The sequence below is a fragment of the Psychroserpens sp. SPM9 genome (assembly GCF_025153525.1).
Classification (GTDB): domain Bacteria; phylum Bacteroidota; class Bacteroidia; order Flavobacteriales; family Flavobacteriaceae; genus Psychroserpens.
This window is the reverse complement of sequence record NZ_JANZNR010000002.1, coordinates 288,358-346,028: the sequence shown is the minus strand read 5'-3', so window position 1 is coordinate 346,028 and position 57,671 is coordinate 288,358. Positions and strand designations below refer to the sequence as shown.

48 protein-coding genes (2 of these 48 only partly in view) are annotated in these 57,671 nt (G+C 35.4%); 28 read left to right on the top strand and 20 right to left on the bottom strand.

From position 1 onward, the window contains the following. The 3 genes from rnc to pyk form a co-directional block, all read left to right on the top strand. Positions 1-248 carry the end of a ribonuclease III gene (gene rnc / locus N4270_RS05350; RefSeq protein ID WP_260095904.1) on the top strand. The gene continues 496 nt to the left of window position 1, outside the view, so 248 of the gene's 744 nt are visible here — the last part of the coding sequence; its start codon lies off the left edge, out of view; the stop codon is at positions 246-248. Positions 249-370: 122 nt separating this feature from the next. After that, positions 371-853 (top strand): IPExxxVDY family protein, encoded by a 483-nt coding sequence (locus tag N4270_RS05345; RefSeq protein ID WP_260095903.1) that lies wholly within the window; start codon positions 371-373, stop codon positions 851-853. Continuing rightward, positions 853-2,295: a pyruvate kinase gene (gene pyk, locus N4270_RS05340; RefSeq protein ID WP_260095902.1), complete on the top strand. Its 1,443-nt coding sequence runs from the start codon at positions 853-855 to the stop codon at positions 2,293-2,295. Before N4270_RS05345 ends, pyk begins: the two co-directional genes overlap by 1 nt. 113 nt (positions 2,296-2,408) lie before the next feature. On the opposite strand, the gene N4270_RS05335 is transcribed toward pyk, so the two are convergent. Further along, positions 2,409-3,404, bottom strand: a complete 996-nt coding sequence (locus N4270_RS05335; protein WP_260095901.1) for a hypothetical protein — start codon at positions 3,402-3,404, stop codon at positions 2,409-2,411. Between the two features lie 70 nt (positions 3,405-3,474). After that, positions 3,475-4,587: a DNA polymerase IV gene (dinB, locus tag N4270_RS05330; RefSeq protein WP_260095900.1), complete on the bottom strand. Its 1,113-nt coding sequence runs from the start codon at positions 4,585-4,587 to the stop codon at positions 3,475-3,477. Positions 4,588-4,619: 32 nt separating this feature from the next. On the opposite strand from dinB, the gene N4270_RS05325 reads away from it, so the two are divergent. Beyond that, positions 4,620-5,090: a CYTH domain-containing protein gene (locus tag N4270_RS05325; RefSeq protein WP_260095899.1), complete on the top strand. Its 471-nt coding sequence runs from the start codon at positions 4,620-4,622 to the stop codon at positions 5,088-5,090. Between the two features lie 47 nt (positions 5,091-5,137). Here the strand turns inward: N4270_RS05325 and N4270_RS05320 are convergent, their stop codons facing one another. Next, the gene (locus N4270_RS05320; RefSeq protein WP_260095898.1) at positions 5,138-5,644 is read right to left on the bottom strand and encodes a heavy-metal-associated domain-containing protein; all 507 of its coding nucleotides are present in this window, start codon (positions 5,642-5,644) and stop codon (positions 5,138-5,140) included. 92 nt (positions 5,645-5,736) lie between these two features. On the opposite strand from N4270_RS05320, the gene N4270_RS05315 reads away from it, so the two are divergent. Continuing rightward, positions 5,737-6,615, top strand: a complete 879-nt coding sequence (locus tag N4270_RS05315; protein ID WP_260096133.1) for a DMT family transporter — start codon at positions 5,737-5,739, stop codon at positions 6,613-6,615. Between the two features lie 53 nt (positions 6,616-6,668). Here N4270_RS05315 and N4270_RS05310 read toward each other — a convergent pair whose 3' ends face one another. Together N4270_RS05310 and N4270_RS05305 are read right to left on the bottom strand one after the other, a co-directional pair. Beyond that, positions 6,669-8,714, bottom strand: a complete 2,046-nt coding sequence (locus N4270_RS05310) for a pitrilysin family protein (RefSeq protein ID WP_260095897.1) — start codon at positions 8,712-8,714, stop codon at positions 6,669-6,671. 14 nt (positions 8,715-8,728) lie between these two features. Beyond that, on the bottom strand, positions 8,729-10,063 hold the full coding sequence (locus N4270_RS05305; protein ID WP_260095896.1) for a pitrilysin family protein: 1,335 nt from the start codon (positions 10,061-10,063) through the stop codon (positions 8,729-8,731). A gap of 345 nt (positions 10,064-10,408) precedes the next feature. Here N4270_RS05305 and rplU point away from each other — a divergent pair, with 345 nt between their 5' ends. Both rplU and rpmA read left to right on the top strand, forming a co-directional pair. Further along, positions 10,409-11,101, top strand: coding sequence for a 50S ribosomal protein L21 (gene rplU / locus N4270_RS05300; protein ID WP_260095895.1), 693 nt, complete (start codon positions 10,409-10,411; stop codon positions 11,099-11,101). A gap of 43 nt (positions 11,102-11,144) precedes the next feature. Further along, entirely contained in the window at positions 11,145-11,405 is a 261-nt protein-coding gene (gene rpmA / locus N4270_RS05295; RefSeq protein WP_260095894.1) for a 50S ribosomal protein L27, read from the top strand. Positions 11,406-11,510: 105 nt separating this feature from the next. On the opposite strand, the gene N4270_RS05290 is transcribed toward rpmA, so the two are convergent. The 7 genes from N4270_RS05290 to N4270_RS05260 form a co-directional block, all read right to left on the bottom strand. Further along, positions 11,511-13,280, bottom strand: coding sequence for a DNA mismatch repair protein MutS (locus N4270_RS05290; protein WP_260095893.1), 1,770 nt, complete (start codon positions 13,278-13,280; stop codon positions 11,511-11,513). Between the two features lie 85 nt (positions 13,281-13,365). Then, entirely contained in the window at positions 13,366-14,112 is a 747-nt protein-coding gene (locus N4270_RS05285; RefSeq protein ID WP_260095892.1) for a succinate dehydrogenase/fumarate reductase iron-sulfur subunit, read from the bottom strand. A gap of 12 nt (positions 14,113-14,124) precedes the next feature. Next, a complete protein-coding gene (locus tag N4270_RS05280) occupies positions 14,125-14,487 on the bottom strand; it encodes a hypothetical protein (protein ID WP_260095891.1) in 363 nt (120 codons plus the stop codon). A 17-nt stretch (positions 14,488-14,504) separates the two neighbouring features. Next, positions 14,505-16,517: a fumarate reductase/succinate dehydrogenase flavoprotein subunit gene (locus tag N4270_RS05275; protein WP_260095890.1), complete on the bottom strand. Its 2,013-nt coding sequence runs from the start codon at positions 16,515-16,517 to the stop codon at positions 14,505-14,507. 15 nt (positions 16,518-16,532) lie between these two features. Then, a complete protein-coding gene (locus tag N4270_RS05270) occupies positions 16,533-17,219 on the bottom strand; it encodes a succinate dehydrogenase cytochrome b subunit (RefSeq protein WP_260095889.1) in 687 nt (228 codons plus the stop codon). Between the two features lie 182 nt (positions 17,220-17,401). Then, on the bottom strand, positions 17,402-18,271 hold the full coding sequence (locus N4270_RS05265; RefSeq protein WP_260095888.1) for a hypothetical protein: 870 nt from the start codon (positions 18,269-18,271) through the stop codon (positions 17,402-17,404). Between the two features lie 38 nt (positions 18,272-18,309). Continuing rightward, the gene (locus N4270_RS05260; RefSeq protein WP_260095887.1) at positions 18,310-21,147 is read right to left on the bottom strand and encodes a sialidase family protein; all 2,838 of its coding nucleotides are present in this window, start codon (positions 21,145-21,147) and stop codon (positions 18,310-18,312) included. Positions 21,148-21,433: 286 nt separating this feature from the next. Between N4270_RS05260 and N4270_RS05255 the strand changes: the two genes are divergently transcribed. Further along, positions 21,434-22,726: an aminopeptidase P family protein gene (locus tag N4270_RS05255; RefSeq protein WP_260095886.1), complete on the top strand. Its 1,293-nt coding sequence runs from the start codon at positions 21,434-21,436 to the stop codon at positions 22,724-22,726. Between the two features lie 41 nt (positions 22,727-22,767). Here N4270_RS05255 and brnQ read toward each other — a convergent pair whose 3' ends face one another. Then, positions 22,768-24,066 carry a branched-chain amino acid transport system II carrier protein gene (gene brnQ, locus N4270_RS05250; protein ID WP_260095885.1) on the bottom strand — a complete coding sequence of 433 codons (1,299 nt, stop codon included), beginning with the start codon at positions 24,064-24,066 and terminating at the stop codon, positions 22,768-22,770. Between the two features lie 78 nt (positions 24,067-24,144). Between brnQ and N4270_RS05245 the strand changes: the two genes are divergently transcribed. The 3 genes from N4270_RS05245 to N4270_RS05235 all read left to right on the top strand — a co-directional run bounded on the left by N4270_RS05245 (position 24,145) and on the right by N4270_RS05235 (position 25,601). Beyond that, on the top strand, positions 24,145-24,918 hold the full coding sequence (locus N4270_RS05245) for an alpha/beta fold hydrolase (protein ID WP_260095884.1): 774 nt from the start codon (positions 24,145-24,147) through the stop codon (positions 24,916-24,918). 64 nt (positions 24,919-24,982) lie between these two features. After that, positions 24,983-25,249 (top strand): hypothetical protein, encoded by a 267-nt coding sequence (locus tag N4270_RS05240; protein ID WP_260095883.1) that lies wholly within the window; start codon positions 24,983-24,985, stop codon positions 25,247-25,249. A 79-nt stretch (positions 25,250-25,328) separates the two neighbouring features. Next, positions 25,329-25,601 (top strand): hypothetical protein, encoded by a 273-nt coding sequence (locus tag N4270_RS05235; RefSeq protein WP_260095882.1) that lies wholly within the window; start codon positions 25,329-25,331, stop codon positions 25,599-25,601. On the opposite strand, the gene thiL is transcribed toward N4270_RS05235, so the two are convergent. Next, a complete protein-coding gene (thiL, locus tag N4270_RS05230; RefSeq protein ID WP_260095881.1) occupies positions 25,582-26,634 on the bottom strand; it encodes a thiamine-phosphate kinase in 1,053 nt (350 codons plus the stop codon). The two genes, N4270_RS05235 and thiL, sit on opposite strands and share 20 nt — an antisense overlap. Before the next feature lie 648 nt (positions 26,635-27,282). Between thiL and N4270_RS05225 the strand changes: the two genes are divergently transcribed. The 5 genes from N4270_RS05225 (at position 27,283) to sufD (ending at position 31,661) form a co-directional block, all read left to right on the top strand. Further along, entirely contained in the window at positions 27,283-27,612 is a 330-nt protein-coding gene (locus N4270_RS05225; RefSeq protein WP_260095880.1) for an iron-sulfur cluster assembly accessory protein, read from the top strand. Between the two features lie 9 nt (positions 27,613-27,621). Further along, positions 27,622-29,073 carry a Fe-S cluster assembly protein SufB gene (sufB, locus tag N4270_RS05220; RefSeq protein ID WP_260095879.1) on the top strand — a complete coding sequence of 484 codons (1,452 nt, stop codon included), beginning with the start codon at positions 27,622-27,624 and terminating at the stop codon, positions 29,071-29,073. Positions 29,074-29,083: 10 nt separating this feature from the next. Next, the gene (locus tag N4270_RS05215; protein WP_260095878.1) at positions 29,084-29,521 is read left to right on the top strand and encodes a hypothetical protein; all 438 of its coding nucleotides are present in this window, start codon (positions 29,084-29,086) and stop codon (positions 29,519-29,521) included. Position 29,522: 1 nt separating this feature from the next. After that, positions 29,523-30,272 (top strand): Fe-S cluster assembly ATPase SufC, encoded by a 750-nt coding sequence (sufC, locus tag N4270_RS05210; RefSeq protein ID WP_260095877.1) that lies wholly within the window; start codon positions 29,523-29,525, stop codon positions 30,270-30,272. 75 nt (positions 30,273-30,347) lie between these two features. Continuing rightward, the gene (sufD, locus tag N4270_RS05205; RefSeq protein WP_260095876.1) at positions 30,348-31,661 is read left to right on the top strand and encodes a Fe-S cluster assembly protein SufD; all 1,314 of its coding nucleotides are present in this window, start codon (positions 30,348-30,350) and stop codon (positions 31,659-31,661) included. Here the strand turns inward: sufD and N4270_RS05200 are convergent. The 3 genes from N4270_RS05200 to N4270_RS05190 form a co-directional block, all read right to left on the bottom strand. Then, complete coding sequence (locus tag N4270_RS05200) at positions 31,651-33,291, bottom strand: serine hydrolase (protein WP_260095875.1); 1,641 nt, start codon at positions 33,289-33,291, stop codon at positions 31,651-31,653. The two genes, sufD and N4270_RS05200, sit on opposite strands and share 11 nt — an antisense overlap. Positions 33,292-33,468: 177 nt before the next feature. Next, positions 33,469-33,897, bottom strand: coding sequence for a hypothetical protein (locus tag N4270_RS05195; protein WP_260095874.1), 429 nt, complete (start codon positions 33,895-33,897; stop codon positions 33,469-33,471). Beyond that, a complete protein-coding gene (locus N4270_RS05190) occupies positions 33,894-34,232 on the bottom strand; it encodes a PadR family transcriptional regulator (RefSeq protein ID WP_260095873.1) in 339 nt (112 codons plus the stop codon). Before N4270_RS05190 ends, N4270_RS05195 begins: the two co-directional genes overlap by 4 nt. A 108-nt stretch (positions 34,233-34,340) precedes the next feature. Between N4270_RS05190 and N4270_RS05185 the strand changes: the two genes are divergently transcribed. The 7 genes from N4270_RS05185 to N4270_RS05155 all read left to right on the top strand — a co-directional run bounded on the left by N4270_RS05185 (position 34,341) and on the right by N4270_RS05155 (position 40,381). After that, positions 34,341-35,561 (top strand): cysteine desulfurase, encoded by a 1,221-nt coding sequence (locus N4270_RS05185; RefSeq protein WP_279309193.1) that lies wholly within the window; start codon positions 34,341-34,343, stop codon positions 35,559-35,561. Positions 35,562-35,612: 51 nt separating this feature from the next. Further along, positions 35,613-36,107 (top strand): hypothetical protein, encoded by a 495-nt coding sequence (locus N4270_RS05180; RefSeq protein ID WP_260095872.1) that lies wholly within the window; start codon positions 35,613-35,615, stop codon positions 36,105-36,107. A gap of 55 nt (positions 36,108-36,162) precedes the next feature. After that, positions 36,163-36,585, top strand: a complete 423-nt coding sequence (locus N4270_RS05175) for a SufE family protein (protein WP_260096131.1) — start codon at positions 36,163-36,165, stop codon at positions 36,583-36,585. A gap of 6 nt (positions 36,586-36,591) precedes the next feature. Beyond that, positions 36,592-36,918 (top strand): DUF59 domain-containing protein, encoded by a 327-nt coding sequence (locus tag N4270_RS05170; protein ID WP_260095871.1) that lies wholly within the window; start codon positions 36,592-36,594, stop codon positions 36,916-36,918. Positions 36,919-36,933: 15 nt separating this feature from the next. Then, entirely contained in the window at positions 36,934-38,769 is a 1,836-nt protein-coding gene (locus N4270_RS05165; RefSeq protein ID WP_260095870.1) for an ABC transporter ATP-binding protein, read from the top strand. Positions 38,770-38,790: 21 nt separating this feature from the next. After that, complete coding sequence (locus N4270_RS05160) at positions 38,791-39,297, top strand: DUF2480 family protein (RefSeq protein ID WP_260095869.1); 507 nt, start codon at positions 38,791-38,793, stop codon at positions 39,295-39,297. 145 nt (positions 39,298-39,442) lie between these two features. Beyond that, positions 39,443-40,381: a DUF3078 domain-containing protein gene (locus N4270_RS05155; protein ID WP_260095868.1), complete on the top strand. Its 939-nt coding sequence runs from the start codon at positions 39,443-39,445 to the stop codon at positions 40,379-40,381. 75 nt (positions 40,382-40,456) lie between these two features. Here N4270_RS05155 and hflX read toward each other — a convergent pair whose 3' ends face one another. Continuing rightward, entirely contained in the window at positions 40,457-41,680 is a 1,224-nt protein-coding gene (gene hflX / locus N4270_RS05150) for a GTPase HflX (protein WP_260095867.1), read from the bottom strand. Positions 41,681-41,750: 70 nt separating this feature from the next. On the opposite strand from hflX, the gene N4270_RS05145 reads away from it, so the two are divergent. The 5 genes from N4270_RS05145 to N4270_RS05125 all read left to right on the top strand — a co-directional run bounded on the left by N4270_RS05145 (position 41,751) and on the right by N4270_RS05125 (position 55,983). After that, positions 41,751-42,716: an endonuclease/exonuclease/phosphatase family protein gene (locus N4270_RS05145; protein WP_260095866.1), complete on the top strand. Its 966-nt coding sequence runs from the start codon at positions 41,751-41,753 to the stop codon at positions 42,714-42,716. Between the two features lie 215 nt (positions 42,717-42,931). Continuing rightward, on the top strand, positions 42,932-47,707 hold the full coding sequence (locus tag N4270_RS05140; RefSeq protein WP_260095865.1) for a gliding motility-associated C-terminal domain-containing protein: 4,776 nt from the start codon (positions 42,932-42,934) through the stop codon (positions 47,705-47,707). A gap of 48 nt (positions 47,708-47,755) precedes the next feature. After that, positions 47,756-48,658: a type IX secretion system membrane protein PorP/SprF gene (locus tag N4270_RS05135; RefSeq protein ID WP_260095864.1), complete on the top strand. Its 903-nt coding sequence runs from the start codon at positions 47,756-47,758 to the stop codon at positions 48,656-48,658. Positions 48,659-48,677: 19 nt separating this feature from the next. Next, positions 48,678-50,591 carry an OmpA family protein gene (locus N4270_RS05130; protein ID WP_260095863.1) on the top strand — a complete coding sequence of 638 codons (1,914 nt, stop codon included), beginning with the start codon at positions 48,678-48,680 and terminating at the stop codon, positions 50,589-50,591. A gap of 136 nt (positions 50,592-50,727) precedes the next feature. Beyond that, on the top strand, positions 50,728-55,983 hold the full coding sequence (locus N4270_RS05125) for a choice-of-anchor L domain-containing protein (RefSeq protein WP_260095862.1): 5,256 nt from the start codon (positions 50,728-50,730) through the stop codon (positions 55,981-55,983). Between the two features lie 69 nt (positions 55,984-56,052). Here the strand turns inward: N4270_RS05125 and N4270_RS05120 are convergent, their stop codons facing one another. Both N4270_RS05120 and N4270_RS05115 read right to left on the bottom strand, forming a co-directional pair. Continuing rightward, a complete protein-coding gene (locus N4270_RS05120) occupies positions 56,053-56,433 on the bottom strand; it encodes a hypothetical protein (protein WP_260095861.1) in 381 nt (126 codons plus the stop codon). Positions 56,434-56,504: 71 nt separating this feature from the next. Next, a protein-coding gene (locus N4270_RS05115) for a DUF5689 domain-containing protein (RefSeq protein ID WP_260095860.1) crosses the window boundary here: on the bottom strand, positions 56,505-57,671 show its 3' portion. The gene runs 216 nt beyond the window's last position; the window shows 1,167 of its 1,383 coding nt (coding positions 217-1,383); its start codon lies off the right edge, out of view; the stop codon is at positions 56,505-56,507.

Below are 57,671 nucleotides of genomic sequence, written 5' to 3'. Positions count from 1 at the left end.
CTTTAGAAGGACGTGTAATCAGTTATAAAAGTTTGCTTATAGAATGGTGTCAAAAAGAAAAAAAGACCTTTGATTACAATGTGTATGAAGACACAGGAAATGACGATTTAAAGCATTTTTCGGTTAAGCTGTCTATTGATGATAAAGTTGTTTCTAAAGCGCGAGCGACTTCAAAAAAGAAAGCCGAAGAAAAAGCTTCCAAACGTGCATTTTTTGCCTTTCAGAAAGAAATTACTAAAGGGTTTTAAATCCTCTAAATAAATTTCATTAACTACAACGTTTTCGTTGCTATACGTGTTATAAGATTAACCAAAACTTCACAATTAAATAGCTTTTATATACTATATTTACAACTTGTATTTGATTAATTATGGCATTACACAAGTTAGTTGTTGACGATTTTTATGATGCTTCTTTTTCACTGTTAGCGATTCATTGTAGACTAGAAGATTATCGATTAGCCTATCTTTTAAATAAACATTTAGGGCTTAATTTAGTTCGAAAACCTCAAGACCTGGATTACAATTATTTTGCAGCATCCTTTTCAATTTATGAATGGGAAAACACAAAATTTGATACGGTTTGGAATTTAGTTTCAAACGTATGTAAAAAAGAAGAAGCTGCGCTCCAAAGTTCAGGGTCATTGTTTCAAAACCCAACAACAATTAGAAGAACTGTTAATCTTTTACCCGAATTAAAAACTGTAGATTATCTCATTAAAGTGTCTAATGAACACCGCCATTTTAACGAGAAATTAATTTTAAATAAAATTCAATCTATACCTCAAGTTATTACAACTTATAGTGTAGATATTGACCAAATAAAATCTAAAGACCACCTAATTTTTGACTAATGTTACGAACCAAGAAAACTAAAATAGTAGCCACCTTAGGACCAGCAACTAGCAGCAAAGAAGTGCTTAAAAACATGTTGATTGAAGGTGCCAATGTATTTCGAATCAATTTTTCTCATGCCGATTATAAAGATGTTGAAGAGCGCGTGAAAATGATTAGAGACTTAAACGAAGAGTTTGGTTTTAACGCTTCGATTCTTGCCGATTTGCAAGGCCCAAAACTACGAGTTGGAGTCATGAAAGGGGAAGTTATTGTTAACGAAGGAGACGAAATTATTTTTGCCACAGGAAAACGTTTTGAAGGCACCAAAGAACGTGTGTATATGACTTATGACAAGTTTCCTCAAGATGCTAAACCTGGAGAACGTATTCTTTTAGATGATGGAAAATTAATTTTTGAAGTCGTTTCTACTGATAGAAAGTCTGAAGTCAAAGCCAAAGTGATTCAAGGTGGACCTCTGCGTTCTAAAAAAGGCGTGAATCTTCCAAATACGAACATTTCTCAACCAGCTTTAACTGAAAAGGATGTTGAAGATGCTATTTTCGCCTGTGGTTTAAAAGTGGATTGGATGGCTTTATCTTTTGTTCGTCATGCTGAAGATTTAATGCAACTCGAAGAACTTATTAAAGAACATAGCGATCATAAAATTCCGATTATTGCCAAAATCGAAAAACCCGAAGCTGTAGAAAATATCGATAAGATTGTAGCCTATTGTGATGGTTTGATGGTGGCTCGTGGTGATTTAGGTGTTGAAATTCCTGCGGAAGAAGTACCATTAATTCAGAAAAAATTAGTGTTACGCGCTAAACGTGCTAGAATTCCGGTAATCATTGCAACTCAAATGATGGAAACCATGATAACTAGTTTAACACCAACACGTGCTGAGGTTAATGATGTAGCCAATTCGGTTATGGATGGCGCCGATGCAGTGATGTTATCTGGTGAAACTTCGGTTGGAAGTTATCCGGTTCAGGTGATTCGTCAAATGGCAAATATTATTCGAAGTGTTGAAGATTCAGACTTAATTAAAGTTCCGCAATCACCTCCACACATTAAAACCAAGCGTTACATTACAAAATCTATTTGTTACCACGCTGCTCATATGGCAAATGAAATTAGTGCAAAAGCCATTTCAACATTAACCAATTCGGGCTATACCGCATTTCAAATTTCGGCCTGGAGACCATCTGCTCATATTTTAGTATTTACTTCTAATAAGCGCATCTTAACACAACTCAGTTTGCTTTGGGGTGTTGAAGCCTTTTACTACGATAAGTTTGTAAGTACAGACGAAACCATTGAAGACGTAAATGCCATTGCCTGTAAAAAAGGCTATCTTGAGGTTGGTGACATGCTCATTAGTTTAGCAGCTATGCCAATTCAGGATAAGGGAATGGTAAATACTTTAAGAGTTACCGAAATTACAAGTTGTAGTTTTTAAATTGGGTGTTACCCAAAAGTCGTGCTTTACTCATTAATGTTATTTTAGAGTAATGAATATTTCACACGTTTTTTGATGTTCATCTTATGAAAAGCGTGGTTGTTTTTAATGACTTATTGGGAAATTAAATCGGTAATATCCACTTTATAAATGCGACTCGAGCCATTATCATACCTGTTGATTTCAGTCAAAAGTTCATTATAATTGGTATATCCTGCGTCCTTTTTTTCAACATAACTTCTTCGGCTTGTAAAATAGAGCGTTCCGGTTACAGTATTTACAAACGGACAATAATCTGTGTGTTCTGAATTGATAGTTGCTCCTAAGTTTACAGCCGTTTGCCATTTGCCTTGTTCTCGTTTGCTCATATATAAATCACCACTTCCAATTCCGTCAGGTCTACGCCAACCGCTAAATAAAATATAAGATTCATCAGGAGCTACATAAGCATTAAACTCAGCACCTTTGGTATTGACACCTTCACTCAAAGCTATGGGTTCTTCGTAGCTGTTGCCATTCCAGCGGCTCATAAAAATATCATCTTGTCCATTCATACCTTCTTTGATGGCTGTGAAATAAAGGTTTTTAGATAAAGTAATCGCAGGATAAAATTCATCATAAGTTGAATTTACGGGCGCTTTGATATGCTTAGGTTCAGACCATTTGCTGTCTTTTTGAGAACGTTCGACATACCAAATATCAAAGTCTTTTGTATGAGTACTGTCTTTAGAAACAGGTCGGTTAGAAGCAAAATAAAGTTGTAAACCGTCAGGCGACAAATAAGGCTCTAAATCTATATATTGTCCAGAAAAACTGGTGATTTTAGGTTCGCTCCATGCGTTGTTCTCCTTTTGTATACGCATGATAACAGAAAGTTCTCGTGCTGGACTTAATAAAGTGAAATAAGCTTCATTCCCTTCAGTATTAATTGTAAAATCTCTCACATTGATAAACTGAGAAAAAAGCTCTGGAGCAACAGGATGAACTGCTCCTTCTTTGGACACGATGTTTTTAGTTTTAACAGGTTTTTCTTCTTGGCTCTCTGCCTGATTTTGATCCTTACAATTCCATAGTAACAGGCTTAATATGGCGATAATTACATACTTCATAGGGATTGGTTTTAGCTTAAATTTATAAACAATATCTTAAAATAGTGATATGGTTAACAAGATTTAGCATTTAAAAATCAAATTTAAGCTGTACACTTACCATTTTATCTAGGTCGGCTTTGGGCTTTTCTTTTTTGTTTTTTTCAGTATTTAAATTAGATAGCGAAATGCCCAGCAAACGTACAGAATTACTCATTTTTTCTTGATACAATAAATCTTTAGCCGTTTCTAAAATCAAACTTTTGTCACTAATATAATAGGCTAGAGTTTTACTTCGGGTTTGTAATGTAAAATCGCTGTATTTGATTTTTAGAGTGATGGTTTTTCCAGCCACTTTACTTTTTTGGAGTCGTTTGGCAACTTCTTCAGCAATATGATCTAGCTTTTCGAGCATAAAGATTTCCGAGGATAAATTTTCGCTAAAGGTACGTTCGGCTGCTAGGGATTTCCTGATGCGATTTGGCTTCACTTCACTGTTTTGAATCCCGCGAACAATGTAATAATAATAACGTCCCGATTTTCCGAAGTTTTCATCGAGATATTCAAGAGATTTAGCTTTTAAATCTTTGCCTGTAAAAATGCCTTTTTGGTACATTTTTTCGGCAGTAACTTTTCCAACACCGTAAAACTTTCGAATATCCAAATCTTCTAAAAACTGAAGTACCTCCTCGGGATTCACTGTTTTTTGTCCGTTAGGCTTATTGTAATCGCTGGCAACTTTAGCAATAAATTTATTGATAGAAATACCAGCCGATGCTGTTAAACCAACCTCATTAAAAATGCGCGTTCTAATTTCTTGAGCTAATAATGACGCACTTGGGTTTCCTTTTTTGTTTTCGGTAACGTCTAAATAAGCTTCATCAAGAGAAAGCGGTTCCACTAAATCAGTATAGTCATAAAATATGCGTCGGACTTTTTTAGAAATTTCGGTATAACGTGCAAAATCGGTTCGAACAAAGATCAGTTCCGGACATAATTTTATGGCCAAGCGTCCAGACATGGCACTTTTAACACCAAATTTCCGAGCCTCATAACTGGCAGCACTAATAACACCACGAGTACCACCACCTCCAACCGCAATAGGTTTACCTTTAAGTTTAGGGTTATCCATTTGCGCTACAGAAGCGTAAAACGCATCCATATCGACATGAATAATTTTTCTTATTGGTAAATTGTTAAGCATAGTGTAAATTTAGACATTAAATGTCTTTTTTAATGATAGAAATAGAACGTAAATTTTTAGTGAATTCTCAAGATTTTATAGCTGATTCTCATTTACAAACTCGAATTGTTCAGGGGTTTTTGAATACGCATCCAGACCGAACTGTTAGAGTAAGGCTTAAAGGTGACAAAGGGTTTTTAACCGTTAAAGGGCGTTCTTCGAGTGATGGTGTATCGCGTTTTGAATGGGAAAAAGAAATTTCAAAAAAAGATGCTGAAGCTTTATTAAAGATTTGTGAAACAGGGGTTATTGATAAAATAAGGTATGAGGTTCAGGTTGGAGATCATGTGTTTGAAGTAGATGTATTTTTAGAAGACAATGAAGGTTTAATTATAGCAGAAGTTGAATTAAATCATCAAGATGAAGTCTATAACATACCCAAATGGTTAGGGCAGGAAGTTACAGGCGATGAGCGGTATTACAATTCGCAATTGAGTTTGTATCCTTACAAATCCTGGTCATAAAAAAGCCACTCTGTTTGAGTGGCTCTTTTCATTATATAAATGTTGGGTTATGCTTTTCCAGCACAACAGTCTTTTTTACAATCTTCGGCACAGGCCATTTTTTCTTTCTCAGTTTTATTGGCACAACAAGCTTTTCCTTCGCCTTTACATTCGTATTTTTCAGAAGAAAATGATGTTACTGTTTTCATGTCTTTCACTTTGTAAGTGTCTCCTGCTTTTGCAACCGCTTCTTCTAAGGTTGTTGGTGTAACCATAGCTTCGTCATATTCAACCATGGCGAGTTCTTTGTCAAAATCGACCTTAGCAGATTTGACGCCATCCATTTTTGCTATTTTCTTTTCGATAGATTTTGCACAACCCATAGCGCAGGTCATTCCTTCGATACCAAATTCTGCTTTGGCATAGGTAGCGTTAGGATCTAATTTTTTTGCAGCATTCGTATTTATTTCTGACGAAGTTTCAACAGTTTTCACCTCAGGTGTTGTTTCGCTTTTACAAGCCACCATTGATACAGAAATTAATGCAATCGCTACTATATTTTTTAATGTCTTCATAGTTATTTTAAATAGAATTATGAACAAACTTAATAAATATTGATGTTCCTTGCATGAAAATTAACGAATTTTGTGAATTACTTAAGACACCTATGGGAAAAATCAACGTTAAGTGGGTTTACCTGCTGATTTTATCGATAATCTGGGGAAGCTCCTTCATTCTAATCAAAAAATCTTTACTGGGATTAACGCCTTATCAATTGGGAGCGTTGCGGACCATCATCACTGGGATTTTTTTATTTGCTGTAGGTTTAAAAAGCTTAAAACGGATAAAAAAAAGAGAATGGAAATGGATTGTAATTTCGGGGTTTTTAGGATCATTTATTCCAGCCTTTTTATTTGCCATTGCCGAAACCGAAATTGATAGTGCTATCGCTTCTATTTTAAATTCTTTAGTGCCACTCAATACCGTATTATTTGGTTTTGCGGTTTTTAAAATAGCGTCTACCAAACGTCAGATATTAGGTGTGATTATTGGTTTTATTGGCACGAGTATATTAATTTTAAAAGGTGCTGATTTAAATCCGAATCAAAATTATTTATATGCTGGTTTTGTGATTATCGCAACTGTGATGTACGCTTTAAATGTCAACATCATAAAAAAACACCTTCAGAATACATCGCCTTTAAGTATTGCTACTGGTAATTATGTGGCCATATTTATACCAGCATTACTTATTTTATTAGGCACCGATTTTTTTACCGAGCATACCTATCAAAATCCAGATTTTCAAATGTCTGTTGTGTATGTGGTGATTTTATCATTTTTTGGTACTGCACTTGCGAAAGTGTTGTTTAATACCTTGGTACAGATTTCGACACCAGTGTTTGCGTCATCAGTTACTTATTTAATGCCTATCGTCGCTTTGGGTTGGGGATTATTAGATGGCGAAAGCTTTAGTGTGATACAGGTATTAGCCAGTGGGATTATTCTTTTAGGCGTGTATTTAGCGCATAAGCGAAAGCCATAAAAAAAATCCGAAGTATATACTCCGGATTTTTTTAATATGATATGTGCTAGGATTTAGTCAAAATCGGCATCACTCACACCTTCATTTACTTTAATTTCTTTGATTTTGAAATCAAAACGTCTTGGGCCCATAGTTTGACCAATAGTAAACGGAAACTTAATTCCAGCCACTTCTTTATAATCTGAATAGAATGTAGATTGAGAACCAGCTTCACTAGTTTTAAGCTCTTTAATTTTTAAACCAGTTTCAACATTGTAGTAGATGCTTGTAACATCGTCAACTTTGATTTTATAAGCTTTTACACCCTCTACCATTTCAATTTTTTCAAGAGTCACATCACCATTTAGATAGTTAACTTCTGGGAAAGGCGAAGATTCTATTTGAGCTTCTTTTACTTCATCTTCAGTCATTTCTTTCTTTTGTCCTTGAGCAAACGAGTAACCAGAATTACCATCTAAAACCTGTTTTTGAGATTGTCCCATCACATTGATTTCTTGAAGCATTTGATTCTTTACGGTTTTCTTCATTGCTAAATTCATCATCATACCTGGCTGTAATTCAGCTTCAGCAGTCATGTAAACAGAATTTACTTTATCAAGAGCAGCACGACCTCCTATGGCATCAATATAGGCTTGCATTACTTTGCTAGCATCCATATCGGCAGGCATTTCTATATCGTAAGTTGGCTTTTCTGTTTCGTTAGCATAAGCATCATAATACTTGATAGGAATTCCTGTTTTTTCAAGATTTTCTAAAACTTCACTTCCCTTTCCAACGACAACAATACGTGCGTTTTCAGTTTTAAAGTATTTGTTAGCAACACGTTTTACATCATCAGCTGTAACGGCATTGATTTTTTGTAAATAGGTGGTGTAAAAATCTTCAGGAAGATCGTTTAATTTAATATTTAGTGCATAACGAGCTATGGTTTGTGGGCTTTCTAAAGCCATAACAAATTGACCAACATAAGCCGCTTTTACATTTTTAAGTGTTTCCTGATCTACAAGTTCTGTTTTAATACGGTTTATTTCTTTTAAGGTATTCACAACTGCACTATCTGTTACCATATTTCTAACGGCAGCACCAGCACTAAATCGAGAAGCGTATTTGTCTGTACCAACACTAGAACGAGCACCATAAGTATACCCATGTTTTTCACGAAGGTTCATATTTAAATAACTGTTAAAGTCACCACCAAAAATTCGGTTAGCAATTAAAACAGAATGGTAGTCGGCATCTTTCGTTTCTAAATCCACATTGTTAGTCACAGAAATGTTAGACTGAACAGCATTAGGCATGTCTACGAAGTTAATTTGTGTATACTGAGCGTTAGGCGCTTCATTAGGAACCGTGTAATCTACACCTACAGATTTTTCCCATTTACTAAAATGTTTTTCAATCTGCTTTTTAATGTCTTTGTAATCAACATCACCAACCACTACTAAATAAGCGTTGTTTGGATTAAAGTATTTTTCATAAAAGGCTACAGCATCTCCAAATGTTACGTTTTTAACAGTTTCTTCGGTCGTAAATTCACCGTAAGGATGTTTTTTTCCATACGATAAAGCGGCACCTACTCGGCTTGCAACAGCGTCTACACTTTTTTCGTTGGTTTTAAGACCTTCGATAAGTTTTTCTTTTTCTTTCTCGAATTCTTCTTCAGTTAATAATGGATTGATAGCTGCATCTGCCATTAATTCTAAAATGCGATCAGAGTATTTCGATAAAGAACTCGCAAAGCCACCACTAAAACTAAAATTGATTCGTGCTCCTAAAAAGTCAACCTCTTCATTAAATTCATCTTTAGAGATGTTTTTCGTTCCGTTACCCATCATGGCACCAATTAAACTTTCAACACCGGCTTTTTCGCCAACAGTCATTGGTTTGTTGTCAATAGTTAACGAATACGAAACTCTAGGAAGTTTGTGGTTTTCGACAACTAAAACAGTTAATCCGTTTTTAAGTTTAAATTCTTCAGGTTTCTCCAGAGAAATTTTTGGAGCTGGTCCTGGTTCTGGCATTTTTGAGCGGTCTAGTTGGGCAAAAGCACCAGCAGACATTAAAAATGCGACTAATAATATTGATATTTTAAATTTCATTTTCATCTTATTTTTTAGTTCTCACTTTTATCTTTTGGTAAGTATTCTAACTCGACACGTTGGTTAGGATTTAAGTATTTTTTTACGACATCTTGAATTTCTTGACGCGTAATAGAACGGAAGATTTCAATTTCATTATTAATTAAATTGACATCATCGTACAACATATAATATCTAACCAGAGAATTTGCAATACCCTGAACACTTGAGTTTGAGTTTACAAAGCGATTTTCAATTTTGTTTTGAAGTTTTTCAAAGTCTTTTTCTGAAATTAATTCATTTTGCATTTTTACAATTTCTTCATCTATTTCGGCAAGCAATGCGTCTAGTGACGTATCTCCTAAAGGCAACCCGTAAACCGCATAAATACTATAATCCATTTGGTCAATATTAATAGCCCCTACCTGAAGCGCCATTTTTTTATCGTCGACTATTTTCTTGTATAATTTTGAAGTCTTACCATCACTTAAGTAGGTAGAAACCATACTTAATACATAGGCATCACGACTTTTAAAACCTGGTGTTCTATAGGCTGCTATAATCGCAGGAATCTGAATATTTGGATCGTGGTATTTGGTCTTAATAGTTTCAGTAATTGGCTCTTCTTTTGGGAAGTTTCTTGTTGGAACTGGTCTACTAGGAATATCTTTAAAATACTTCTCAACAAGTTTTTTAGCTTCTTTGCTATCAATATCTCCAGCAACGACTAAAGCGGCATTGTTTGGTCCATACCAATCTTTAAAATACTGTTGAAATTCTGCTAAAGTAGACGCATCTAAGTCTGCCATTTCACCAATATTTTTGTTTTTATAAGGGTGGTTTTTAAATAAGTTTTCGCTTACAGCGAACAAAAACTGACCATAAGGAGAGTTGTCATAACGTAAACGTTTTTCTTCTTTTACGACCTCGTTTTGAGTGTCGACTCCAACCTGATCAATCACTGGGTGAAACATACGCTCAGATTCCATCCAAAGTCCTAATTCTAAACTGTTTGACGGAAAAACTTCATAATAATAAGTTCTGTCAAGAGATGTATTGGCATTATTGCTTCCACCATTAGATGATACAATTTTAAACCATTCTCCACGATCTATATTTTTTGTTCCTTCAAATAAAAGGTGTTCAAAAAAGTGAGCAAAGCCTGTACGAGGTGCTTCTGGGCTTCCTCCTAAATCTTTTCCTCCTACGTCATACATGACACCAACGGTGACTACAGGAGCCGTATTATCTTGATGTAGAATGACATGAAGTCCGTTTTCTAGATCAAATTCTTCAAATTCAACTTTTTGAGCATTGGCAACAACACCAACAAGCATCAAAGAAGTTAAAAATAATAAGCATTTTTTCATTGTGATTTGTTTTAAATTAATTGTGAGTTTGATTTCATTATTTTCAAGTTGCGTGATTAGTGTACCATTTAGATAAAAAGTTACACTAATTCCACAAAAATAGGGAATAGGGATACCTTTTTTCGCATTTTTACTGAGAAAAAAATCTTAAAATTTGAGTTTCAGTTGTTTTATGGAGTTTAAAAGTGATGCCTCCTGATTTTTGCATAAAATGATAAATACGAGAGAATTAAATCAAAACTTATAAATCGTTTGTAAATTAATTAATTAGAATGTATATTTGCACCCGCTTTCTGAAGAGATAGCACACATTTTGAACAAAATAATTAATAAAAACGTTACGCTATGTACGCAATTGTAGAGATAGCAGGGCATCAATTTAAAGTTGAAAAAGACCAAAAAGTTTTTGTTAACCGTTTAGCAGTAGAAGAAGGTAAGAAAGTTTCTTTCGATAATGTTCTTTTAATAGGCGATGGTAACAATGTAACTTTAGGCGCCCCAGCTATAGACGGAGCACAAGTAAGTGCTAAAGTCTTAAAGCACCTTAAAGGTGATAAAGTGATAGTTTTCAAAAAGAAAAGAAGAAAAGGTTACCGTGTAAAAAATGGACACAGACAATCTTTATCTGAAATCGTAATCGAAACTATCGTTTCTTCAGGAGCTAAGCCAGCAAAAGAAGCTGCTCCAAAAAAAGAAACTAAAAAAGCTGAACCAAAAGTAGAAGCAAAAACTGAAGCTAAAAAAGCGGCACCTAAAGCTGCTGTTAAAAAAGCAACAGGAAAGGCCGACGATTTAAAGAAAATTGAAGGTGCTGGACCAAAAGCTGCTGAAGCATTGGTAAATGCTGGATATGAAACTTTTGCTAAAGTTGCAAAAGCTAAACCAGAAGAATTAAGCGCGGTGTTATCTGAAGCAAGTTCAAGATTAGCACACATCGTTACAGATACTTGGCCAAAGCAAGCGAAATTAGCTGCCGATGGAAAGTGGGACGAGCTTAAAGAATTACAAGACAGATTAGATGGTGGTATTGAAAAATAAATTTCAATAACACTTAAGTATAACAATATAAAACCTTAAGACAATGGCTCATAAAAAAGGAGTAGGTAGTTCTAAAAACGGTAGAGAATCAGAATCGAAACGCTTAGGTGTGAAGATTTTTGGTGGACAAGCGGCAATCGCTGGAAACATTATCGTAAGACAAAGAGGTAATACACATCACCCAGGTGAAAATGTGTATGGCGGAAAAGACCACACTTTACACGCTAAAGTTGATGGTGTCGTAAAATTCACAAAGAAAAAAGATGGTAAATCTTTTGTTTCTGTTGAGCCTTTTGAAGCTTAATTGAATTTTATCTCTAAAATTTTAAAAACCCATTCTGAAAAGAATGGGTTTTTTGTTTTCTATTTTTTAGTTGATTATCTGCCTCCTTCTGAGGACATCGTAAACTTAAACAATCTCCATTTTCTTCAGTAGAAAGCTTGCATTCATATTTTGACAAATGCCTTTTTTAAATCTATAGTCAAAATAGAGTTCATCATTTACAATCTCGGCATCAAAATAATAGTTTTTGACCTCGTTGAGTTCTTCAGAAATTTCGCAAAGGCTCAAATCATGGGTCGCAATTATTCCTGTGGCATTTCCGGCAACTAGTTTTTCTACAAACTTTCGGGAGCCTATAGCCTTATCTGTACTGTTAGTTCCTTTTAATATTTCATCCAGAATAATAAAATAAGGCTCTTTGTCTATGGCATCAACAATAAATTTTAAACGAGTTAATTCACTAAAGAAATAACTACTGTCATCAGTTAGTGAATCACTGGTTCGCATGCTTGTAATAAGTTTAACAGGCGTATAATTACTAGAGCTTGCGCAAACAGGTAAGCCCATATTTGCCATCACAATATGTAAGGAAATGGTTCTCAAAAAAGTACTTTTACCAGCCATATTGGCACCTGTAACAATAAAAAACTCCTGGTCATTTATAGTAACATTGCTATCAACGCGTTTGGATTGGTCTAATAAAGGGTGTCCTAAATCTTTGGCTTCAATAACCGCTTTTTTATTGTGAATTTTAGGGTATACATGTGTTGGGTGGTTAAATGCATAAGTGCCCAAGCTGTTATAAGCATCAAAGAAAGACACCACGTCAAACCAATCTTCAACTTTGTGCGCATATTTAGCAATCCACTGTTCAACTCTGTAAGCATTTCGAATATCGGATAAAAGGTATCCATTTCCAAAAACAGCTCCAATTAAATTATTTCGATTATCTAAAGCATCTAAATGTTTCGAAAATTCGGAAAAAATTGCGGATGCTTTTTTGTTTTCAGATTGAATTTTTTGCTGTTTCTCTTTCAATAATTCTGAAGAAAAATCTTCATTTTCAATTTGGAGTAAAAGCGCAGCATATTGCCTAAAGGTGTCTTTCATTTTATCACTGTTAACAGCGAGTTTATTGATATTTTTTAAATAGACACCTGTGATTGCAAATCCGACAAAAATCCAATATCCAAACAAAACTATATCTATTATTTTTAGAATTCCGAGGGTTAATAAACTCAAGGATAGTAATGAAAAAAGCAAGGGAATCCATCTCATAAAATTTGGAATATAAGACCGATGCGTTTTTAACCATTCAATTATTTTTACAGCTGGTGTTTCGGTTTGTATTAAGCTTGCCGTTGCAGCGTAAAGTTGGGACCATTTCGGTTTTTCAGATAATTCTCTAATGCCATTTTGACGTTTTTCAATGTGCGCAATTTGATTAGCTTTGAGCGCATTGGCAAGTTGTTCTTGGCCTTCGGAAGTGCTAGTTCGGTTGGTGAATTGAAAAAAAGATCCTTTTCCGAAGAGATCGATATCTAAACTATAAAAGTGTTTGGGCTCTTGAAATTGTAAACCCGTATCTCTGTGGTGAAAATCACCCGCTGCAATGTTTAACTCCTCTTCATTAATTTGAATGAGAGCTTGATGGCGTTTTCGTTTGGCTTTAACATCTGTATATTTTGACAATAAGAATAGAAAGGCACCAGATCCAATAATGCCAATCACCGTTGCGATTTGCCAATTAGAACGAGTGAAGTATATACCAGCAATGGTGGCTATAAATAGTGATAAGCGCAATGCACTTAGAAGTATCATCCGTTTTTGAAGGCTACTTACTTCAGCTTGGTGTTGAGCTAATTCGGATTTATAAAATGATAAGGGCGTGTTCATGCTGTTGTTTGAAGTATAAAGAAACGAAAAAACCCAAGTCGCTACAACTTGGGCTTAAAATATATTTAGAATTTGGTTGGTTAGCTTAACCTTTAAGCGCTGCTTTTAAATACTCTTGATTCATACGAGCAATGTTTTCTAAAGAAATGCCTTTAGGACATTCAACTTCGCAAGCTCCAGTATTGGTACAGTTTCCAAAACCTTCTTCATCCATTTGTTTGACCATATTTAAAACACGATCTGTCGCTTCAACTTTTCCTTGTGGCAGTAAGGCAAATTGCGATACTTTGGCACCAACAAATAACATTGCACTTGAGTTTTTACAAGAAGCAACACAAGCACCACAGCCAATACAGGTGGCAGCTGCAAACGCATCATCGGCATCTTCTTTATTAACAGGAATGGCGTTGGCATCAATCGTGTTTCCAGAGGTATTTACCGAAATAAATCCACCAGCATGTTGAATACGATCAAAGGAACTTCTATCGACGATTAAATCTTTAATTACAGGAAATGCTTTCGCTCTAAAAGGCTCGATATAGATTGTATCTCCATCTTTAAACATACGCATGTGGAGTTGGCATGTTGTCACACCTCGATCGGGTCCGTGAGCTTCACCATTAATATACAGTGAGCACATTCCGCAGATGCCTTCACGACAATCATGATCGAAAGCAACAGGTTCTTCTCCTTTGTTGATGAGCTGTTCGTTTAAAACATCTAACATTTCAAGAAAAGACATATCTGGAGACACATCGCTAAGGCTATAGTCGACTAATTTCCCTTTGGTATCGGCGTTTTTTTGACGCCATATTTTTAATGTTAAGTTCATAACAAGTGTTTTTTACTGTTCTATTCTGTGGTCTTTACCAATTTCAGAAATTTCTAAACCGGTTTTTTCAAAATCAATATCTAAACCTCCCGTTTTCTTTAAAATAAAGTTGAGTAATGCTGTAGAAATTAATGTGACAATAAAGGCGACAACGCCATAAATAATTGGTGCTAAAATGATGATAAAAACGCCACCTCCAAAAATAGCAGCTCCTTCACCAAAACCAGAAGCAGATCCAGCACCTACAAGTGAAAAAAGCAGAAAGAATGGCACAAATAAAATAAGTACAATTAAGGCTGTTAGCAAGGCAGAAATAGTTGCGTATTTAACAGGGTCAATTCTTTTGAGTTTTAATTTAAGCGTATGCGTATTCATCGGTTTAGTTTAGTTGGTTATTTATAACTTCTTTGTTTCAATTCGATGTCTTTAAATTCGAGTTGTTCTTTATGTAAAACGGCATCACTAGGTTCTCCTTTGTATTCCCAAGCGGCAACATAAGCAAAGTTTTCATCGTCACGCTTTGCTTCTCCTTTTTGCTCTCCATCGAGTTCAACAGCATCTTCTCTAAAATGTCCACCACAAGATTCTTCTCTATTTAAAGCATCTTTAGCGAATAATTCCCCGAGTTCTAAGAAATCTGCAACACGTCCAGCTTTAGCCAATTCTTCATTGTATTCTTCGTTAGTACCCGGCACTTTTACCTCTTTCCAGAATTGTTCTCTTAACGCTTTTATTTCTGAAATGGCTTCGGTTAAACCTTTTACGTTACGAGACATTCCTACTTTATTCCACATGATTTTACCTAATTTCTTGTGGAAATAATCAACAGAATGTTGTCCGTCATTAGTCACAAAGAAATTTAGTCTTTCTTTAACCTCATTTTCAGCAGCGACAAATTCTTTAGTATCGGTAGAAATTGGTCCTGTACGAATATCATCAGATAAATAATCACCAATGGTATATGGTAATACAAAATAGCCATCGGCTAAACCTTGCATTAAAGCCGAAGCTCCTAGTCGGTTAGCACCATGATCTGAGAAATTGGCTTCACCGATACAGTATAAACCAGGAACGGTTGTCATTAAGTTATAATCTACCCAGATTCCACCCATGGTATAATGCACTGCTGGATAAATCATCATTGGTGTATTGTACGGATCTTGATCTACAATTTTTTCATACATCTGGAATAAGTTTCCGTATTTATTTTTAACAACCTCTTGCCCTAGTTTTTTAACTAAAGCAGCATCGTTTTCATCTAAACCTTTAACGTGAGCTTGCTCCTTTCCGTAACGTTGAATCGCAGAAGCAAAATCTAAAAATACCGCTTCACCGGTTGCATTAACACCATAACCAGCATCACAACGTTCTTTAGCAGCACGTGAAGCTACATCACGAGGTACAAGGTTTCCGAAGGCAGGATAACGACGTTCTAAGTAATAATCGCGATCTGCTTCGGGAATATCTTTAGGCTTTAATGTTTTATTGCGAATAGCTTCAACATCTTCTATTTTTTTAGGCACCCAAATACGTCCGTCATTACGTAAAGACTCCGACATCAATGTAAGCTTAGACTGATGGTCTCCAGATACTGGAATACAGGTTGGGTGAATTTGTGTGTAACACGGATTCGCAAAGTAAGCACCACGTTTGTGTGCTTTCCATGCAGCTGTTACATTAGAACCCATAGCGTTAGTTGATAAGAAAAACACATTACCATAGCCACCTGTTCCTAAGACGACAGCATGGGCTGAGTGTCTTTCAATTTCACCAGTAATTAAATTACGTGTGATAATACCACGAGCTTTTCCGTCAACGATAACAACGTCTAACATTTCATGACGGTTATACATTTTAATTTTACCACGACCAATTTGACGGTTCATGGCAGAATAGGCTCCTAATAATAATTGTTGTCCGGTTTGTCCGGCAGCATAAAATGTTCTGGATACTAAAACGCCTCCAAACGAGCGGTTGTCTAATAAACCACCATATTCACGTGCAAAAGGAACTCCTTGCGCAACACATTGGTCGATAATGTTTGCAGACACTTCAGCCAAGCGATATACGTTAGCTTCACGCGAACGGTAATCACCACCTTTTACGGTGTCATAAAACAATCTGTAGGTTGAATCGCCGTCACCCTGATAATTTTTTGCAGCATTAATTCCACCTTGAGCAGCAATAGAATGCGCACGTCTTGGAGAATCCTGAAAACAAAATGCTTTAACGTTATAACCAAGCTCTGCTAAGGTAGCCGCAGCCGATCCACCAGCTAATCCAGTACCTACAACAATAACATCAATATTACGTTTGTTTGCTGGATTGACTAAGTCGATATGATTTTTATAATTTGTCCATTTGTCTGCAATTGGACCGTTTGGTATTTTAGAATCTAAAGCCATATTTAGATGTGTTTTTTAGTGAGAAAAATGATGGAATAATGCTATAAAAATAAATCCTACAGGAATCACAATAGCATAGAATTTTCCGAATCCTTTTAAACCTTTTGTGTATTTATTGTTTGCGCCAACCGATTGGAATGCCGAATTAAAGCCATGCAATAAGTGGAGCGCTAAGAATATAAAACCTAAACAGTATAATGCAACTCTCCAAATAGGTTCAAATTTATGAACTAATTCTTCGTAGTATCTGTAACCGCTATCAGCAACATTTGGATCTATTAATCCAGACATATCACCAGCGATATACTTTGTGTTTATTTCAGGAATCCAAAAATCGATAAAGTGAATGACAAGAAACACAAGAATAAAACCACCACTCCAAATCATGTTTCTACTCATCCATGTAGAATTGGCCGCACCATTATTTTTTGCATAACTAATTTGTCTTGCCTTGTTGTTTTTTATCTCCAGAACAAATCCCATTACAAAATGGAAAATAACACCTAAAATCAGAACAGGTTGCAATAAGTATTGAATCACCCAAAACGTTCCCATAAAGTGAGAGACTTCATTAAAAGTGTCTGGATTGATTACCGAAAGGCTATTAATTGCAAAATGTTGTAAGATAAAAATCATAAGGAAGAATGCTGAAAGTGCCATAGCAAATTTTCTTCCAATCGACGAATTTAGAATTCCGCTCATTATAATTGTAGTTAATTATTTGTACAACAAAGATAAGGCACTAAGCGATGAGCGACAAATTTTAACCTCTATTTTGGTTATTTAGAATCGGTTTAATTAAAAGTTGAATTTTAGAATTATTTTCAAATCAACAGGTATGACTTGCGCTTATGCTTGGCAATCATTTTGTAGTTGTTGATGTGTTAATCTCCAACACTAGGAATTAAGCCTCTCAATCCCATGTCGACCACTTGTTCTCCAGCTTCGGGTTCGTATTTTCCGTCTTGATTAACTTCTGTCCATTCAAAACTATTATTTATAGAAAATGATAAGGTGACTGTCACATCTTGAGTTTCAGCACCTGTGATGGTCAGTCCGTTTTCAAATTCTCCTGTGACAACACAAGACCCTTGCGGAATTGGAGAGGAGTCAAATAAAGGATTGGGAACTGTTGTGGCGCCTTCAGGAGCTTGACCTTGTGTTGTAAATCCTAAAGCTTCAAACGCCCAAAATCCTTGAGCTTTATTTTCATTGACTTCAATGGTACTCCCATTAAGGTCAAATGAAGAGATATAAGAATTATAACCTACAAAACTCGCTAAAGTCCCGGTGAGATCTTGACCGTTAACTAACAAATTAATGGCGCCTTCCTGATAAGCTAGAGAGACTCTAACCCATTCGTAGCTTCCTGCGGAAATATCACTTAAAGGCACCTCTAAAAACGTCTCGTTGTTTCCGGCAAACAAGGCGTTTTGAAAGTCGATAGCTTGAGCGCCACCAACAGAAGTTTCGTCACCTTCAAATACAATTTCGCCTGTTCCTAAAGCTGTTGTTGCTGTTGGAGCAAATTCGATATAATTGGCACTCATTCTGTTTATAGTAGGTGATTGAGCTGCATTTCCTGATGCCACCGAAACGGGTTGTCCTAGATTACCTAAACGTTCTTGATTAGGGTCAAATTTTAATTTAATGATTAGCTTGGGCGCTGTCGTTTGAGGTGTATCGTCTTGGTCATCACTACAAGACAATATCAATCCGCAAATGAACAGAAGTGTTAATTTAAGTATTTTCATAGATTTAGAGTTTTTAATATAACTAAAATTACACCAATTTATTTCACTTCAAACGTCGTTTTTTCATCATCAATTTGAACCGTATACTCTCCTTTCGGAATATAATACTTACCGTTATCGGCCGTTTCGATTTCAATATTAGTATCTTCTTTAAGTAGTTCTTTTTTGCCTTTTTCTGTCAGTGTTAAATCATAGGTGGTATAATTAAACCCTTTGTCTGCAACCACTTTTATTTCATTGAGCAATGCGCCTTTTTTTGATAAGATACGTATTGTTTTTTCTTCGGAATTATTAGCATAAAACGTCAGGTCTAATGTAGGTTCATAGGGTTCAGAAAATTGGCTAAAAGAACGTCCCCAGCGCCTAGAAAACCTTGTATCGTTTACCTTAAATAAGGTAGTTGCTTTCGATTGCATTGCAGCATTCATTTGCTGAAGTGGTGCAATATTTGTTTTATAAATGCTTCGTCCGTGTGTTCCTAATAATAAATGTTTAGTTTCAGGCTGAATCACCATATCATGAATGGCTACATTTGGAAGACCATTGCTAAATACTTCCCAGCTTTCACCTCGATTAAAAGAAACATAAGCACCATTATCTGTTCCTAGGTATAAAACATTTTCATTTTCGGTATCTTCTTTAATAACATTGACAGGAGATATAGGAATATTAGCACCAATATTCGTCCAGGTCTTTCCGTAGTCATCACTTTTATAAGCGTAGACTTTAAAATCATCCCAACGGTAACCGTTTAAGGTGACATATACTCGTTCTTTTTTATGTTGAGATGCGATAATACGACTTACCCAAAGATCTTTAGGTAGGCTTTTTGAAATGTTTTGCCAGCTTCCGCCCGCATCTTTGGTAATATGAATTAATCCGTCGTCACTACCCGTATAAATCAAACCAAACTGAAAAGGAGATTCGCTAATAGAAGTCAAGGTTCCGTAGGCTACATTTCCTTTTTTCCCACCATTGGTTAGATCATCACTTATAGGAGTCCAATCGTTTCCTTGATTCATAGAGCGCATTAATTTATTTCCGCCCAGATATAAAATATCCTGATTATGAGATGATAATAAAATAGGTGTTTGCCAGTTAAAACGATAAGGTGTATCTCCTAGTTCATGTTTTGGCTGAATGTAGGCACGATCTTCGGTTTCTAAATTGAGTCTGAAATAATTTCCAAATTGAAAACCAGTATATAAGATATTAGGGTTTCTACTGTCAATTTGGATTTGCATTCCATCGCCTCCCATAATGCTTTTCCAAGGATATTGCCCGTTTTGATGCCAACGTTTGTTTTCGGAAGCACCATAAGTTCCTACCCAAACGCCATTGTCTTGTAAGCCTCCGTATATCTTGTAAGGTTTGGAGTTGTCTACATTAATGGCATAAAATTGTCCTACGGAAGGCGAATTGTTTTTGATCCAGTTTTCACCATCATCATAGGTGATATTCACGCCACCATCATTACCATTGATGAGATGGTTAGGGTTTTTAGGATTAATCCAAAGCGCATGGTGATCGGCATGAACATTTTCGGCATCTATAGAAGTATAGGTTTTCCCGCCATCTTTAGATTTTACAATCGGAACACCATAGATATAAATATTATCAGGATTATTAGGCGCAACATAGATATGACCAAAGTAGTATCCGTAACTATAGTAAATGCCATCGAGGTAGTCGTCATGTGTTTTTTTCCAGGTCATGCCTCCATCGGTACTTTTATAGACTTCGGTACCAATAACAGGTGTATCAAAAAGTAAGGAATTAGCATCTTCCAAATAGCTGGCTAGGTCTGCAGGTTTTACGTGTCCATTGCGCACCATTTGTTTTACATTTTCTGCTCTGTATTTTTCTTGAAAGCCATTCATTTTTAAATAGCCATTGAGTTTTTTATCCTCTAATTTCAGAAAAACATCTGTAGACATCGATTTAAAATCTTCTTTGGTCAGGATATCAGAGTCTTCTTTTTTGGTTTCTGAAGGTCTGCGAAACTGACTATCGTGAATGGCATAAATGATATTGTTATCATATACTGCCAAGCCAATTCGACCCACACCTTGACCTGTAGGAAAGCCACTTTTTTTGGTGGATACTTTGGTCCATGTGTTTCCGGCATCTGTACTTTTATAGATGGCAGAATTATTCCCACTACCATCAAAATTCCAGGCTTTTCGATCTTTAGTCCATGAGGAAGCAAACATCAAATTAAAATCATTTGGGTGACGTTGTACGTCAATAATTCCGCTTACATCATCCACAAACAATTGTTGTGTCCATGTTTTTCCGCCATCAACAGTTTTGTAAATCCCGCGTTGTTGGTTAGGAGAATATAAGTGACCTGTGACACCAACTACAACTTCATCAGGATTGTTGGGATTGATTAAAATTCGTCCGATATGATGCGAATCTTTTAGTCCCATATTTTGCCATGTTTTACCGTTATCGGTTGATTTTAATATACCAATTCCGGCGTAACTAGATCGTGAAGCATTATTTTCTCCAGTGCCAACCCATAAGGTTCTGTTTTTCCAATCGACAGCAATATCTCCAACATTTTGAGTTTCCGAAGTATCGAGAATCGGATTAAAAGAGGTTCCATTATTTGTTGTATGCCAAACGCCTCCTGAAGCATAGCCAACATAAAACTCATTTGGGTTTTCAGGATTGACCGCCAAATCTGTAACACGACCACTCATTACTGTTGGACCTATATTTTCAAAAGGCACATGTTTTACCAGAGAGGCTTTAGTTAAATTGGCTTTTTTAGTTAATCCTTCATCTACGAGTTTTGAAGTTGTAGCAGGTTGTTGTGCATTAATGAACAATGAGGCGCAGAAAAGAAGAGAACAAATTTGTTTAAACATGGTGGTTGATTTTTATTGCTTATAAAGGTAATAAATATAGATGATGAGCGTAGCTAAAATTATACGATAGGCATATTTTATATCAGAACAATGTCAAATTAAATACTTTAGACCTAGGGTATTTATAGGTATAGGTTGTTTTAATATCGATGCAGGTTTGCCAAGGAGTCTATTGTCATGTGAAAATGCTATCAGGTAATTTAGGCGCTAACTACATTAAAAAAAGATGTTTTTGGCTTATGTAACGCCTTATTTATTTTTAACTTTACGTCTCAAAATTACAGAAATGAAATATCATAAAATAGATTCTAAGCTTTTTATAAAAAACCGAAAAAACTTCATGTCTAAAATGGAACCCAATAGTCTTGCGGTTTTCAATTCTAATGACATTTATCCCATAAGTGCAGATAGTACCATGCCCTTTGAGCAGCATCGGGATATTTTTTATTTAAGCGGTGTAGATCAAGAAGAAAGTATCTTGGTCTTATTTCCAGACTGCCCAAACGAACATCATCGTGAAATTTTATTTTTAAAAGAAACTAATGAACACATAGCAGTTTGGGAAGGCGAAAAGTTAACCAAAGTGGCTGCTTTTGAAACCAGCGGAATTAAAACCGTTTACTGGCTTCAGGATATGGAGAAAATCATCTTTGAGATCATGACCCAATGTGACACGGTTTATATAAATACCAACGAGCATTACCGAGCGTCAGTAGAAACTGAAACTCGTGAAGACCGTTTTACAAAATGGTTAAAAGCTAAATATCCTGCACATCGCGTGGCTAAGAGTAATCCTATATTACAGCGTTTACGTTCTGTAAAAGATCAAATTGAAATTGATTTAATGCAACAAGCGTGTGATATTACAGAGAAAGGATTCAGACGGATTTTAGACTTTGTTAAACCTGATGTTTGGGAATTCAATATTGAAGCAGAATTCATGCATGAGTTTTTAAATAACCGTTCTAAAGGATTTGCCTATACACCAATTATCGCTTCGGGTAATAATGCTAATGTATTGCATTATATAGAAAACAATCAACAATGTAAAGCGGGAGATTTAATTCTTTTTGATGTGGCTGCCGAGTATGCTAATTACTCTAGTGACATGTCCCGAACCATACCTGTTTCCGGACGATTTACCGACAGACAAAAAGCAGTTTACAATGCTGTAAATCGCGTCAAAAATGAAGCGACTAAGCTATTAGTTCCTGGAACACTTTGGGCGCCTTACCATGTTGAAGTTGGGAAAATGATGACTTCAGAGCTTTTAGGTTTGGGCTTATTAGATAAGGCCGATGTTCAAAATGAAAACAAAGATTGGCCAGCCTATAAAAAATATTTTATGCATGGTACCTCACATCATATAGGTTTAGATACGCATGACTACGGAATTCTCACAGAGCCAATGCAAGCTAATATGGTGTTTACGGTGGAACCAGGGATTTATATTCCAGAAGAAGGTTTCGGAATTCGCCTCGAGGATGATGTGGTTATTCAGGATAAAGGAGAACCATTTAACCTGATGCGTCATATACCAATTGAAGCTGATGAAATTGAGGACCTGATGAATTCTTAGTTTGGGTTGTTGTAAAACGTACTTAAGCCTAAATAATTGTTTTAGGCTTTTTTTGTTTGATTTAAGGTTAATAGCCCTACACCTAAACAAGTCACCAAAGCAGGGAGCACCCAACCTAAACTATATTTAGCTAACGGAATATATCCAATAAGATCTTTCAAGCCTTTAGAAGGACTTACAAAATTTATAACATCAGGAACACTAAATATAAAAGTCACTAAAACTACGGCTCTAAAAACCATAGGCGTTGAAAACTGTTTTGGAAACACATTCAGTAAAATCAAAACGATTGTAATGGGATAGATAAAGAGTAATACTGGGACAGCAACAATAATAATAGAGTTAAAATCTAATTGCCCAACAACCACACCAAAGACACAGGCAATAATTGCTGTGATGATGTAAACCGATTGCGAGTTATGGAGTAGGCCTTTAAAGTAATCGGCTGTTCCGGCTATAATTCCTACAGCTGTTGTAAAACAAGCTAAGGATATCAAAATGCTCAATATAGAATTTCCAAATGTTCCTAAAGCGCTAGTGCTAATGCCTCTCAGTAAATTGGCACGTTGCATGTCGTTGCTTAATTCGTCGTTAATATTAATTTCTGAACCGTAATAAGCACCAACCGAAATTAATCCAGCGTATATCACAAATAAACCCAAACCAGCAACCCATCCAGACTTAGCAATCAAGGCTTTTTTTTCTTCAAAACTACCTTTATAGCGTAAGTTGATAGAAATAATAATGACCGCACCTACAACGACTGCACCAATCGCATCAAAGGTTTGATACCCTTCTAAAATACCACTTACTATGGGCGTTTCAAATTGTGATGTACTTGTAACCATTTCCGAAGAAAAGAGTCCGATTCCAATAACCATCAATAGCATAATTACAATTAATGGTGTTAAGAATTTACCTATAAAACTCAAAATTTTAGAACGATTCAAAACAAAAACCAACACAAGTGCAAAATAAATAGTGCTTGTTAAAAGCGGGCTGCTCCCAAATGTAGGATGAATGGCTATTTCATGCGTTGCTGCTGCTGTTCTTGGCGACGGAATCGCAACGGCTATAACATAAATAATAACACAATAAATAAGGCTAAATTGAGGCGATACTTTTTTTCCGAAGTCGTACAATGTCCCTTGTAATTTAGCATGCGCCAAGATTCCAATAATAGGAATTACTACGGCTGTAATCATAAACCCGATAGCAACCCAAAACCAGTTTTCACCAGAATTGTAACCTAAAAGTGGCGGAAGAAGTAAATTTCCAGCTCCAAAAAACAATGAGAATAACGCAAAGCTTGTGATGAATAGTTCTTTTCTAGAATTCAATGAAGATGTTTTAGAGGTTGACATCAAATATAGTAAATACTTATTTGCAAAATAGTCTCATACTGTATCTTTGTGCTCATGATTTTACACTACAAAGGAATTCCTGTTCATTATACAGACGAAGGTGAAGGTACAGTAGTCGTTTTACTTCACGGATTTTTAGAAAATTTGACGATGTGGAACGCTTTAAAACCAACATTACTCGAAAACCATAGAATTATTTGTGTTGATTTATTGGGTCACGGACAAACAGAATGTCTAGGTTATATCCATACAATGAATGATATGGCACAAGCCGTATTAGAAGTGCTGCAACATTTAACGATTCGAGCATATACTCTTATAGGGCATTCTATGGGTGGTTATGTAGCTTTAGCTTTAGCTGAAATGAATCCAGTGTCGGTTTCTGGGTTGTGTTTGATGAATTCTACGTACTATGCTGATGATGAAGAACGGAAGGTTTTGAGGCGAAGAGCAAATACCATGGTACAAACCAACTATGAAGCTATGGTGCGCATGTCGTTTACTAATTTGTTTTCTCCTGAAAGTAAAATTACTCATAAAAAAGAGCTAGATGAAGCATTAGCTCAAGCTTTACAAACACCGTTACAAGGTTATATGGCAGCTCAAGAAGGGATGTGTATTCGAGATGATAAGTTTGATTTTTTCAAATCTTTAAACACCAAAAAGGCGATAATCATTGGCGAGCAAGACCCAGTTGTTGATGGTGCTCGTATACTCAAAGAAACGCAAGACACTTCCATTATTTGTTATGAATTAAGCTTTGGTCACATGAGTCATATTGAAAATAAATCAGAATTATCCTACATTATAAAACACTTTGTCGAATAAAAATACTTTTAAGCGTTTTAATTGACTTTTTTTTCTAAGTTTATACTCCCCAAATCTAACAGCCATGAAAAAAACTACATCAAAATCGTCAAGTCCGTTAAAGATTTACTGTGATATTTTTGGACATAACTATGAGATGACCAAAAAAGTAACCTCGCATGTTAAGGAGTATACCTGCAAATGTTGCAAGCGCCAACTCACCACAAATGGAAATGGGAAACTCACCGAATTAACCCCTAAATATCAAGAAATAAATGCCATTTTAGCCGATATTTATTCGCGTAGAATGTCTCGTTTAAAGAACAAATCACTCAGTTCATCGATATATTAGCGTAAAATCTCACTTTTATTGTTTGGTTTTTATATATTTAGATATCCTCTAAAATTAATAACTAAAACAGTTTAACAAGGTGAAAAGTCTTTACTGCTCAATTTTTGGACATCACTACGAAGTTTCCAAAAACATTACATACCACGTCAAGGAATATAAATGTACCCATTGTAGTTCTGAAGTCACAACCAGTGGCAAAGGTGGTTTAACGCCATTAACACCGAAGTATAAAGAAATCAATTCGGTTTTAGAACGAATTCACACGAGAAGAACGTTAAGAATTCAACAAAAAGCACTTTCAAAAGATCCTGCTGAAAAGTCTCTGTTAAATTTTACGCCTCATTTTTCATAGCATTCCAGCCTTTTGCTATAATAGGAATTGCTTGCTCACCACGAGTAATTAGATGCATACCTCTGTCTTTTTCAGTCATGTAACCTATAACCGTTAAGTTGGGGTTGCCTTTTATTTTCGGGAAATCTTCTTGAGAAATAGTCATGAGTAATTCATAATCTTCACCACCATTTAAAGCAATTGTAGTGCTGTCTATATTAAATTCTTCACAGGTGGAAATAACTTGTGGATCTAACGGAATTTTATTCTCATAAATTTCAACGCCAACATCACTTTGCTTACAGATATGTAACACCTCAGATGAGAGTCCGTCACTAATATCAATCATAGCTGTAGGTTTGACGTTTAATTTGTGGAGGAGTTCAACAATATCTTTCCGCGCTTCAGGTTTTAATTGTCGTTCGATAATATAGGTATAAGCGTCCAAATCAGGTTGATTTTGTGGATTCACTTTAAATACTTCTTTTTCACGTTCCAATACTTGTAATCCCATATAGGCAGCGCCAATATCTCCAGTTACAACCAGTAAATCGTTAGGTTTGGCACCATCTCTATACACAATAGATTCCTTGGTAACTTCTCCAATAGCAGTAACAGAAATAATCAATCCGGTTGTTGATGAAGTCGTATCGCCTCCAATCACATCAATATTATAAATCTTTGCAGCAGTTTCTATTCCAGCATACAATTCTTCCAAAGCTTCTAAAGGAAAACGATTAGACACAGCAATAGAAACTGTTATTTGAGTTGCATTCGCGTTCATAGCATAAACATCACTTAGGTTAACTATAACGGCTTTGTAACCTAAATGCTTTAACGGGACATAAGTCAAATCAAAATGCACATTCTCAACCAATAAATCGGTAGTCACTAAGATTTGTTTAGAGCCATGATTTAATACTGCTGCATCATCACCAATACCTTTAACTGTGGTTTGTTGTTTGATTTCAAAATTCTTAGTTAAATGCTCAATAAGACCAAATTCTCCAAGTTGATCTAATGAGGTGCGTTGCGGATTTTTATCTTCTATCATATTGCAAAAATAAGTAGCTTTTTTAGAAGAGCATGATTAGAAGCTGCATTTTTATAACTACTGCAGATACGAATACATGTATTTCATCGAAAAAACAGGTGTTTTAACGATGAGTTAAATTTAAATTCCTATGTTAGTCTTCCCAAATTTTTTTAACCTACTATGCAAACCACTACGACCAACGAATTATCGTGTTCGGTTTTTGGACACAATTTAGAGCGCTCCCCTTTGGCGTCTAAAAATTCATATGAACTTATTTGTAAAACGTGTCAATCTAAAGTTTCTGAGCGAGATCGAGAAGAGTTTGATATACTTCCGATAAAAAATCGTGAAATAAGCACAGCACTGAGGCAACTTTTTCTCTTAAAAAGCCAATATGTTCATAGGCAGCTTTCAATCTAAATAAGCGCTTTACTTCACTGTGTTATATTCTAATATTGATAAGTCATTTCAGTATTAAAATTGCGTATATCATCATTTGCTAATATAATGTTAGGTTCTATGGTATAAATAGACTTATGTTGTATATTTGCAATCTATTTAGACAAAACCTCTTTTTTAAGTTTTTTAGGAAGAAGTTGAAGACTTAATAGATACAAATCTGACAATAAAGCATTACAGTAAAAACAGATTAAATCTATAAAACACATGATTAAAGTATCAGAATCAGCTAAAAAGAAAGTCATTGAGTTGATGAATGACGATGGCTTTAACGCTACGACCGACTTTATTAGAGTTGGTGTAAAAAGCGGTGGATGCTCTGGTTTATCATATGATTTAAAGTTTGATAAAGACCAACAAGAAGATGATAAAGTCTTTGAAGATAATGGTGTTAAAATTATCGTTGATAAAAAGAGCTTTTTGTATTTGATAGGTACAACCCTTGAATATTCTGGCGGATTGAATGGCGCTGGATTTGTGTTTAATAACCCAAATGCTAACAGAACCTGTGGTTGCGGAGAATCATTCTCACTTTAAAAACGATTTATGAGCAATAAGTATACAGAAGATGATTTAAGAGAAGAATTAAAAACCAAAGAATATGAATATGGTTTTTATACAGACATTGAATCAGAAACGTTTCCCAATGGTCTAAATGAAGACATTGTTCGTGCCATTTCTAAGAAAAAGGAAGAGCCACAATGGATGACAGATTGGAGACTTGAAGCCTTTAAAGTCTGGAAAGATATGACCGAGCCTGAATGGGCAAACGTTCATTATCAAAAACCAGATTTTCAAGCAATTTCTTATTATTCTGCACCTAACAGTAAACCGAAGTATGACAGCATAGACGAAGTAGATCCAGAGCTGTTAGCAACCTTTGAAAAGTTAGGAATTTCTCTTGATGAACAAAAGAAACTAGCTGGAGTAGCTATGGATGTTGTGGTCGATTCTGTTTCGGTAGCGACAACTTTTAAAAAGACACTTGCCGAGAAAGGAATCATTTTTATGAGTATTTCTGAAGCGATTAAAGAACATCCAGAACTGGTTAAAAAATATATTGGTACAGTTGTACCCCAAAAAGACAATTTTTATGCAGCATTAAATAGTGCTGTGTTTAGTGATGGTAGTTTTTGCTACATCCCTAAAGGAGTTCGTTGCCCAATGGAGCTCTCAACTTACTTTAGAATTAATCAGGCAGGTACTGGTCAGTTTGAAAGAACATTAGTCATTGCCGATGAAGGGAGCTATGTTTCTTACCTTGAAGGCTGTACAGCGCCAAGTCGTGATGAAAATCAATTGCACGCAGCCGTAGTAGAGCTTATTGCTTTAGACGATGCTGAAATTAAATATTCTACCGTTCAAAACTGGTACCCAGGAAATGCTGAAGGTAAAGGAGGTGTTTATAACTTTGTAACCAAAAGAGGCTTGTGTGAAACCAATGCAAAAATCTCTTGGACTCAAGTAGAAACAGGATCTGCTGTAACTTGGAAATACCCTTCATGTATATTGAAAGGCGATAATTCGGTAGGTGAATTTTACTCCATTGCTGTGACCAATAATTACCAGCAAGCCGATACCGGAACGAAGATGATTCACCTCGGAAAAAACACAAAATCAACCATTATTTCTAAAGGAATTTCCGCAGGGAAATCTCAAAATTCTTATAGAGGTTTGGTTCAGATTAGCTCCAGAGCAGATAATGCCAGAAACTTTTCTCAATGTGATAGTTTGTTGATGGGAAATGAATGTGGCGCACATACGTTTCCGTATATCGAAGCAAAAAATAAATCGGCTCAAATAGAGCACGAAGCCACCACAAGTAAAATTGGTGAGGATCAGATTTTTTATTGCAACCAAAGAGGAATTGATACCGAAAAAGCAATTGCACTTATCGTTAACGGGTTTAGCAAAGAGGTACTCAATAAATTACCAATGGAGTTTGCTGTAGAAGCTCAAAAATTATTAGAAATTAGTCTCGAAGGTTCTGTAGGTTAAAATTAGTAGTATGAGAAAAATACTTGTATTAATGATGATGTTTACAGCGTTTATAAGCTGTAAAGACGATCAGAAAAAAGACACAGATGTTACATCTGAAGAAAAAGCAGTCGTTGCTGAAGAAGGCAAAACTTTAAAGCAAAGCGATGGCCTCATAGCTATTCAAGGGAATTTTATTTATTCTAAAAAAGACAATGCTGCAGTATTACAAACAGCCACCAAGATTTATGGTCTTGTCATTGACGAAAAACTACAGGAGTTAAACACGCTTGCAAAACCGTATAAACAGGAAGATACCGATATGGTTCCTGTAACTATAAGAGGGCGAATGTTTAAAAAAGACCCTGAAACAGAAGGTTGGGAAGACCGTATTGAAATAAAAGAAATATTGAAGGTGACTGCACCAGATTTAAATGAAAACGAAGTTATAAAAGTAGGTAGCAAATAATATGTTAAAGATAAATGATTTACACGCAAGTGTTGAAGACAAAGCCATTTTAAGAGGCATTAATTTAGAAGTTAAAGCTGGTGAAGTTCACGCCATAATGGGGCCAAATGGTTCGGGTAAAAGTACTTTAGCTTCTGTGATTGCTGGCAAAGAAGAATATGAAGTTACTAAAGGAGAAATCCTTTTAGATAATGAGGATATTGATGAACTCGCTGCCGAAGAACGTGCTCATAAAGGGATCTTTTTATCGTTTCAATATCCTGTTGAAATTCCGGGAGTTAGTGTTACAAACTTCATGAAAACAGCGATTAACGAAACTAGAAAAGCTAAAGGGCAAGACGACATGCCAGCTAATGAAATGCTGAAAATGATTCGTGAAAAAGCCGAACTTTTAGAGATTGATAGAAAGTTTTTATCACGTTCTTTAAATGAAGGATTTTCTGGAGGCGAGAAAAAGCGTAATGAGATTTTTCAAATGGCAATGCTAGAACCTAAACTAGCTATTTTAGATGAAACCGATTCAGGTCTTGATATCGATGCTTTGCGTATTGTAGCTAATGGTGTTAATAAACTAAAAAGCAAAGACAATGCGGTGATTGTTATTACACATTACCAACGTTTATTAGATTATATCGTACCAGATTTTGTACATGTACTTCACGAAGGACGAATCGTTAAATCTGGAACCAAAGAATTGGCGCACGAACTCGAAGAAAAGGGTTACGATTGGATTAAACAAGAATTGGTATAGTACAGTTTCTGATTAGGAATCTAGAATAAATGTACAAATAAATAGTGCTGCTTTTGCAGAAAGGATACAAAGAGAATGGATTTAAAAGATAAATTAATATCGTCATTTATGGCATTTGAGAACACGGTTAATAATGAAACTCCGGTTCATGATGTTAGAAGTGAAGCTATGAAATCATTTGAAGATAAAGGATTTCCGTCTAAACGTGATGAAGCCTGGAAATACACCTCATTAAACACGGTATTAAAACATGATTACAGTGTGTTTCCGAAGCAAGAAAACGCCTTAGAATACAGAGATATTAAGAAGTATTTTATTCATGATATTGATACCTACAAAGTGGTTTTTGTCGATGGAAAGTATTCTTCTCACTTATCTCAAACAACGCATGATGGGATTGATGTTTGTTTAATGTCTGCAGCATTAACTAAACCAAAATACCGTTTGATGATTGAAAATTATTTCAATAAAGCGGCTACTAAAGACAGTTTATCCTCTTTAAACACAGCATTTTCACAAGAAGGTGCCTATATTCATATTCCGAAAAATAAAGTGGTTGAAAAACCAATTCAGATTATTCATTTTTCAACTGGTAATGAATCGGCTTTACTTTTACAACCGCGTAACTTGATTGTGGTAGATGAAAATTCTCATGTTCAAATTATTGAACGTCATCAAAGTTTAACAGACCATCCGGTTTTAACTAACAGTGTCACCGAAGTTTTTGCAAATAAACGTGCCATTGTTGATTATTATAAAATTCAGAATGACAAGCAAAGTGCCTCGTTAGTTGATCATACATTTATCAAGCAAAAACGTGAAAGCCATGCTTCTGTGCATACTTTTAGTTTTGGAGGTCAACTTACGCGTAATAACCTTAATTTTTATCAGGAAGGTGAGCGTATCGATTCTACTTTAAAAGGCGTGACTATTATTGGCGATAAGCAACATGTTGACCACAATACATTAGTGCATCATATCGAGCCAAATTGCGAAAGTCATCAGGATTACAAAGGCATATTTGCTGATAAGTCTACAGGTGTTTTCAATGGAAAAGTCGTTGTTGACAAAATTGCTCAGAAAACCAATGCTTTTCAGGCGAACAATAATATTTTATTAAGCGATAAAGCCTCTATAAACACGAAACCTCAGTTAGAGATTTTTGCTGATGACGTCAAGTGTTCTCATGGCTGTACCATTGGGCAATTAGATGAGAGTGCTATGTTCTACATGCGATCTCGAGGGATTCCCGAAAAGGAAGCTAAAGCTTTATTGATGTTTGCTTTTAGCAATAATGTATTGGATTCGGTTAAAATCCCTGAAATTAAACAACGTATTACCAAGATTATCGCTAATAAATTAGGTGTAAATATAGGATTCAATCTTTAACGAACTCTATATTACTTACTTGTCCGTCGCAAGACAATAACATTCCAGTGATATTATTATTATTTGATGATATAAAATGGTATAAAGTCCTATCTCCATTACCAAATTGGTTAATTAGTATTGGATGTAGAGTGATCGTATCATGTTGAGCATATGATAATTTTAATGTATCATTTTCTATAAAAAAGTGATATGTTGCTTGCAATTCTTCCGAAAAATAATTGCCTGTATAGTCTTCTAAATGATTAGGGATTTGCTTTATAAGTTTTATGCGTTTAAAGTAAAAAGGAGTTCCTCCAAATGAAATAGTCATATCGTAGGTTGGTGTTTTTTTAAAATTATATTTTACATTTTGAGCATGATGTCTTACAAACTCATTACTGCTGTTTTGTAGTAAAGGTATTTTGGTTTTTCCCTTAGAGCCCATCGCTTTTAGTGTGTCATTTTCAACTAAAATCTGCATGGTCATATCACTATTAATTTCTATATAATCACCAATAAACTGATTCAAATTTTGAGGTTCGTAAGGCTCAAATGGATCTATTTCGATAAGCTCTTTTTCCTCAGAACTTATGAACAAATTTAGAATTTGATAAGCGATAGGTGTTGGGTTTATAGACTGTAAATTTGTAAGTATAATAATACTAATCTTTTTATCTGGTACAGATATAAATTGTGTTTGTCCACCAAAACCAAAACCACTATGACTAAAGGTTTTAAACCCTTTGTAATGATCAAGCATTAAACCTCTTGTATATGTTGCTTCTTGACCCGAAGCTAGTACTTCAGAAGTTTTAAGAAACTTAGCGAGGTCTTTAAACTTAGGTGTTTCCTCATTAAGCATTTGCGCCCATAGTGTCATGTCAATTAAATTACTGCCCATACTTCCTGCACCATAACTCAACTGGTTTGATGTATTATAAACAAAGCCGTCTTCTTGTTTTTGATAACCTATAGCTCTATTTTTTATTGGTTTTCCGCTAGTAACTTTTACAAATGTATTTTTCATACCCAACGGATTAAGAATTTTAGTTTTCAGATAGGTATCCAAGTTTTGACCTGAAACTTGTTCTACTATTAAGGCTAACAGGTTGTAATTTGTATTTGAATAAGTGATTTTTTCGCCTGGAAAATGATTGAGATTTTTTTGTCTTTGAGCTAATTCAAGAACATAAGAATTGTCATAATAATTTTTATCATAATCAAAGCCAGATAAATGCATTAGGGTGTGATAATTTCTAATTCCACTTGAATGGTTTAAAAGGTGTTTAATTTGTATTGATTTTCCGTAACTGGGAAAGCCTGGAAAAAACAAAGTAATAGGATCCTCTAAATTTAATTTTGATTCTTGTATTAAAGCCCATATTGCAGCAGCTGTAAATTGCTTACTAATGGAAGCAAGACTAAAAATAGTGGAATCCGAATTTTTGATATTATAATCTAAATTAGCACTCCCAATTCCTCTTGAATAAAGTATGGTCGTATCTTGAAGAACTCTAATAGCCAAACCAGGAGCATCTTGTATTTCATACTCTTGTAAAAGTGCATCGATTTTGACTTTAGGTTCGCTTTGTGCAGTACTTTTAATAGATATACACCATAATGCTAGCAAACAATAAGCTCTTAACATTGCTTATATTTTTGATAAAAGTAGACAGGGATTAGCCCAAAGTTTAAAAATAAAAACCCTACAAATACAATTATACCTCGATAAGGCCATGTTAAAAATTCAAACATGGCACCAATACCTAAAATGAAGAAGGTAATAAATCCGAGAACGTAGAATGATTTTTTCATAGTAGTTGATTTAAGAAAATTTATGGATTGATTTTTTATATCTAGCATAAAAATGAATTGGCAGTATTACCAAAAATGAGATGAGTATTGCGCCTAGTAACCAAGCATTGGCGTAAGGCCATTGCATCATTTGAAATACTAAACTTGTAACCAACAGAAGAATGACAACAAAGCCAGCAGAAAACTTCAACTTATTTATCATAACTATCTGTTTAGCATGTTGTTGAAGGTGAGTTTCGCGCTGTAAATTTTGAAAATTGGCATATCCACCAAATTTCTGAAGTGCTTCTTGATATAAACAATCAAAATCTTGAGATTCATTGGTTTCTATAAAGGTGCATATGTGGTCGAGCAAATCTTCTCGCAATGCATCAGATGTCACACCATAAAGCTTTAAGTTATTATCTATAAATTCAATTTGTTGATCAGATAGTATCATGATGTTATATTTTCTGAGTTAAAAATTAGTTGAAGTGTCTTGATAAAGTCATGTATTTCATTAGTGACTTCGGCTACCATTTGCTTGCCTTCTTTGGTGACTTTATAATATTTTCTGACACGTTTACCTATATATACTTTTTCTGTATCTAAAACACCTTTAGCTTCTAGTTTATGCAGAATTGGATACAGAGCACCTTCTGAAATATCTATTTTTCCAGACGTTAATTTTTTTACTTCTTGTGTAATCTCGTAACCATACATTTTATCTCGACTGTTTACGAGTTTTAATATAATAGGTTGTAAGGTTCCTTTGGTGAGTTCTTTGCTATACATGTGATAAAAATACATTTTATTTAAATGTATACAAACAAAATGCTAAAAATTTTATAAGTTTTTTTTTATAAATGACATATTAGATAAACATCTTGTAATTTTGTATCTATGATAAATATTGATAACATTAGAGCAGATTTTCCTATCCTTAACAGACAGGTCAACGGAAAGCCTTTAGTATATTTTGATAATGCCGCAACCTCACAAACACCACAACAAGTGATTGATGTGATTGTAGATTATTATTCAAATTACAATGCTAATATTCATAGAGGTGTTCATACTTTAAGTCAGGAGGCCACCGATTTATACGAAGATGCCCGACTTAAAATTCAACAGCATTTTAATGCCAAGCATAGCTATGAAATACTACTAACCTCTGGGACAACACATGGTATTAATTTAGTGGCTAATGGTTTTACCAGCTTGTTAGATGCGCATGATGAGGTTATAGTATCGGCATTAGAACACCATAGTAATATTGTGCCTTGGCAAATGTTATGTGAGCGAACAGGAGCGACTTTAAAAGTCATTCCTATGACTACTGATGGTGAGTTAATAATGAATGCTTATGAAGCACTGCTCTCAGAACGTACAAAACTAGTGTTTGTCAACCATATTTCGAATGCCTTAGGTACCATTAATCCTATTGAAACCATCATTCAAAAAGCCCATGAAGTTGGTGCCGCTGTTCTTATTGATGGCGCACAATCGTGTCCGCACATCAAACCCGATGTTCAGGCGCTCGATGTTGATTTTTATGTAGCTTCTGCTCATAAAATGTGTGGACCAACAGGTGTTGGTGTTCTGTACGGAAAAGAAGAATGGCTCGATAAATTACCACCTTATCAAGGTGGTGGCGAAATGATAGATCAGGTGTCTTTTGAAAAAACGACCTATGCTGGTTTGCCTCATAAATTTGAAGCAGGAACGCCTAATATTTGTGGCGGAATTGCCTTTGGAGCTGCTGTAGATTATATGAATGCCATTGGCTTTGATGCAATTTCACGCTATGAGCATGAACTTTTAGAATATGCCACAGCACAGTTGCTAGAAATTGAAGGCTTGGAGATTATTGGTCCAAAAGATTTAAAAAACAAAACATCGGTAATTTCTTTTAATCTGAAAGATATTCATCCATACGATGTAGGAACCATATTGGACAAAATGGGTATTGCGGTTCGAACAGGACACCATTGTGCTCAACCTATTATGGATTTTTTCAATATTCCAGGAACCGTTAGAGCCTCCTTTGCATTTTACAATACTAAAGCCGAAATAGACGCTTTAATTTCAGGTGTTAAGAAAGCAAAAATGATGCTGTCTTAAAGTTTGGCTTCTTTTTTGTAATATTACTGTAAACACTAAAAGCTAAAAGGTATGAAACTCATAATATGTTTATTCGTTATGCTAATTTCGGCAAAGGAATGTGATCAAAAGAAAGCACAGATGGGAACTCATGAGGCATCTTCAGAATTGACGCTACAAGCTTCAGAAATGAGACTTCAAGACCATGAAATCACTAGTTATCGTGCGTCCACAAGAGGCTTTTATTTGCAAATATGGATAGAAGGTGATTCTATAAAATATACGAACGATTATAACTTAAAGGCTATCACAACGCGTTTAATTCCGAAGGAAGAAAAAGAGGCATTTATCCAATTGTTGAGTGCCATAGACGAAACCGCTCTTTCAGATTATGAAGCGCCTTCTAAAACACATCATCATGATGCTGCTCCTGCGGCCTTTTTAGAAATTTCAAAAGGCGGCGAAATCTATAGAAGCAAAAGCTTTGATCACGGAAAACCTCCGAAAGCAATTCTTGATATAGTTGAAAAAATACTATATATCAAAGATATCGTTGAGAAGCAGTAGATAAGTCTTATCTTTGTGTCTCCGGAAACCGATGTTGAAATCAAAAAAAATGAAGATGACCATTGCAGAAATACAAGAAGATATTATAGACGAGTTTTCAATGTTTGATGATTGGGAAGAACGCTATCAATACATGATAGATCTTGGTAAGACTTTGCCCTTAATTGATGCGCAATACAAAACAGAAGATCATATTATTAAAGGATGCCAGAGTAAAGTCTGGTTACATGCGCAAATGAACGACGATAAAGTTGAATTTACAGCCGATAGTGATGCGATTATCACTAAAGGCATTATTGCAATTTTAATTAGAGCCTTTTCTAATCAGCATCCCAAAGCTATTATTGAAAGTAATACCGATTTTATCGACCAAATTGGTCTGAAAGAACATTTATCACCAACACGAGCAAATGGATTGGTGAGTATGATAAAACAAATTAAAATGTATGCCATTGCATACCAAACACAGTTAAACTAGTTCGATATGAGCGAAACAACAATAGATACAAACGTTTTAGGTGAAAAAATTGTAAGGGTTTTAAAAACCATTTATGATCCAGAAATCCCTGTAGATATATACGAGTTAGGTCTTATTTATGATGTGTTCGTAAATGAAGATTACGACGTAAAAATATTAATGACTTTAACCACACCAAACTGTCCTGTGGCAGAGACTTTACCTCTAGAGGTTGAAGAAAAAGTGAAGTCGTTAAATGATGTAAAATCTGCTGAAGTAGAAATCACCTTCGATCCGCCTTGGAGCCAAGATTTAATGAGCGAAGAAGCTAAATTAGAGCTTGGAATGCTGTAACAATTAAAATATTTAATGCCAAGACAAACGCCTAAGTCTCTTAAGGACACTAATAAAACAAGCTTAAAAAGATCGTTTAGTGCCTTAATTTTTATTCCGAGGTTTTTCAAAGAAATTTGGATTACCAATAAAAAGAAATTCCTTTTATCTGCTTTTTGTCGACTCATTGGAGCGGTTTTACCCGTTGTCATTTTATGGGTTGGTAAAATCATTATTGACGAGATTATTCTTCAGTCTAAAGCCGAAACGGCCGACTTAACAAACCTTTGGACTTATGTAGGTATAGAGTTTGCGCTCATTATACTTTCCGATTTAATTAGCAGAGCCATTGCATTAACCGATAGTTTATTGGGTGATGCCTATTCTATAAGTTCATCGGTAAGCATCATTAAAAAAACCAATCAAATTAATATCAGTCTGCTTGAAGACTCTGAATTTTACGATAAACTAGAACGTGCCAGAACCCAAACGACAGGTCGGGTTGGTTTGATGTCTAATGCTTTAGGTGAAGTGCAAAGTTTAATTTCTATTGCCACCTTGGTTGCCGGACTTATTTATTTTGAACCTTACCTCATTATTTTGTTGATATTGAGTATTATTCCGTCGTTTATTAACGAAATCTGGTTTAGCCAGAAACAGTATTCATTGGCGCGAGGTTGGACAGCCGAAAGGCGTGAACTCGATTACCTACGTTTTATTGGCGCGAACAACCAAACCGCTAAAGAGATAAAATTATTTGGTTTAACCGACTTCGTTGTAGATCGCTTTAAAAACTTATCTGACGAATACTATGAACTGAATAAAAAGTTAGCTGTTAAACGTTCGGCCTTAGGTTTTTTATTTAATGTTCTTGGAACCTTAAGCTATTATGGGGCTTACGTTTTTATTATTTATAGAGTCATTTCTGGGATGATTACTTTAGGCGAACTGACGTTTTTATCAGGAGCATTTAATAGACTCACGCGAAACCTTCAAGACTTCTTTTCTAAATTTACCAGAATTACCGAAAGCGCCTTGTACCTAAAAGATTATTTTGAGTTTCTAGATATTTCTATTGAACCAACTCATGCCGAAGATCAAACTCTACCAACAACCATTAGTTTGGGTTTTGAGTTTAAAAATGTACATTTTTCTTATCCTGATGCTGATGTCGAAATTTTAAAAGGCGTGAGTTTTAAAATCAATGCTGGCGAAAAAATGGCTTTTGTTGGTCAAAATGGTGCAGGAAAAACTACATTAACAAAACTGTTATTGCGTTTTTATGAGCCGACTTCGGGAGAAATTCTCTTAGACGGTATTAATATCAACCGATTTAAAAAAGCCGAGTACCAAGAATTTTTCGGTGTTATTTTTCAAGACTTTTTCAAATACGAATTTACGGTTAGAGAGAATATTGCTATTGGCAATATTGAAGAACTAGACAATCAGGAAAAAATTGAAAAAGCAGCTGCCTTAAGTTTAGCAGATGAAGTGGTTTCAGAATTAAAACTTGGCTATAACCAACAATTAGGGAAACGTTTTTACAAAGGACAAGAACTTTCTGGAGGCCAATGGCAAAAAGTGGCATTAGCAAGGGCCTATATGAAAGATGCCAAGGTGATGATTTTAGACGAACCAACGTCAGCATTAGATGCCAAAGCCGAAAGCGACGTATTTGAACACTTTATTGGTTTAACAAAAGATAAGACCAGTATTATTATTTCACATCGATTTAGTACGGTGAGACAGGCAGATAGAATTTTGGTTCTGAAAGATGGAAAAGTTCTTGAACTAGGAACACATCAAGAACTTATGAGTAACCAGTCATTGTATGCGCAGTTATTTGCTTTACAAGCTGAAGGTTACCAATAAATAAAATATTAAATTTGTAGTATGGCTGAAGAAATCATAAATAGAGTAGCACAAAGTAAATTGATGGTTGTAGATCTTGAAGATTACTACCCAGAAGGTGAACGCTTTGTTTTTGATATTAAAGACTGGCTATTTGAAGGCTTTGTACTTCGTGAAAAAGAGTTCAGACAGTTGGTTAAGGATTATGACTGGTCTGTTCATCAAAATCAGTTTGTAGCTTTAACCTGTTCTACCGATGCAATAATTCCTGCGTGGGCCTATATGTTATTAACCATAGAGTTACAACCTTATGTTCGTAAAGTATGTGTAGGTGATTTAGAAACACTTGAAACTTCAATCTATCAAGATATTATTACTGCACTTGATGTTGCACCTTATAAAGACAAGCCGCTTATTATAAAAGGTTGTGCCCACAAACCAGTGCCTTCAAATGCTTATATCATGTTGTCAAGCAAACTAAAACCAGTGGCCAAATCAATTATGTATGGCGAAGCTTGTTCGTCGGTACCACTTTTCAAAAAAAAATAATGGTACTCCTGTGACTTTCAATTAAAGTTTGCGTCTAATACAAGGAGTTTATATATTCATTTTATTTCAATTTATTGGTGTTCAAATGACTAATGAATATATTTGCACTTAATTAATGAAGTTGAAAATTATTAAAACTAAAATTATGACTAAAAAATTACTTTTAACTGCAATATTGATGGTATCAATATCTTTTGGTTTTTCTCAAACTAAAGAAGAGTTACAAGCTCAAAAAGCAGAAAAACAAGCAGAAGCCGATGCTGCTCAAGCAGAAGCTAATGCATTACAAGCTCAAATAGACGCTTTGCCAGGTTGGAGAGTGGGCGCTTTTGGTGTTATTGGTGGAAGCTTATCAAACTTTAACAACTGGTATTCGCAAGGTGTTCCTAATAACTCTTCAGGTAATATTGGGTTTACTGTGAACGGATTTGCTAATTTAATTGAGGATAAATTTTTCTGGAGAAACTCATTAAATACCAACTTAAGTTGGGTGAAATTAGATAATAAAGATACCGACTTAGATAGCGACGATTTTGAGCCAACTACAGACGTATTTAATATTTCATCTTTATATGGTAGAAAATTAAGTGAAAAATTTGCGATTTCTGGATTAATGGAATACAGAACGACGATTTTAAATAACTTTAATGATCCAGGATATTTAGATCTTGGTGTTGGTGCCACTTGGACACCTATCGATAATCTTATTGTTGTTATTCACCCTTTAAACTACAACTTTGTTTTTGCTGAAAATGACACTGTTTTTGAATCGTCATTAGGTGCTAAAATTGTGGCCGATTATACACGTCAAATAGGTGCTGTCGCTTTTAAATCAAACCTATCAATGTTTCAAAGTTATAAAAGCGGAGATTTATCTAACGTAACTTGGACGAACTCTTTTAGCTATACGCTATGGAAAATGATTGGTGTTGGTTTTGACTTCGGATTGAGAAGTAACAAACAAGAAGCATTAAATTTTGCATTGGCTAATTTTGATGGTGATGCTGCAGATGCGCCAACATTTGATAATGTAGATAACGAATTACAAACTTACTATACTTTAGGATTGACTTACAAATTCTAAACAATAGGGTTTAATACCATAAAAAAAGCATCCTAATATTTTAGGATGCTTTTTTGTTTTTTAAAGGCTTATGTTTTATTCGCTGTCTTCAATATCTTCAGTGTAATCAGGATATAAGAAATGATTATACGGAAAACGCGTCACATGAATTTCTCGTACTTCATCATAAACACGCTTTTTAAACGTATCGATATTCTTTTTGTTCAACGCCGAAATAAATAAAGCATTTTTTCCAACGCGATTCATCCATGTATTTTTCCATTCGTCTAAAGAGTAATGTGATGAAGTTCTTTCGGTAATTAAATCATCTTCATCAAAAGGTTCAGCTTTATAGGCATCAATTTTATTGAAGACCATTATTGTAGGCTTATCTGAACTGTCAATTTCACCAAGAATTTTATTGACCGATTCGATATGTTCTTCAAAATTAGGATGGGAAATATCAACCACATGTAGTAATAAATCGGCTTCTCTAACTTCGTCAAGCGTACTTTTAAATGACTCAACAAGCTGCGTTGGTAATTTTCGTATAAACCCAACAGTATCGGTTAGTAAAAAAGGAAGGTTTTGAATCACCACTTTTCTAACAGTCGTATCTAAGGTTGCAAATAATTTATTTTCAGCAAAAACATCACTTTTACTAATCACATTCATTAAGGTCGATTTGCCAACATTGGTATAACCAACCAAAGCTACACGAACCATTTTCCCTCGATTACCACGTTGAACAGCCATTTGCTTATCAATAGTTTTAATCTTGGCTTTTAATAAGGCAATCTTATCACGAACAATTCGTCTATCGGTTTCAATCTCGGTTTCACCAGGACCACGCATTCCAATACCACCTTTTTGACGCTCAAGGTGAGTCCACATTCCTTTAAGTCTAGGAAGTAAATATTCACACTGCGCTAATTCAACTTGAGTACGTGCATAGCTTGTTGTAGCACGTTGAGCGAAAATATCTAAGATGAGGTTGGTTCGGTCTAAAACCTTACAGCCTAATATCTTACTAATATTTCGTTCTTGAGCAGCAGATAATTCGTCATCAAATATGGCAGTTCCCACCTCATGTTCTTCGATATAATTCTGCACTTCTTGCATTTTACCAGAACCAATAAAGGTTTTGGGATTTGGCATATCCATTTTTTGAGTAAAGCGTTTCAATACGTCGCCACCAGCAGTATAAGTCAAAAATTCTAATTCATCTAAATATTCTTTAGATTGTTCTTCGTTTTGTTCTCTGGTAACCACACCAATAAGGACTGCCTTTTCTAACTCTATGTCTTTTTTTTCAATCATATTTGTAATAAAACACAAAGTTACATAATTGAATGTTCGTCCATTGCATTTTAAAACTTAAATTTGTGAAGTGAATTCCCAAGATTTAAAAACAACGACATATACTATTGCATTTTATAATCTCGAAAATCTTTTCGATATCTATAATGATGCGACCAAACACGATAATGATTTTTTGCCAGGTACAGATAAGCGATGGACTAAAAAACGTTACGACCGAAAACTCTACAAACTAGGTCAGGTCATTTCAAAAATTGGTTTTGAACACACTCAAAAACCGCCTGCTATTGTTGGTTTAGCCGAAGTTGAAAATAAAAATGTGCTTAGAGACTTAATTGAAAGTAAGGATTTAGAGCCCTATGATTACGGTATTATACATTATAATTCTCAAGATGAAAGAGGTATTGATGTCGGTATGATTTACGATAAGTCTGTGTTTTCAGTCGAATACTCTAAAACCTTTGCAGTTTATTTGGAAGATGCGCTTGGTGAACAAGATTATACAAGAGACATTTTATTGGTATCTGGTCATCTGCATTCTGAAAAAGTATACTGTATTGTCAACCATTGGCCATCGAGAAGAGAAGGTGTCGAAGAATCTATGTATAAACGCTTAAAAGCTGCAGAAAAGGTTATTGAAATCATGACAAATATTAAAGCCGAAGATCCTAATGCCAAGATCTTAGTAATGGGAGATTTTAATGATAATCCAAGTAATGAGAGCATTAAATTTCTTACTGCTAATGGCGGACTTTATAATCCAATGGAAACCATGTTGTCTTATACGCGAGGGAGTTTAAATCATAATTTTAAATGGAATTTATTCGATCAAATTATGATGTCTACCAATTTTTTTGAAACTCAAAAAAACAGACTAAAATTTGATGAAGCGAATATTTTTGACGAAAAGTTTTTGACACAATATAATGGTAAGTTTAAAGGACAACCATTTCGAACCTATGTCGGAAAAAAATACAAAGGAGGCTTTAGTGATCACTTTCCCGTTTACGTGTTATTAAATCGGACTGAAATTTAAGTTTTTTAAGGTTGTTTTCTTTTTGTCGATTATAATTGCGTTTTATCTATTATAACATTCTTAACAGTTTGTTAACTGTCATTTTTTTTATCTTCGGTTACTTATTGTGAGTCGTTTTTAAGGCTCGTTTGTCAATAAATTTTCTTTTTGCCCTACAGAAAATATTTAAAACACTAATAATCAATTGATTAAATAATTTAATAGCATTCATTGATATGAAAAAAATTTTACTCTCGTTATCATTCCTTTTTGCTTTTTCAATGTGGTCTGTAGATGCACAGATTACAATAGATTGTACTCAGGCACCTACTCAGATTAATCATTGTTATGGCAATAATGATACAACGAACTGGGTATTTACTTCCTCAGATTCAAGTCCATTAAGATTAACCTTTATTGCTGGTGGTATAGAATCGTGTTGTGATGATATTTTAGTCTATGATGGCGTAGATAATACGGCGCCTTTAATTTATCAAGGTAATAACGGAGGCGATCTTTCTGGTTTACAATTTGATTCTACAGGAGATTCTTTGTTTTTAGAAATTGATGCTGATGGTTCTGTAAGTTGTGGTGCTGGAAGCACGTGTTGTACAACAGAATGGGATTTTACAGTTGCTTGTGCAACTTGTGTGGTTCCTGATGTAGATTTTGCTGTAAGACAAGATTGTATCAATGGACCACAATTTTTTGTCGATGTCGATTTAACCGATTTAGGTTCGGCAACCTCAATGACACTTTCAGATGACCAAGGCAGTGCACCGCAAACAACAAGTGTTGCAGGTGTCTTTTCTTTTGGGCCTTTTACTAATAATACTCCAGTTATTATTACTGTTGAAAATGACGACGACGCTAATTGTAATGTTACAAGTAGTGCATTAACTCAAGATCAATGTGAATTAAATATAGTCGATTGTACGCAACCACCATTACAGTTTAATTACTGCTATGGTAATAATGATGATACAGCTTGGTTATTTGAATCAACCGACGGAAGTCCGGTGAGACTCACCTTTAACGCAGGTGGCATCGAATCGTGTTGTGACGACATATTAGTATATGATGGAGCAGATAATACAGCACCATTAATTTATCAAGGTAATAATGGAGGAAATCTTTCGGGCTTACAATTTGATTCTACAGGAGATTCTATGTATTTAGAAATTGATGCTGATGGTTCTGTAAGTTGTGGCTCTGGAAGTACTTGTTGTACTACAGAATGGGATTTTACAGTTGCTTGTGCAACTTGTGTGGTTCCTGAAGTAGATTTTGCTGTAAGACAAGATTGTATTAATGGACCACAATTTTTTGTCGATGTTGATTTAACCGATTTAGGTTCGGCAACCTCAATGACACTATCAGATGACCAAGGTAGTGCGCCGCAAACAACAAGTGTTACAGGAGTTTTTTCCTTTGGACCTTTTACAAATAATACTCCAGTAGTTATAACTGCAGTAAACGATGATGATGCTAATTGTACTGTTACAAGTAGTGCATTAACTCAAGATCAATGTGAATTAAATATAGTCGATTGTACACAACCACCTTTACAGTTTAATTACTGCTATGGTAATAATGATGATACAGCTTGGTTATTTGAATCAACCGACGGAAGTCCGGTGAGACTCACCTTCAACGCAGGTGGTATCGAATCGTGTTGTGACGACATATTAGTATATGATGGAGCAGATAATACGGCGCCATTAATTTATCAAGGAAATAATGGAGGAAATCTTGCAGGCTTACAATTTGATTCTACAGGAGATTCTATGTATTTAGAAATTGATGCTGATGGTTCTGTAAGTTGTGGTTCTGGAAGTACTTGTTGTACAACAGAATGGGATTTCACAGTCGCTTGTGCAACTTGCGTTCAGCCAGAAGCAACTTATGCTGTTGTTTCTAATTGTTTAGTAGGACCTGAGTTTTTTGTCGATGTAGACTTATCCGATTTAGGCTCAGCTACATCAATTACTATTAGCGATGACCAAGGCAGTGCACCACAAACAGTAAGTGCAGTAGGTATTGTTACTTTTGGGCCTTATGCTAATAATACTCCAGTAGAAATTACTGTAGCTAATGATGATGATGCTAATTGTACGCTAACCAGTCCAATTCTTAATCAAGAATTTTGTCTTGATAGTTTAGTAGATTGTGCTGTTGGACCAGTAAATACTGCGTTTTGTTACTTTAATGATATAGATGACGATCCATCTGTAGCAACTTTCACCTATACCAGTTCAAACGGATTGCCTTTAAATTTGAATTTTAATGCAGGAGATTTAGAAGGTTGTTGTGACGAATTAGTTGTTATAGACTCTGACGGAACAGAACTATTTAATTCAACCTTAAACGCTGCTGGCTTAGCAGATGTTTCAGGCCTTAGTTTTCAATCTAGTGGTGATACTATTTCTTGGTATATAAATTCTGATTTCTCAGTAAGTTGTGACTCTTCAACTGGATTTACGCCAATTGATGTTACAGTGGCTTGTGCGACATGTATTAATCCAGCAGCTACTTATCAAGTTATTGATGATTGTGAAAATGGAGAACAATTCTTGATTGATGTGAATGTCACAACATTAGGTGATGCGACTTCATTAACCATATCTAATAATATTGACGCTACAACAGTATCAGTAACTACAGAAGGAATCTATCAAGTTGGTCCATTTCCATTCTTACAGGATGTTGTAATAACATTAAGTAATGACCAAGACGTCAATTGTGTTATTAATAGTAATGCGATTCAATTATTGGCTTGTCCGCCTGAAAACGACAATCCATGTGGAGCAACTGTTGCAGTTGTTAACGATGACCAATCTTGTGATTTGGTAACGTCTGGGACTTTAGTTGAAGCTACCGATTCTGGAGTGCCATCTGGATCTTGTGGTGGTAATCCAAATGATGATGTTTGGTTTGAATTTACAGCACTCAGTGAAGTGCAACTGATATCATTAATAAATGTCAACCAAGGCTTTAATACAGATATTGCTTTGTATGAAGGAACTTGTGACGGATTAATAGAACTTGAATGTGCTGATGCCGACGCTATGGTATCGCCTCAACTGGTTATAGGAAACACATACTTTATTAGAGTTTTCTCTGGAGGAAATGATAGTGTAACAACAACATTCGATTTGTGTATTAAAGAAGCACCAACAAACATAATCTGTGAAAACGCTGAAAATTTCTGTGCTGAAGCCGGCGGAGCATTAACAACACCAAACATTATAGGTATTCCAGACCCAACAGATATTGCCTGTTTAGGCTCTGCGCCAAACCCAACATGGAATATCATTCAAATTGGCGAACCTGGACTTATTGAAATAGAAATTTCTCAAGTCGATGCTGATGGTAATGGATTAGACGTTGATTTTGTTCTTTGGGGACCATTTGAGTCTGTAGAAAATGCTTGTGGAAATTTAGACTTAGGTTGTCCAGATCCTACTAATTGCCCTAACAATACAACGAGTCCAGACTTTTATCCATTTGGAAATATAGTTGATTGTAGTTATTCCTTTGTTTCAACAGAGAACCTCACAATTGATAACGCTCAAACAGGAGAGATTTACTTACTTTTAGTGACCAATTTCTCAGATGATCCTGGAACTATTTCTATTAGTCAAACCAATGCTGGAGGCGAAGATGATGGTAATATAACTGCCGAAATTGAAGTAGATTTAGGAGTCGATCAAGAATTTTGTGGTTTCCCAGATTATACGTTAAATGCAGATTCACCATTCGCAGATACTTATGAATGGTATGAAAATGGCTTTATTATTGAAGGAGAAACAGGACCAACATTAACGGTTTCAAACTCAAACACCTATACAGTAATTGCTTATGATGAGCAATGTGATGCTCAAGCGCAAGATTCTGTAACTGTAACATTTGGTCAAGAGCCAACGGCTAACGAAGTAGATGATATTGTGACTTGTGATGATATCTCAGCCGATGAAATAGAAGATTTTGATTTAAGTATTCAAACCTCAGGTATTTTAGGAGGTCAATCTGATACAGATTTTAATGTGAGTTATCATTTAACTTTAGCCGATGCTCAAGCTGATGAAAACTCTTTACCTTTAAATTATACCAACATCTCTAACCCGCAAACTATTTTTGTGAGAGTTGAAGATGCTGATGCCGAATTCTGTTTTGCTACAACGAGTTTTGATTTAATCATTTCTGGACCAACGCCAGATGCTACTAGTGTGCCATTAGAAGTCTGTGATGATGATACAGACGGAATCGCCGATTTTGATTTAGCAGCACATAGTATAAATATCCTCAATGGTCAAAACCCTGATGACTTTACGGTTAGCTACTATTCTTCTGAAGCAAACGCAGAAACAGCTACAAGTTCTGTTGCCTTATTATATACAAGTGTATCGCAAACTATTTGGGCTAGAGTTGAGAATAATTCTGCTTTCGATTGCTATTCTGTTGTGCCAATAGATTTAATAGTGAAGCCATTGCCAAGTACAACATTCACAACAGATTTTGATTATGAAGTTTGTCCTAATGCAACTGTTCCAATTTTGGTCACTGCTACAGCTAATAATTATACTGAAAGCGAAGTTACCATCGTATGGTATCAGGATGGAGGTGTTATTGCTGGGGAAAACGGACTAACATTACCAGTACTTGAAGCAGGACTTTATGAAATTGAAGTAACTTATAACGATGCTACAATGTGTTCAAGCATAACCGAACAAACCATCATTGAACTTGAAAGTTGTGTAATTCCTCAAGGAATTTCTCCAAATGGAGACGGAATGAATGACACCTTTGATTTAAGTAGCTATGACGTTAGTAAACTTGAAATTTTCAACCGTAACGGAACACTTGTCTACTCTAAAGCTAACTATACTGATGAATGGTATGGTCAAACGAACGATGGAGACGAGTTACCAGTAGGAACGTATTTCTATACGATGGAATATGAAGACGGCAAGCGAAGAAGTGCTTGGGTTTATATTCAGCGACTCAATTAAAAATCAATTAAAATATCAACTAAACAACTAAAATCAAATAACTAACAAATGAAAAAATTTTATATCATTATTGTATTGCTAATTGCAACGCAAGTGTATGGGCAGCAAGACCCTCAATATACACAGTACATGTATAATATGAATGTCATCAATCCAGCTTACGCAGGTTCTAAAGAAAATTTGTCTTTCGGATTACTGTATCGATCACAATGGGCAGGTATTGATGGAGCTCCACAAACAGGTACCTTTTTTGGTCACCTACCTGTAGGAGAAAAAGTAGGGTTAGGGCTTTCTATTATTTCTGATGAAGTAGGTCCAATAAAAGAAACTAATGTGTATGCCGATTTCTCTTATACGTTACAATTAGGAGGTGAGCATAGATTAGCTTTCGGATTAAAAGCAGGAGCGACATTTCATGATATTGGCTTAGCCGATATAGATCTTATCGATCCTAATGATCCGTTCTTTCAAAACATTAATACAACCACACCAAACATTGGTGCTGGATTCTTTTATTACACCGATAATTATTATTTAGCGGCATCTGTTCCTAACATTTTAAACTCTGTTCACTTAGATGCTAATGGTAATAAATTAGGCTCAGAAGAAGCACACTATTTTGTAACTGGTGGTTATGTTTTTCAGCTATCACCAAATACAAAGTTAAAACCATCATTTTTAGTTAAATCAGCATTTAGTGCTCCTACATCTTTTGATGCAAACCTTAATGCCTTGTTCTTTGAAAAGCTTGAAATTGGTGCATCCTATCGATTAGACGATTCATTCTCTGGGTTGATTAATTTTGCAATTACACCTTCAGTGAGAATTGGATATGCTTATGATAGTGTTACTTCAGATATTAAAAAATATGCACCAGCATCACATGAATTTTTGCTGTTATTTGATTTAAACTTTCCGAAGAAAGTGTCACGTTCACCAAGATATTTCTAAACAGTTAAGCTAAAACATTATGAAAAAAATATTAACACTTTTTACAATAGTAGCATTAAGTAGTTTCAGCTTAATTGCTCAAAATAAAGACACCAAAAAAGCAGATAAACATTTCAATAGATTTGAGTTTGTTGAAGCTGCTGAAGATTATTCTAAATTAGTTGAAAACGGTAAAGGTAGTCCTTACGTATACAGCCAATTAGCAGAGTCCTATTATAACGTATTTAATACGCAGGAAGCCGAAAGATGGTATGCTAAAGCCTTAGAATCGTCTGATAGCCCAGAAATGCTTTTCAAATATTCACAAATGCTTAAAGCTAATGGTAAGTATGAAGAGTCTAATGTGCAAATGGCAAAATTTGCTGAAATGAGACCTAGTGATGATCGCGCAATAGCTTTTAAAAAGAATCCAGATTATTTACCTAAGATTTTAGAAAAAGGTAAAAAGTTTAATATTCAAAACTTAGGCTTTAATACCGAGTATTCTGATTTTGGAGGAACACTTCAAGATGGGAAGCTATATATTACATCAGCAAGAAATACGTCTCGTAAAACTTATGGATGGAATGAAGAGCCATTTTTAGATATTTACGAATTAACCAAAAATGATGATGGGACTTATCAAGCAGCAGCTTTAGCTGGAAATAAAGTAAATACCAAATATCATGAAGGTGTTGTTTCATTTGCTCCAGATGGTAAGACGATGTATTTTTCTCGTGAGAGCTATTTTGAAAAAGAATACGAAAGAGATTCTATAACTAATTATAGAATAAGCCAGTTACATTTATATAAGGCAACAAAAACTAGTGATGGTTGGAGCAATGTTGAAGGCTTCCCAATAAACAGTGAGAATTATTCGGTTAAAAACCCTTCGGTAAGTGCCGACGGAAAAACACTTTACTTTGCATCTAATATGCCTGGAGGATTTGGATTATTTGATATTTATAAAGCTAGTATTAATGACGATGGTACTTTAGGTGAGCCTGAAAATTTAGGACAAAAAGTAAACACTCAGGGTCAAGAAATGTTCCCTTTTATTAGTAGCAATAATACCTTATACTTTTCTTCAAATGGGCATTTAGGTTTAGGAAATCTCGATGTCTTTTATTCAAAAGTAGTTGATGGAAAAATGGGACCAGTTCGAAATGTAGGTGTTCCTGTAAATAGTAATGCTGATGATTTTGCCTTTCATTTAGATGAAGAAACCGAAGAAGGTTTTGTGTCTTCTAACAGAGAAGGTGGATTAGGAGGCGATGACGTCTATGCTATTAAAAAATTACAACCTTTATGTGATGTTTTAATTTCAGGAATTGTTACAGATTCAAAAACAGGAAACCCAATAAATGCTGCTAATGTAACATTATATGACGATCAAGGAAATATGATTTTATCTAAAGTGACCAATTCAGATGGGACCGTAGAATTTATAGTTGAATGTGGAAAACAATCAGAATTAGAAGTGGTTATGGATGGCTATGAAAGTCAGAAGGTAACCGTTTCAGCTTCCGAAGAAGAAGAGGAAGAAGTTAGTATCATGTTAGACCCAATTGAAGTTATTGTTGGGCCTGAAGTTGTTAATTTAAATCCAATCTTTTTCGAGTTTGACAAATCAAACATAACAGCTCAAGCCGCTTTTGAATTAGATAAACTAGTTCAAATCATGAATAAATATCCAGAAATGGTCATTAATGCGACGTCTCATACCGATAGTAGAGGCTCTGCATCTTATAATGAAAGATTATCAGATAGAAGAGCTAAAACAACGGTTCAATATGTGATTTCTAAAGGGATTGATAAAGCCAGAATTTCTGGAATGGGTAAAGGAGAAAATGAACCTAAAGTTGATTGTGGTTCTAACTGTACTGATGAAGAACACCAAATGAACAGAAGATCAGAGTTTATTATTGTAAGTGGAGGACCACAAGCTCAATAAAAAATAAAAAAATAAAATGACTAACTAACCTATATAAAGCCCTGAATTAATCAAACAGGGCTTTTATTGGTTATATCTAAAAAATTGCTACATGAACTAACATGTAAAAGAAAAGTTTAAAAAACAACCGACACAAATGAAAAAAATAATCTTACTTATTGTGCTCTTATTTACCTTTTCACTGGTAGAGGCACAAACGTATTTACAAGAAAATTTTGACACAGAGATACCAGCTACTTGGACGGTTACTGATGAAGGAGGCGCTACAGGCGATTCCTGGATTTCAGGGCAACAAGGTGCTGGGAATGCTCTTAATGGCACCAACTGTGCTATTGTGAACAGTGATGCCAATGGAAATGGAGTTGAACTCATTGAAACTTTAACATCTCCGGTTTTTGATACTACTGGAGCGACAGCTTTATTCCTTGATTTTGATCAATTTTATAATAATGGTGGTGGAGATTCTGCAATTGTAGAAGTCTTTGATGGCACCAATTGGATTGAAGTTTTAAATCAAAATGCTGATGCTGGTGGTTTTGATAACCCCGATCAGCAACATATTGATATAACAGCGTATTCTAACGCTAGTATGCAGATTCGATTTATTTATAATGATGGAAATATTTGGGCATGGTACTGGCTCGTTGATAATGTAGAGGTTTATAATTCAACTTGTAATTTTCCATCAGCACTTGAGGTAACAGCCATTACTGCTAATTCTGCAGATATTAGCTGGACTGCTGGAGGCACAGAAACTGATTGGGAAATTGTAATACAACCTGCAGGATCAGGAGAACCATCAGGATCTGGAACTCCTACAACGGATAACCCTTACAGTGTGACCGATTTAACTGCCTTAACAGATTATGAAGTATACATTAGAGCAAATTGTGGAACTGATGGATTTAGCCCTTGGGTTGGACCTGTAAACTTTCAGTCAGCTTGTGATGTATTTATACCAGAATACGTAGAAAATTTTGAAACTATTGTACCAGACTGCTGGGATGAAGCTACAGATGGTGACGCCACTACGGGTCCTGTTGGATTAGGTGAAGGCGCTTGGGTTGCTGATGGCTTTCTAAACAATGGTTTTACAGGCGCATACAAAGTAAACTTATGGCAAAATTTTAAGAGCGATTGGATATTAACGCCTCAGTTTGATTTAACTGGTGGTCCTTTTCAAGTCGATTTTGATTTTGGAATCATGGAATTTGGTAGTCCTACTGAAGCAGGAACATTAGGTTCTGATGATACCGTAGAATTATTAATTAGTACAGATAATGGAGTTAGTTGGACTAATTTAATGACCTGGGATAATACAAGTGTTGTTCCTGCTACTGGAACACAGGTTGTAGCTGATTTAACAGCTTACTCTGGGCAAACAGTTCAGTTTGGTATCCTAGCGTCAGAAGGCACAGTAGATGATACTGAAGACAATGATGTTTTTGTAGATAATTTTAGAGTACGTTTGGTTCCAACTTGTCAAGAACCAACAGGTATAACTGTAGATAATATTACCGCATTTACAGCAGATATTAGTTGGACTCCCGGAGGAACTGAAACCAATTGGGAAGTCGTCGTTCAACCTGTTGGTACAGGATTGCCAACTGGACCTGGGACAGCCACAGCAAATAACCCTTATACAGTAACTGGTTTAGACGCAATAACCGATTATGAAATTTATGTTAGAGCCGATTGTGGCGGTACAGATGGTTTGAGTAGTTGGATAGGTCCAGTGAACTTTCAAACGGCTTGTGCTGTATTTGTACCCGATTATTTAGAAGATTTCACAACCATTATACCAGACTGTTGGGATGAAGCTGGAGATGGAGATGCCGTATCTGGACCAACAAATTTAGGCGCTGGAGATTGGGGCCCAGATGGCTTTTTAAATAATGGCTTTACGGGTGCATACAAGATTAACTTATGGCAAGCTTTTAAGAGTGATTGGATATTATCTCCTCAATTTGATTTAACTGGTGGGCCTTTTCAAGTCGATTTTGATTTTGGAATCATGCAATTTGGTAGTCCTACCGAAGCAGGAACTCTAGGGTCTGATGATACTGTAGAATTATTAATAAGTACAGATAATGGTGCTACATGGACCAATTTACTTACTTGGGATAATACAAGTGTGGTGCCTGCGTCAGGAACACTTGTCGTCTATGATTTATCAGCTTACTCTGGTCAAACAGTTCAGTTTGGAATCTTAGGATCTGAAGGTACAGTAGATGATACTGCAGATAACGATATTTTTGTTGATAATTTTAGAGTAAGAGCTATTCCAGATTGTCCAGAACCAACAGGATTAATAGTAGAAAATGTTACTGGAACTACAGCCGATTTTAGCTGGGAAGCAGGTGCTTCAGAAACCGACTGGGAGTATGTTGTTCAACCTGAAGGTTCAGGAGAGCCAACTGGAGCAGGAACTCCAGTAACAACTATGACCGTAAATGAAACGGGATTAGATTATGATACAGACTATGAGGTTTGGGTAAGAGCAGATTGTGATGTCAATGGTTTTAGTGCTTGGACGGGACCAGTAATTTTTGAGACCGATTTATTGCTTGATTATATTGTAGATTGTGCTGTTGGTCCTGTAAATACTAACTTCTGTTACTTTGATGATATCGATGATGATCCTTCAGTAGCAACTTTTACCTATACAAGTTCAAATGGCTTGCCATTAAATTTAGATTTTAATGCGGGAGATTTAGAAGGTTGTTGTGACGAATTAGTTGTTATAGATTCAGACGGAACAGAATTGTTTAATTCAACTTTAAATAATGCTGGTTTGGCAGATGTGTCAGGTCTTAGTTTCCAATCTAGTGGTGATACTATTTCTTGGTATATAAATTCTGATTTCTCTGTAAGTTGTGACTCTTCAACTGGATTTACGCCATTTGACGTTACAGTTTCTTGTGCAACATGTATCAATCCTGCTGCAACCTATCAAATTGTAGATGATTGTGATAATGGTGAACAATTCTTGATTAATGTGAATGTCACGAGTATGGGTGATGCAACATCACTTACTATTTCTAGTAATATTGATGCTAATACAGTTCCAGCTACAGCAGTAGGAACCTACGAAATTGGACCATTTCCATTCTTTGTAGATGTTGTGATAACTGTTACAAACGATCAAGATGCTAGTTGTGATATTAACAGTAGTGCCTTCCAGTTGTTAGCATGTCCTCCAGATAATGATAACCCATGTAACGCTACAGTAGCTGGTGTAAATGCCGATGAAAGCTGTGACATTATTACATCAGGAACCTTAGTGGAAGCTACCGATTCTGGAGTTCCATCTGGAAGTTGTAATGGTGATCCAGGCAATGATGTGTGGTTTGAGTTTACGGCTTTAGACGAATTCCAAATTATACAATTTACTAATATCGATGGAAGTGATTTCTTCCTGGATTTAGATCATGGCGTCTATGAAGGAACCTGTGATGGTCTTGTAGAGTTGTATTGTTCTGATGCTGATGCGAGTATCACACCGTCTTTAACGGTTGGGAATACTTACTATATCAGAGCGTTTTCTGCAGGAAATGATCCTGTTGATTATACATTTGATTTATGTATTAGACCAGGCGCTGGAAATGTCATGGTAGACCAAGACACTTACACTATTGAAGAACTTGTTGTCGATATTTTAATTGACAGTCCGTGTGCTCAGATTTCAAATATTACTTTTTCTACAGGAACTAATTTTGGCGATGTTAATGGTATTGGATACTTTTCTGCTTTTGATGGAGGGTTCCCATTTGAAGAAGGACTTTTACTTACTAGTGGTAATGCAGCCTTAGCTGCTGGTCCAAATATTAATGATATGGGTGATGGGACTTTTGCATGGCCAGGTGATGATGACTTGAGTGCTATTATTGGAGGTGATATTACAAATAATGCTTCAATCATAGAATTTGATTTTGTGCCATTATCAGATGAAATTAGCTTTGATTTCTTAATGGCTTCCGAAGAATATAACGGAAACACAGGTGGAACATTTGAATGTAATTTCTCTGATGCCTTTGCCTTTTTATTAACAGATGAGAATGGTGTAACGACTAACTTAGCCGTTTTACCAGGAACCAATACTCCAATTTTAGTTACAAATATTCACCCAGAAAACCCTGGTTGTGATGCTATAAATGAAGAATATTTTGGCGGTTATGTACCAGATAACCTTCCTCCAATGTCTTTTGATGGTAGAACCGAAGTATTTACAGCATTTTCTGAAGTGAATATAGGAGAAACCTATCATATCAAATTAGTTATTGCTGATGAAGGTGATAGTAATTTTGATTCAGGAGTTTTCTTAAAAGCAGGAAGTTTTGATATTGGAGAAGTAGAGTTAGGTGCCGATATTACGATTGCATCTGGAACGGCTGCTTGTCTTGGACAACAAATAACTTTAGAAACACAAGCACCTGCAGTAGATCACGTTTGGTTTAAAGATGGATTTGTAATTGAAGGTGAAACAACAAATACACTAATCGTTGAAGAGCCAGGATCTTATACGACACAAATTATATTCTCACCAACATGTATTATATCTGATGACATCTTGGTTGAATTTTTACCATTACCAATTGCTAATATGCCACCAGATTTAGTGGGTTGTTCTATTGGAAATGATACAGCAGTATTCAATTTACCAGATAATGATCTTGCAATTTTGGGAGATACTCAAAGTCCGGATGATTTTACAGTAACCTATCATTTAACAGAACAGGATGCCATTGATGGTGTTAGTCCGTTAGTGAGTCCATACACAAGTGTTTCTGATCCACAAACGGTTTATGCTCAAGTGACTAATAATACGACAGGCTGTACCAATACAACAAGCTTTGACTTAGTATTAGGTATTGAGCCAGAGACGACTTTTACTCAAGATTTTGATTATGAAGTATGTCCTAATGCAACGGTTCCTGTGATTATTACAGCAACACCTGTAAACTACACCGCTGAAGAAGTTACCATTAACTGGTATTTAGATGGGGTCTTACAAACTGGTGAAAATGGATTGACTTTCCCTGTACTTATTGCAGGTGATTATGAGATAGAAGTTATTTTTAATGACACGGGTTGTTCTAGTATTGCAAGTCAAACGGTTATAGAGTTAGAAAGTTGTGTGATTCCTCAAGGGATTTCGCCAAATGGAGATGGTATGAACGATACTTTTGATTTGAGTAGTTACAGAGTTAGTAAGCTAGAGATATTTAATAGACTAGGTACTTTAGTGTATTCTAAAACGAACTATGTAGACGAATGGTATGGGCAAACCAACGATGGAGAAGAGTTACCAGTAGGAACTTATTTCTATACTATGGAATATGAAGATGGTAAACAAAGAAGTGCTTGGGTATATATTCAACGCTTAAATTAATACCTTCTATATAAAAGAAAAGCCTCTAGCAAATATCGCTAGAGGCTTTTTTTATACGGCTTATTTGCTTTAAAGTGCACTAAGAAGTATTACAGATAATACAATACAGCCCAAAAGTAATGCCCATAATAGCCAGATGTTATAGTGTTGAGGTTTTAATTTACTATTATTTTTAGCGTTAAGCACTTTTCTCTTTTTTCCACTATACTGAATCCAGTTTTTAAAATAAATAAAGAGGCTGGCCATAATAAAAAGCATCCAAGCTTTACCTGAAGACATCGTGGCCGTATTCATTTCATTTAAGAAGACAGATAGTAATATACCAGATAACAGTAGTAAACTACATTGGAGTGCAGAAATATAAAATAAAGCAATGGTGTTTGCTTTTTTCTTATGCGTCGGTTTATAATGCTTAAAAACATTAAAAAACAAAATATCAAAAGTGTTCATAACAAAAAGCATTGTAAAAGAAAAGCCACATCTTTTGAAGATGCGGCTTCTCCTTTAATCTATAATTAAATTTAGTTACCCGATACTTCTACGTTATCTAAGTGGTATCTAGTTGTCGCATTTGGATCTGAACCTTCATAGAAGAATCCAATATTAACAGTTCCGTCGATACAAGACACGTTTATTGGTCCAACAGGCTCAAAAGAACCAAAACCTCCAGATGGTCCAACAGGAATTGACGCATCTAAAGCTTGCCATGTTGCGGTTTCAGGATCTCCAGCATAATCGGTAGAAATCCAAACTGAAAGAATCGTTCCGTTATCAAAATTTGATTGGATATCAAAAGATAATTCTTCACCAGTTGTAGTATCAAAATCGATAGCAGGTGTTACTAACCATACGTTAGCTTCGGCGTTTCCTGAACTAAATGCAGAAATTCTAGCATAGTTGTTTCCTGAGAAACTTTCAGTAAACCAATCGGTATCTGTGCCACTAATGTTGATGTTATCCCAACCTTCAGAAGCAAAAGTACCAAAACCTTCAAAGTCTTCATCAAAGATGTTAGCGCCTCCACCTGATGGTGTTGTACATTCTAAAAAGTCTGGATCACAACGCTCAGCATTATCAAAGTTAATGTCTTCTGGAGAGTTGATATAAATCGTATAGAATTCATCAAAGAAGTCTCTAGTTAAGATTCCATCTAAAGTTCCTCTATTTGCAGGCAATAAGAGCGATTTAAAATCTGAAAAGGTACTTGTGCTTAATATCACAGAAGAACCTTCTGCACAGCTCTCTAATTGGCGCTCACCATCAAAATCGTCATTATCTTCAGCAGCAAATGTTTTTGGATTGTCTCCAAGAACATCATTTCTATTGAATTGAACATCACTTAAACGAATGTATAAGCTTTCAAGATCTTCTGAGAAATCAGAGATGTTCACTTCTAAAGGTACAATAGTAGCCACTTCAGAGGTACGAAGAATGTATTCAGACATTTCAGAACCAGCTATTTTAGCTAATTCATTTCCGTCTCTTCTTCCTAATTGTACCACACCGTTATCAACAGCAACCGATAAACCGTCAAGCTTTACGTATACTTTTCTTCCGAAGTCATAGATTGTAAATAAAGGATTTACATCAACTTGAACCACGATACCAGCAGTTGGATTTTCTGGCTTATCCTGAAGGACGATTTCTTCAAAGAAGTTTCCGCCTTCATCACTAGAAATCACATAACC

Excerpts from the sequence above, each read along its gene's own strand:
- N4270_RS05345 (WP_260095903.1), top strand. The coding sequence starts at position 371 with ATGGCATTACACAAGTTAGTTGTTGACGATTTTTATGATGCTTCTTTT.
- pyk (WP_260095902.1), top strand. The coding sequence starts at position 853 with ATGTTACGAACCAAGAAAACTAAAATAGTAGCCACCTTAGGACCAGCA.
- N4270_RS05335 (WP_260095901.1), bottom strand. The coding sequence starts at position 3,404 with ATGAAGTATGTAATTATCGCCATATTAAGCCTGTTACTATGGAATTGT.
- dinB (WP_260095900.1), bottom strand. The coding sequence starts at position 4,587 with ATGCTTAACAATTTACCAATAAGAAAAATTATTCATGTCGATATGGAT.
- N4270_RS05325 (WP_260095899.1), top strand. The coding sequence starts at position 4,620 with ATGATAGAAATAGAACGTAAATTTTTAGTGAATTCTCAAGATTTTATA.
- N4270_RS05320 (WP_260095898.1), bottom strand. The coding sequence starts at position 5,644 with ATGAAGACATTAAAAAATATAGTAGCGATTGCATTAATTTCTGTATCA.
- N4270_RS05315 (WP_260096133.1), top strand. The coding sequence starts at position 5,737 with ATGGGAAAAATCAACGTTAAGTGGGTTTACCTGCTGATTTTATCGATA.
- N4270_RS05310 (WP_260095897.1), bottom strand. The coding sequence starts at position 8,714 with ATGAAATTTAAAATATCAATATTATTAGTCGCATTTTTAATGTCTGCT.
- N4270_RS05305 (WP_260095896.1), bottom strand. The coding sequence starts at position 10,063 with ATGAAAAAATGCTTATTATTTTTAACTTCTTTGATGCTTGTTGGTGTT.
- rplU (WP_260095895.1), top strand. The coding sequence starts at position 10,409 with ATGTACGCAATTGTAGAGATAGCAGGGCATCAATTTAAAGTTGAAAAA.
- rpmA (WP_260095894.1), top strand. The coding sequence starts at position 11,145 with ATGGCTCATAAAAAAGGAGTAGGTAGTTCTAAAAACGGTAGAGAATCA.
- N4270_RS05290 (WP_260095893.1), bottom strand. The coding sequence starts at position 13,280 with ATGAACACGCCCTTATCATTTTATAAATCCGAATTAGCTCAACACCAA.
- N4270_RS05285 (WP_260095892.1), bottom strand. The coding sequence starts at position 14,112 with ATGAACTTAACATTAAAAATATGGCGTCAAAAAAACGCCGATACCAAA.
- N4270_RS05280 (WP_260095891.1), bottom strand. The coding sequence starts at position 14,487 with ATGAATACGCATACGCTTAAATTAAAACTCAAAAGAATTGACCCTGTT.
- N4270_RS05275 (WP_260095890.1), bottom strand. The coding sequence starts at position 16,517 with ATGGCTTTAGATTCTAAAATACCAAACGGTCCAATTGCAGACAAATGG.
- N4270_RS05270 (WP_260095889.1), bottom strand. The coding sequence starts at position 17,219 with ATGAGCGGAATTCTAAATTCGTCGATTGGAAGAAAATTTGCTATGGCA.
- N4270_RS05265 (WP_260095888.1), bottom strand. The coding sequence starts at position 18,271 with ATGAAAATACTTAAATTAACACTTCTGTTCATTTGCGGATTGATATTG.
- N4270_RS05260 (WP_260095887.1), bottom strand. The coding sequence starts at position 21,147 with ATGTTTAAACAAATTTGTTCTCTTCTTTTCTGCGCCTCATTGTTCATT.
- N4270_RS05255 (WP_260095886.1), top strand. The coding sequence starts at position 21,434 with ATGAAATATCATAAAATAGATTCTAAGCTTTTTATAAAAAACCGAAAA.
- N4270_RS05245 (WP_260095884.1), top strand. The coding sequence starts at position 24,145 with ATGATTTTACACTACAAAGGAATTCCTGTTCATTATACAGACGAAGGT.
- N4270_RS05240 (WP_260095883.1), top strand. The coding sequence starts at position 24,983 with ATGAAAAAAACTACATCAAAATCGTCAAGTCCGTTAAAGATTTACTGT.
- thiL (WP_260095881.1), bottom strand. The coding sequence starts at position 26,634 with ATGATAGAAGATAAAAATCCGCAACGCACCTCATTAGATCAACTTGGA.
- N4270_RS05225 (WP_260095880.1), top strand. The coding sequence starts at position 27,283 with ATGATTAAAGTATCAGAATCAGCTAAAAAGAAAGTCATTGAGTTGATG.
- sufB (WP_260095879.1), top strand. The coding sequence starts at position 27,622 with ATGAGCAATAAGTATACAGAAGATGATTTAAGAGAAGAATTAAAAACC.
- N4270_RS05215 (WP_260095878.1), top strand. The coding sequence starts at position 29,084 with ATGAGAAAAATACTTGTATTAATGATGATGTTTACAGCGTTTATAAGC.
- sufC (WP_260095877.1), top strand. The coding sequence starts at position 29,523 with ATGTTAAAGATAAATGATTTACACGCAAGTGTTGAAGACAAAGCCATT.
- sufD (WP_260095876.1), top strand. The coding sequence starts at position 30,348 with ATGGATTTAAAAGATAAATTAATATCGTCATTTATGGCATTTGAGAAC.
- N4270_RS05200 (WP_260095875.1), bottom strand. The coding sequence starts at position 33,291 with ATGTTAAGAGCTTATTGTTTGCTAGCATTATGGTGTATATCTATTAAA.
- N4270_RS05195 (WP_260095874.1), bottom strand. The coding sequence starts at position 33,897 with ATGATACTATCTGATCAACAAATTGAATTTATAGATAATAACTTAAAG.
- N4270_RS05190 (WP_260095873.1), bottom strand. The coding sequence starts at position 34,232 with ATGTATAGCAAAGAACTCACCAAAGGAACCTTACAACCTATTATATTA.
- N4270_RS05185 (WP_279309193.1), top strand. The coding sequence starts at position 34,341 with ATGATAAATATTGATAACATTAGAGCAGATTTTCCTATCCTTAACAGA.
- N4270_RS05180 (WP_260095872.1), top strand. The coding sequence starts at position 35,613 with ATGAAACTCATAATATGTTTATTCGTTATGCTAATTTCGGCAAAGGAA.
- N4270_RS05175 (WP_260096131.1), top strand. The coding sequence starts at position 36,163 with ATGACCATTGCAGAAATACAAGAAGATATTATAGACGAGTTTTCAATG.
- N4270_RS05170 (WP_260095871.1), top strand. The coding sequence starts at position 36,592 with ATGAGCGAAACAACAATAGATACAAACGTTTTAGGTGAAAAAATTGTA.
- N4270_RS05165 (WP_260095870.1), top strand. The coding sequence starts at position 36,934 with ATGCCAAGACAAACGCCTAAGTCTCTTAAGGACACTAATAAAACAAGC.
- N4270_RS05160 (WP_260095869.1), top strand. The coding sequence starts at position 38,791 with ATGGCTGAAGAAATCATAAATAGAGTAGCACAAAGTAAATTGATGGTT.
- N4270_RS05155 (WP_260095868.1), top strand. The coding sequence starts at position 39,443 with ATGACTAAAAAATTACTTTTAACTGCAATATTGATGGTATCAATATCT.
- hflX (WP_260095867.1), bottom strand. The coding sequence starts at position 41,680 with ATGATTGAAAAAAAAGACATAGAGTTAGAAAAGGCAGTCCTTATTGGT.
- N4270_RS05140 (WP_260095865.1), top strand. The coding sequence starts at position 42,932 with ATGAAAAAAATTTTACTCTCGTTATCATTCCTTTTTGCTTTTTCAATG.
- N4270_RS05135 (WP_260095864.1), top strand. The coding sequence starts at position 47,756 with ATGAAAAAATTTTATATCATTATTGTATTGCTAATTGCAACGCAAGTG.
- N4270_RS05130 (WP_260095863.1), top strand. The coding sequence starts at position 48,678 with ATGAAAAAAATATTAACACTTTTTACAATAGTAGCATTAAGTAGTTTC.
- N4270_RS05125 (WP_260095862.1), top strand. The coding sequence starts at position 50,728 with ATGAAAAAAATAATCTTACTTATTGTGCTCTTATTTACCTTTTCACTG.
- N4270_RS05120 (WP_260095861.1), bottom strand. The coding sequence starts at position 56,433 with ATGAACACTTTTGATATTTTGTTTTTTAATGTTTTTAAGCATTATAAA.